The following is a 55,962-nucleotide window of genomic DNA, read 5'->3' as shown; positions in this document are numbered from 1 at the left end:
AGGTCGAGCAGGACCGTCGTGATCAGGGGGAGGCCGAGCCAGCGGATGTTCTTCTTCAGCGCCAGGAAGGCGAGGTACACGCCGACGGCGACGGTGGAGAAGGTGATGTTGAACTCGTACATGTTGCCCCACGGCGCCCGCTGCACCGACAGGGCACGCGTCAGCACGCCGCCCGCCTCGATCGCGAAGGCGAGCACGGTGAGGGACACGGCGATACGGCCGTAGAGGTCGCCCTGTTCGTCACCGCCGTGCGCGCCGGGGCCGTCCGGCACGTCCCGCGCGCCGGCTGCCGCGCGCACGACCACCTTGGGCCGCTCCAGCACGGCGGTGGAGCCGGCGGTCCGCACGGTCACGGCGGGCCCGTTCGCCTTCTTCGCCCCGTCGGCGGTGAGCGCGGCGGCTGTACGGCCCACCTTGCTGCGGCTGCCGAAGAGCCATTCGGCGATGTGCGCGAAGAAGGCCAGCGTGTAGACGGCCATCGCGGAGTAGATCAGCACGTTGCTGATGTTGGCGAGGTTCTCGTTGGTCCCGGCGGCCAGCTCGGTCGCGGCGGCGAATGTCACTGGGGGTCAGCCCCTTCGGCAGGTACGACTTGGGGGTCGGGGTGGCTTGTCCTGGCGCCCGGCTCCGGAGCGGGGCCGGCGTCGGAGTCGGAGGGGTCGGTGTTCTCGGTGCCGGACGAACCGGAGGGCTCGCCCGGCGGAGCGGAGGCGCGGTCCTCGGACTTCTCCGAGGAGGGGTCCTTCCCCGCGCCGGAGGCCGGGTCGGTGGCCGTGTCCCGGTCCGCGGCGGCCGGCGCCTCCTCGTACACCAGCCCGGCCAGGTCCCCCAGTTCCTCCGGCAGCTTCGTGGACTCGCTGCGGCCGAGGCCCGCCATCTCGACGACGGTCACTCCGTCGGCGCCGCGCACGGCCCGGACCCACACGCGACGGCGCTGGATGAACAGGGAGGCGGCGAGGCCCGCGATCGCGGCGATGGCGCCGGCCAGGGCCCAGCCGCTGCCGGGCTGCTGGGTGATCTGGAAGCGGGCCCACGGCTTGATGCCGTCGAAGGTGACCGAGCCGTTGCCGCCGGTCAGCTTCATGGTCTCGCCGGGCAGCAGCCGCTTCTTCAGCAGCTGCCCCTTGGAGTCCTTGAACTCCTTCAGGTTGGTCTTGTCGAGCTGGTAGATGTTCTGCGGGATGCCCGAGTCGACGCCCAGGTCACCGTGGTACGCGGACAGCGCGAGCACGGGGAAGTCCAGCGCCGGGAACTGCGAGAGCATCTGGCCCTTGCCCGCCCCCGCGAAAGTCGGCACGAAGAAGGCGTTGAAGCCGAGCTGCTCCTTCTCACCCTTGGCGTCGCGGTAGCCGTCGAGGACCTTGATCGCCCCGGAGGAGGTGAGGTTGCCGTCGAGCGGCAGCAGCGGCACCGCGTCCTTGAAGACGACCTTGCCCTTGCCGTCCCGGACGGTGACGACGGGCGCGTACCCGTAGTTGACCATGTAGACCTTGGTGTCGCCGACGACCAGCGGCTCGTTGACCTTGATCACGGCCGGCTTCTCCTTGCCGTCCGCGCCCACGCTGTAGGTGATGTGCGACTCGTACGTGCGCGGAGTGCCCCGGTTCGGCCCGGTGCGCTCGAACGTGCCCTTGGCGCTCTTCAGGTCGAAGCTGAACGGCGTCAGGTCGTCGGTGGTGAAGAGGTTGCCGGACTTGAAGTCGTCGTACTGCGTCATGGTGTTGGCGAAGCCGTCACCCTGGACGATCAGCTTGTTGCCCTCGGACTTGAAGAGCTGGCCCCAGGCGAACGCGACCAGCATCACGATCAGGGCGAGGTGGAAGACCAGGTTGCCGGCCTCCCGCAGGTAGCCCTTCTCGGCGGCGACCGCGTCACCGGCGGCGTGCGAGCGGTACCGGCGCCGCTTCAGCACCTTCAGTGCGATCTCCCGCACCTGCTCCGGCTCGGCGTCGGTGCGCCAGGTCGTGTACGCGGGCAGCCGGTTCAGCCGCCTCGGCGCCCCGGGCGGACGCCCCTTGAGCTGCCCCACGAACTGCCAGGTGCGCGGCACGATGCAGCCGATGAGCGAGATGAACAGCAGGATGTAGATCGCCGAGAACCACACCGAGCTGTACACGTGGAACAGCCCGAGCTTCTCGTAGACGGGCCCCAGCGTGTCGTGCCGGTCCATGAAGTCGGCGACCTTGGTCTCGTCCTGTCCCGACTGCGGGATGAGCGAGCCCGGGATCGCCGCGAGCGACAGCATGAACAGCAGCAGCAGCGCGACCCGCATGGAGGTCAGCTGCCGCCAGAACCAGCGGGCCCAGCCGATGACACCCAGCGAGGGCAGGTTGGGGGCGTCCTCCGTGGGGGCGGTGGACAGCTGGGAGCCGGCGGCGCCGAGGTCGTTGTCGTCAGCGGTCGCCCTGGACTCGCCCGCAGCGGCCTTGGCCTTGGTCTCCGTGTTGCTCATGGATCAGATCCCCACAGTGAAGCCGTTCGACCAGACCTGCATCTCCTGCACGATGCGGTCCCAGGCGCCGGTCAGCAGCAGCAGGCCGGTCGCGATCATCATGACGCCACCGACGCGCATGACCCAGACGTGGTGCCGCTTGACCCAGCCGAAGGCACCGAGGGCCTTGCGGAAGGCGACCGCGGCCACGACGAAGGGCACGCCCAGCCCGAGACAGTACGCCACCGTCAGCAGGGCCCCGCGACCGGCACTCGCCTGGTCCATCGCGAGCGCGTTGACGGAGGCGAGGGTCGGGCCGATGCAGGGCGTCCAGCCGATGCCGAAGAGCGCGCCGAGCAGGGGCGCCCCGACGAGCCCGGCGGTCGGCCGGGTGTGGAAGCGGAACTCCCGCTGGGTGAGCCAGGGCATCATCCCCATGAAGAACACGCCCATCAGGATCATGAGCACACCGAGCACCTTGGACAGGACGCCCTGGTACTCCTGCAGCGTCGACCCGAAGTACCCGAACAGCGCCCCGCCGGACACGAACACCGCGGTGAACCCGAGCACGAACAGCCCGGCACCGGCGACCATGCGCCCGCGCCGCGCCTGAGCCAGGTCGGTGCCGCTGACCCCGGTGACGTACGACAGGTAGCCGGGCACCAGCGGCAGCACGCACGGCGAGAAGAAGGAGACGAGACCGCCGAGGACGGCGATGGGCAGGGCGATCAGCAGGGCGCCGCTGTAGACGGTCTGGTTCGGGTCGGTCGAGGCGGCCAGGACCGCGGGCGCGGCGAGGTCGGCCGTGGCGGTGACGAGGGACACGAGGTCACTTCTCCGCGAGGACCGGATCGATCAGCTTGCGCAGCTTCGCCTCGCTGAGCGCCTGGAGGGAGCGCGCGGCGACCTTGCCCTCCCGGTCGATGACGAGGGTCGAGGGGATCGCCTGCGGGTTGAGGGTGCCCTTCTTGAAGCGGAGCATCAGCTTGCCGGTCGGGTCGTACAGGCTCGGGTACTCGACCTTGTACGCCTCCTCGAAGGCCCGGGCCGGTCCGGTGCTGGTGTCGCGGGTGTTGATGCCGACGAACTGCACGCCCTGGCCGGCGAGCTCCTCGGAGACCTTGACGAGGTTGGGGGCCTCGGCCCGGCAGGGCGAACACCAGGAGCCCCACACGTTGACGACGACGATCTTGCCCTTGTAGGCGGAGGCGACGTCGAGCTGCTTGCCGTCGATGGTCTTGCCCGACAGGTCGGGGGCGTCCGCCCGGTCACCCTTCTTCACGGTGGCGATGCCGTCGGAGCTGGTGATGAAGCCGGTGCCGCCACCGCCTCCCGAGGTCCCCCCGGAGCTGCACGCCGAGACGGCGAGCACCAGCGCCGCGGCCCCGGCGGTGACCAGGGCGCCGCGGCCACGGCCGGTGCGGCTCATACGGGCCATGCGACTCATACGGATCTGACGGGGCTCACGGGTGCGGTTCGAGCGCTGGGGGGCGCGGGCGCGGCTGGCGGCACTCATGTGAAAAGTTTCGCATGCCCCTTTCGAGAGTCTTCCGCACCCCCCGCAAGGGCACGAAACCCCATTTCAGGCGCCCTTCGCAGGCGGTTTCCCCGCGTCCGCGAGGAACTTCTTCCAGCCTCCGGCCGGCGCCTGCCCCACTCCGAGCGACTGAAGCCTGTCCAGCACCTCCGGCTTCTGCACGTCCAGCCAGTCCACGAACTGACGGAAGGAGACGAGCCGTACGTCGCCGCCCTTCTCCTTCTCCCGCGCGATGTGCTTGAGGGCCTCCTCGACGGCGTCCATGTAGATGCCGCCGTTCCACTCCTCGAAGTGGTTGCCGATGAACAGGGGCGCCCGGTTCGTCTCGTACGCCCGCTGGAACCCGGCGACGTACGCCCCGGTGGCCTGCTCGCGCCAGGCCGGGTAGTTGGAGGGCGGGGCCTTGGTGGAGTTCTGCGACTGGTTGTACATGATGTTGTAGTCCATCGAGAGCACCTGGAAGCCGCGCCCGGGGAAAGGTATCTGCTGGAGTGGCAGGTCCCACAGGCCCTGCTTCCTGCGGGGCCAGACCTGCAGGCCGCCGGACGAGGAGGCGTCGTAGCGCCAGCCGAGCTCGCGGGCGGTCGGCAGCAGGTTGTCCTGGCCGAGCAGACACGGCGTCCGGGCGCCGATGAGCTCCTTGTCGTAGTCGAAGGGCAGCGGTTCGACGTCGGTCCAGCCGGTGTTGGTCCGCCACTCCTTCACGAACGACTTCGCCTGCTCGATCTCGCTGCGCCACTGCTTGGGCGTCCAGTTGGCGACCGAGCCGTGGCCGCCGCAGAAGTGGCCGTTGAAGTGGGTGCCTATCTCGTGCCCGTCGAGCCAGGCCTGGCGTATGTGCCCGAGTGTCGACTTGATGTGCTCGTCCGTGAGGTAGCCGATGTCGGAGGCGCCGGGCGCGTTGTTCGGCGGCAGGTAGGTGCGCTTCCTGGACTCGGGCAGCAGATAGATCCCGGAGAGGAAGAAGGTCATGTGGGCGCCGTGGTCCTCGGCGGTCTTCAGGAACCGCGGGAACAGCCCGTTCCCCACGTCGCCCGCCCCGTCCCAGGAGAACACCACGAACTGCGGCGGCGTCTCACCGGCCTGGAGCGGCCGCGGCTTCTCGGGCTGCTTGGGCTGCTTGCCGGTGTCGGCGGTGGACCCGTCCCCGATCGGCCTGGCCTCGCTCTTGCGGTTCTTGCCCCGCTTCCTGGAACCCGCGGCGTCACTCGACCCGTCTTTCGGGGCGGTACCGCATCCGGCCAGCCCCAGCGCGGCGGCGGCTCCGGCGCCGAGCCCGATCATTCCCCTTCGCGTGATGTCACTCACTGTGTCCCCCTTGGTCGGTCAGATCCCCCTTGAGGGGAGGACACCGATGTAGAGGGCACGGCGGTGGCGAGGGTTCCGCAGATCTGGCATGGATTTCGACGATTGGGCGGATATACGCTTAGATGCCCATGTCAGTACGCTTTGTGGCGGGGCGTGCGCCGATGGGGTGCGCGTAGGCACGGCGAACGGCCGTACGTCTGTGAGAGAGACGTACGGCTGATGGGGTTCCGTCGAACCGAGGGTTGCGCCCCTGAAAGGGGCGCGGGGCTGTGACATTGCGCGGCTCCGCCGCGTGGGCGCGAGCAACCACGAACAGCCCGCAGTCGCCCTACGACGTAAGGCACCCCGCCCCGCCTCCGCCCAACCCAGCGGAGCGCCTACGCGCCGAAGGCCTTGCCCTTGCCCTTGACCGGCTTGGCCCCCGCGAGGAGATGCGCCGGCACCAGGTCCCGCGCGGGCTCGGTGTACCCGACGGACACGATCTTGTCGCCGTGATACGTGAACGTCGTCAGCGAGGCGAGCGTGCACTGCCGTTTGCGCGGGTCGTGCCACAGCCGCCGCCGCTCGACGTACGACCGCACGATCCAGATCGGCAGCTGATGGCTGACCAACACGGCCTCGTGCCCCCGCGCCACGTCCTTCGCCGCGTCGAGCGCCCCCATCATCCGGATGACCTGGTCGACGTACGGCTCGCCCCAGGACGGCTTGAAGGGGTTGACCAGGTGCTTCCAGTTCTCGGGCCGCTTCAGCGCTCCGTCGCCGACGCCGAAGGTCTTGCCCTGGAAGACGTTGTCGGCCTCGATGAGGCGGGCGTCGGTGGCGAGATCGAGACCGTGGGCCTTGGCGATCGGCGTCGCGGTCTCCTGCGCGCGCTCCAGCGGCGAGGCGACCACGTACGTCACGTCCCGCGAGGCGAGGTGCTCGGCCACCCGGTCGGCCATGCGCCGCCCGAGCTCGGAGAGGTGGTAGCCGGGCAGCCTGCCGTACAGGATCCCGTCGGGGTTGGCGACCTCGCCGTGCCGCATGACGTGGACGACGGTGACGTCTCTGCTGTTCGTACCGTCGCCGTTCGTGCCGTCACCGGTCGCGCTGTTCACGGTGCTCATGCGGCGGCCTCCGCGGCGGCGCGGGCGGCGGCCGGGAGGGCGTCCGCGACGCGCTGGACGGCCCGTTCGTCGTGCGCGGTCGACACGAACCACGACTCGAACGACGACGGGGGCAGGTAGACGCCCTGCGACAGCATCGAGTGGAAGAAGGCGTTGAAGCGGAAGGACTCCTGCTTCTTGGCGTCGTCGTAGTTGCGCACCGGCTGGTCGGTGAAGAAGACGGAGAACATGTTGGAGGCGTTCTGCAGGGTGTGCGCGACGCCCTCCTTGGTCAGGGCCTCCGTGACGAGCGTACGGATCTGCTCGGAGACGGCGTTCACCTTGTCGTAGGCGGCGTCGTCGAGGAGCCGCAGCTGGGCGAGCCCGGCGGCGGTGGCGACCGGGTTCCCGGAGAGGGTGCCGGCCTGGTAGACGGGCCCGGCGGGCGCGAGGTGCGCCATGACGTCGGCGCGCCCCCCGAAGGCGGCGGCCGGGAACCCGCCCCCCATGACCTTCCCGAAGGTCATGAGGTCGGGCCGGACCCCGTCGATGCCGTACCACCCGGCCCGGCTGGTCCGGAAGCCGGTCATGACCTCGTCGGAGATGTACAGCGCCCCGTGCTCGGCGCACACGTCCTTCAGCCCCTGGTTGAAGCCGGGCAGCGGCGGCACGACGCCCATGTTGCCGGGCGAGGCCTCGGTGATGACGCAGGCGATCTCGCCGGGGTGGGCCAGGAAGGCCTCCCGTACGGCGCCGAGGTCGTTGTACGGCAGCACGATCGTGTCCGCGGCCTGCGCACCGGTCACGCCGGGGGTGTCGGGCAGCGCGAACGTCGCGACCCCGCTGCCCGCCGCCGCCAGCAGCGAGTCGACGTGACCGTGGTAACACCCGGCGAACTTGATCACCTTGGTGCGGCCGGTGAACCCGCGGGCGAGCCGGATGGCGGACATGGTGGCCTCGGTCCCGCTGGAGACGAGCCGCACCTGGTCGAGCGGGTCGACGCGGGCGACCATCTCCTCGGCGAGCGCGACCTCGCCCTCACCGGGCGTACCGAAGGAGGTGCCGCGGGAGACGGCCTCCTGGACGGCGGCGATGACCTCGGGCCGGGAGTGCCCGAGAATCATGGGCCCCCACGAACACACGAGATCTACATACTCGCGACCGTCCGCATCGGTGAGATAAGGACCGGTACCGGACACCATGAACCGGGGCGTACCGCCCACGGCGCGGAAGGCGCGCACGGGAGAGTTCACGCCGCCGGGCGTGACGGCCGACGCACGCTCGAAAAGAGTCTGCGAAACTGGGGCTTCGTACTGATAGGTCACACAAGCCATGGTGTCAGAGGCTCTGAAGATCCCGCGGACAGGTGTTTCAACGCACGTTTCGGCGCGCGGCCGTGGGGGAGGTCACAATGACACGATGATCGGGTTGCGCGGCGGGGGCCACGCGTCCTAGAACAGCAGTCGGGTGGAGATATGCATCGCGGTGGCGGACTGGGCGAGGGGACCGATGACCTCGGTCCCCGGCGTGCCCGGCGGGGAAGGCACCGGCGCGAGGCGGAGGAATCGACCGAGGCACGAGGCGAAGCACGGCAGGCACAGGGTGGACAGATTCCGCCGGGTCCTCCCGGACCGACAGGTCCGGTCGGCCCGCAGAGCCCCATTTCTCCGGTGGGTCCGCAGAGCCCCATCGGCCCTCTGGGTTCGACGGAGCCGCACGACCCCACGGATGGTCCGCACCCTCCCACGGGACCGCAGGGCCCCACGGCTCCACCGGAACCCACGGCGTCCGCGAACCACACGCTTCCCCTCGGCCCCACGGGTGCACACCAGGACGATTCCGTTCCGCAGCGCAGCGGCGCTGAGCGAATCGACCGACCGGACCGTATGGACGGTAAGGACCGTATGGATCGGATGGGTCGCATGGATCGCATGGATCAGACCGGCAGGACCAACCGCACGCCCGGCACGCCTCGGACACCCCGAATGGACCGGACGGACCACGTGGCCGATCGGCTGCGGGCAGGAAGCAGGAACGGTGGTCGGGTGGGGGTGACGTACAAGTACTTCGGCGCGCCCGACGGCGCGACGGCTGCCCGCGTCCCGATCTCGATGCGCCCGGAGGAACTCGGCGGCGACGAGCTCGGCATGAACGGCATGTTCACCAAGATCAAGCCGGAGACGATGGCCGCCATGGTGCTGACGGGCATCGAGGGTGTGCCCCTGCACAAGGTTCCCCCACTCGAACTGGTCGTCCTCCACCCCGACTACGCGGTCGTGAAGCTCCCCATGACCGTCGTCGACCCGCTGCGCGGCATCGGCGAGGAAGCGGTCGGCGCGGCCGCCTTCATCTGGTCGACGGTCCCGGACCGCGGCGGCCCGCGGGACGCGTTCAACGTGTACCAACTGCTGCACGAGTGGCAGGACTTCTCGCATCGGCTTCATGAGGCGGGGCATCAGCCTTACTGCCTTGTGTGGCCGTGACCCTGCGGTTTCATGGGATTTGGGCGAGGCCTTCGGGCCTCGCCCTTTTTGGTGCCGGCGAGGGACCGTCAGGCGGCCGCTGCACATTGAGCGCACGTCGAGCGCACATCGAGTGGTGTGCGTGACGTCACTTCCTGCTCGGCCACCCGCAACGACTCGGGGTGGTAGGTTATAGGTCAACCACTAACATAGGAGGGAAGATGACAGTCACGGAAGACGACGCCAACCGCCGCGCCGCTGCCCAGCACACCCTGGCCGAGCACCTGCGCCTCACCGCCGCGGGACGCGTCGACGAATGGGTGGAGCTGTTCGCCCCGGACGCGGTGCTCGAGTTCCCGTACGCGCCGGCGGGCGTGCCTCAGCGGGTGACGGGGCGCGACGCACTGGTCGCGCACATGAGCAACTTTCCCGAGACCTTCGACGTCGAGTTCGTCGACCTCGTGTTCCATGACACGGTCGATCCGAGTCTGGTGATCGCCGAGTTCCGCTCGAAGGGCACCGCGCTGCCGACCGGCAAGCCGTACGAGCAGGTGTGCATCTCCGTTGTCCGGACCGATGACGACGCGCGCATCACCCACTACCTGGACTACTGGAACCCGCTGGTGGCGATCGAGGCGCTGACGCCCCGCGATGTGCCGTCCGACTCCGACCTCGCCGTGACTTTTGGAGGCTGAAGGGAGCCGTGTTTAACTGACGCCCATGCCCGCCCCCGGCACCAGCACGAAGAGCGACGAACGACGTCGGGCCATCATGGCCGCCGCGGTCGACTGCTTCGCGCAAAAAGGTTTCTACGGCACGACGACGCACGAGATCGCGGACTGGGTCGGCATCTCCCAGCCATATCTCTACCGCCTGTACCCGAACAAGGAAGCGCTGTTCGCGGCGGCGGTCGACCACGTGTCCGTCGTCATGACAGAAACCCTGGTCGCTCACTCACCGGCGTCGGGTGGGGCGGGGTTGGCGCCCGAGGCGGCGTTGGATGCCGCACGCGGCGCCTACGCCGCGCTCGTCGCGGACCGGAACATCCTGCGTTTCCTCATGCACGCGAACTGTGCCGTCGGCGAGCCGCTGGTGGCGCAGGCCGTGCGCCGGTGCTACGCCAAGCAGGTCGACACCGTCCGGCAGCTGCTCGGCGACGACGAGGCCGTGCGGCGCTGGTTCGGCGCCGGCATGCTCGACAACGTGGTCGCCGTGCTGGGTCTGGCCGACATCGATGAGCCGTGGGCACGCGTCCTCACCGCTCGATGACCCGACACCAGTAGTTCGGCGACGACGGCCCCGAGTCTTCCTCACAGGCCGACTCGGCCGATGGGACTCGGGGCTTCCTGCTCCCGCATCCCCGCCCCCAACTCTCCCCTCCCGCCGACCCGGTGACGGATCGTAGGAGCGGCACCGCGGCAAGCGCAGCGGAACCCGAGGACGTCCCCGGACGACAAGTCAGCGGGCACTTGCCCCTTGCCCGGTCGCGCCGTGATACCGGTGAGGATGTCGCCCAGCCGACATGCCGCGTGAACTCCCGACAGTCCCGGACCGGGCGCCGGCCCGTCTGCGGATGGTGTCCTACTTGGTTCCGGCCGTGCGCAGCACCGTGAGCACCAACGTGCGCGCCACCTCGACGATCTCCGGCAGATCGACCCGCTCGCGGGTGCTGTGGCCGTGCCGGATGTCCCCCGGCCCGTACTGGAGCGTGGGAATGCCCGCCGCCGTGTAGTGCCGCAGATCGCTGCCGTAGGGCGCGCCGCGCTCACGCGGCCGTACGCCCCCGTTCGCGGCCGCGTGTGCCTCTCGTACGGTGTCCCGGAGCGGATGCCCGGCCGGGAGCCGGCCGGGGGCGAACTGGCCGCCGGGCCAGGTCACCGTCACCGGGTGCGCGCGCAGCCACGGGTCGGCGGCGCAGGTCTCGGCCACACGCCGCTCCAGCGCGGCCCTCGCCGCCGCCGGGTCCTCGTCGAGCCGTACGCCCAGCCGCCCCTCGGCGACCAGGAGATCGGGCACGCTGCTCGCCCAGTCACCGGACCGCAGGGTGCCGACCGAGAGCGCGTACGGGATCGGGTACTCGGCCATCAGCGGGTCGGGGTCGGTGTTGCGCTCGGCCTCCAGGGCCGCCAGGGCCCGGTGCACGGGCAGGTAGGCGTCGACGGCGCTCACGCCCTCGTCACGCGAACTCGCGTGCGCGGACCGGCCCGGCACGTCGAGGCGGAAGGTCAGCGCACCGGCGTTGGCGGTGACGAGGGTCCCGGCGGTCGGCTCGGCGATGACGCACGCGTCGCCCGTGTGACCGCGCCGGAGCGTGCCGAAGGCGCCCAGCCCGCCGTCCTCCTCACCGACCACGAAGTGCGCCGCCACCCGCCCGCGCAGCCGCACCCCGCTCGCCCGGATCGCCGCGAGGGCCGCGAGGTGGGCGGTGAGCCCGGCCTTCATGTCGCAGGCGCCGCGGCCGTGCACGGTGTCCCCCGTCACCCGCGGCACGAACGGGTCACCCTCCCACTGCTCCAGGTCTCCCGGCGGTACGACGTCGACGTGCCCCTGGAGGATCAGCGTCGGCCCGTCGCCCCCGTCCCGCGTGGTCCCCACGAGCCCCCACGCCTCCTGCCTCGGTGCCTCCGAGCCGGGGAAGTCCGGGTCCGCCCGCAGCGCCGGCAGATCCATCGGCCACAGGTCCACGTCCAGCCCGAGCCGGTCGAGCCGCCCCGCCAGGTGGTGCTGGAGCTCGGACTCCGCGGGGCTGCCGGTCACGCTCGGTATCGCGATCAGCTCCAGCAGGGTACGGGCGATGGCCGCCTCGTCGACCGCCGCGAGGGCCGCGGCCTCCTGGGCACTCAACTCAGCTGTCGCCATGGGTCGTTGCTCCCGGTGTCTCGTTGGCTCCCCCTCGTGTGAGGAGGGAGTGGCCGTGTGATGATGACCGGGAACAGGTGGGTGCGGGTAGGGGACCACGTGGGGGCGCCGATGACCAGCCGACTGCTGATGCCGTGCCGGACGTCCAACGCCGCGAAAGCCGCGAGCCCTGTGAACGCCGCGAGCGCGAGGCAACGCCCGGTGGAGGGCTCCACGCTCCCCACCCGCGTCCTGGACTGGCGCCACCCCCGCGTCACCGCGCTCACCTCGCGCGTCCAGGAGACGCGCCCGGCCACCCCGCTCGACGCCCTGCGCACCGCCCACGCCCTCATCGCCCGCGAGGTCCGCCCGGTGTACTCGGTCGACGACCGCCGCCGCGCCTCACGGACCCTCGCCCTGGGCCGGGGCTCGTGCAGCCAGCGCATGGCGGTACTGGAGGCGGTCGCCCGGGCGTCCGGGGTGCCGACGCGCGTGCGTGGCCTGCTCGTCGACGGGAGCTTCTGGTATCCGAGGTTCCCCCGTCTGAAGCCGCTGGTGCCGGAGCGGGTGGTGCTGGCGTGGCCGGAGTTCCGGGTCGACGGGGCCTGGCTGCCGATGGGCGAGCTGTTCTCCGACGGGCCCACGGGCACCTCGGACGGCTTCACCAACGAGGGCGGCGAGACCCTGTTCGACGCCGTGGCGCGTACCGGTCTGCGCTGGGACGGCCCTGGGAGCTGCGGCGCCCAGGGCGACGCCTGCGACCTGTCGGCCCAGGTCCGCGTCGACCTCGGCCACTTCGACGACCGTGACGGCCTGTTCAGCCACCACGGCCAGACCCTCTGCCGCCCCGCCCGCACCCTCGCCGAGCCGATCCTCGGCCGCTGGAGCGCGGGCGCACGAACCGCAACCACCCCCGCCCGTCCCGCCCCCGGGGCTCCGCCCGGTGCGCTGCGGTAAAGGTGGGCAGCCTGTTTCCGCAGGTCAGGCCGGTGGCCGCAGACCAAGCCACTGCTCGGCGCCCCAGGCCTCGAACCGCTCCACCTCGGTGAACCCCAGCTTCGCCGCGAGGCGCATCGAACGGACGTTTGCGGTCTGGGTGGCGAGCACCACCGGCTCGCCGGGAAGCGCGCCGGCGAGCCAGCCGAGTGCCGCCGCGCACGCCTCGGCGGCGTACCCGAATCCCCACGCCCGCGGCAGGAACAGGTAGCCGAGATCGGCCTTCCCCGCGGCAGCCGGGCGACGGTCCTTTGAGGCTCTCCTGAGCAGGATCTGGCCGATCATCACCCCGTCCAGATCGACGACGAAACTCCCGGGCCACCGCCCGGGCACCTCGGGCATCTCGCGCTCGAGCTCATCACGCGGCCGGGGGCCGCCGAGATAGGTGTGCACCTCCGGCGAGGCGTGCAACTCGATGAACGCCGCCCGGTCTCCGGCCTCGGATGCGCGGAGCACGAGCCGTTCGGTTCTGATCGGGGCAGGTGGCCAGTCGACGGCTAAGGGTTCGGTCATGGCGGGCAACCTATCGCCCGCCCGTGAGAGTGATCCCCCAGGCACGTCACAGTTCTCCCTCGGCTGCGCCTCTCGCCCAGGCCGACGTGCGTGTGTCTTCCTCGCCGGCGACAGCTCGAACCAACCCCTCAGTGCCCCCGCGCCGCCGCCTCCGTCCCCACCGTGAACCCGATGACCGACCCCCCGCCCTCCCGCCGGAAGGCGAAGGGCTCGCCCCCGTGCGCCGTCGCGACCTCCCGGACAATGGACAGCCCGAGCCCGGAACCAGGCAGACTCCGCGCGGCCGGCGCACGGTAGAAGCGGTCGAAGACACGGATCAGATCGGCGTCGGCGATCCCGGGCCCCCGATCGAGCACCTCCACGCGGACGACCCCGCCACCGTCACGGTCACCGTCCCCGGCGCCCGCACCGTCACCGCCAACGGCCCCCTCCACAGGCTCGGCGCCCTCCACCGCCGTACCGCCCCCCGACAGCACGCCCTCACCGGATCCCCCACCCGGCGGCCCGCTCACCACGACCTCGATCGCCCCCGATCCCCCGCGGTCGAACTTCGCCGCGTTCTCCACCAGGTTCGACACCGCCCGCTGCAACGCCCCCGCCCGCCCCGCGACCGTCGTGTCACCGTGCGCCCGCACCACGACCTCCCGCCCGGTCCGCCGGCGGGCGACCACCGCCACGTCCTCGACGATGTCCGCGAGCGCCACCCGCTGAACCGGCTCGGTGCTGGACTGACCGGCCGCGAGATCGACCAACTCGTTGACCAGGTCGGTCAGTTCGCGGGCCTCCTGGGCGAGATCGGCGACCAGCTCCTCGCGGACCGACGCCGGGAACTCGTCGATCCGGTGGAGCAACGAGATGTTCGTACGCAACGACGTCAGCGGCGTCCGCAGTTCGTGACCCGCGTCCTGCACCAGCCGCCGCTGGTCCTCCTCCGACTGGGCGAGCCGTACCAGCATGCGGTCGAAGGAGCGGCCGAGCCGCCCGACCTCGTCCCGCCCCGTGACCGGCACCTGGATGGAGAGACGACCGGTGCGCGCCACGTCCTCCGCCGCACCGGCGAGCCGCACCAGACGCCGCGTGATGCGCCGCGCCAGCCACCAGCCGAACAACCCGGCCGACACCACGACGGCCGCCTCCAGCAGCACGGTCCGCTGTTGCAGCTCCCGCAGCAGGTCCTCGGTGTCGCTGAACTCCTGCGCGACCTGGACGGCCCCCCGCCCGCCGCCGAGGGCGACGGTGGCCACGCGGTAGCGGTCGTCGCCGAGGGCGACCGCGTCGTGCTCGACCGTACGGCCCGCGACGGCCTCACCGGCGACCCCACGGTCACGGGCACGCACCGGCAGGGGCGGACTGCCCCTGTCGACGAGCTCGCCGCCCGGCCCGAGTACCTGGATGTCCGTACGGCCCGACCCCATCAGCTCGTCCCGCGGCCCGCCCTGGTCCGAGGAGGCGTAGTCCGCGGGGCTGAGCTTCCGCTCCCGCACCTGCCCCTGCAGGTCACGGACCACCGCGTCGAACACGGTCTGCTGGTCGACCCGCACCAGCCGGGCGGCCGCGCTGTAGCTGAGGACTCCGACGACGACCGTGACGGCGGCGGCCACGGCCGCGAAGGACACGGTGAAGGTCGCCCGCAGCGAGGAGACCCGGCGCAGGCGGAAGCGGAGGCGCACTCAGTCCTCCCTCAGCACGTACCCCACGCCGCGCACCGTGTGGATCAGCGCCGGAGCGCCCGGCTCGTCGAGCTTGCGCCGCAGGTAACCGACGTACACGGCGAGGTTCTTGGAGCCGGGGCCGAAGTCGTAGCCCCAGATGCGGTCGTAGATCGTCGCGTGGTCGAGGACGATCCCGGCGTTGCGCATGAGCAGTTCCAGGAGGTCGAACTCGGTCCGCGTCAGCTCCAGCTCACGCGCCCCCCGCCAGGCCCGCCGCGCCTGCACGTCCATGCGCAGTCCGGCCGCGGACAGCAGCCCGCCGACGACGTCCCGGTCACCGGACGAGGACGGCTTGGGGGCCTCGACGGCGCCGCCCGATCCGTTACCCGTTCGGCGCAGCAGGGCCCTGAGCCGGGCGAAGACCTCTTCTACGTCGAATGGCTTAACGACGTAGTCGTCCGCTCCGGCGTCCAGACCGGCGATCCGGTCGGCCGTCTCGACGAGCGCGGTGAGCATCAGGATCGGCGTCCGATCGCCCTCCGCCCGCAGCACGCGGCACACCTGGAGGCCGTCGATGCCCGGCATCATCACGTCCAGCACGAGCACGTCCGGGGGCGTCCGGTGGGCCTGCGCGAGCGCCTCGACACCGTCGGCGACGGCCGTGACCTCGTAACCCTCCAGGGTCAGCGCGCGTTCCAGGGCATGTCGGATGGCGCGGTCGTCCTCGGCGAGCAGCACATTCTGGGGCACCCCACCAGTCTGCCAAGACCTCGGCGGCGAACCACCTGCGGGAGTCGGACGGGAGCGGGCTTCTTACCCGCCTCTCACCGGCGCCGGGCGGGTGGCTTACCCCGCCGGGTCACCGTGTCCGGTATGCCAGGCGGACCACCGGAGCGAGGTCACGCCGGGAAGGGTCGTATGGGTCGCATGGATCATGTGGGTCCGTTGGGTCGTGTGGGTCCTGTGGAGGGCGGAGGGGGCAGCGCACACGCGGAAGGCGGGGCGCGCACGGAACGCGACCACCACGACCAGCCCGGCGAGCACGACGAGCGACCGGGGTACGGCGACCGCCCGGCCCCCCGCGCCCGGCCCGAGCGTGGCGATCGGGTGGAGTGCGGAGATCGGACGGAGTACGGCGAGCAGGACGGGTACGCGACTCATACGGACCTCACGGGAAGCGGGCCGCGCCCCGAGCGGACACGCACCCCGCGGACGACGACCCACCGCACCACGACGAAGGCCCAGCGCATGAAGATCGTGTTCCTGCTGCACAACGCGTACGCCATCGGCGGCACCGTCCGCACGACGCTGAACCTGGCGTCGGCACTGGCGGACCGCCACGATGTCGAGATCGTGTCCATGTCGCGGCACCGGGACACCCCGCGCTTCGGGATCGACCCACGGATCAGACTCGTCCCCCTGGTGGACACGCGACCGGGCAGCGCGGACCTCGCCGATCCCGCCTTCGGGCAGCCGGCCGTCGACTTCCCCGCCGAGGACAAGCGCCACCGCCAGTACACACGCCTCACCGACCAACGGGTCCGCGCCCATCTCGCCCGCTGCCGCGCGGACGTCGTGATCGGCACCCGCCCCGGCCTCAACGTCTACGTCTCCCGCTTCGCCCCCCGCCGCGCCCTGCGCATCGGCCAGGAGCACCTGCGCCACGACGCGCACCACAAGCGGCTGCGCAAGGTGCTCGCCCGCCACTACCGGGCGCTGGACGCGGTGGTGACGACCACCGAGGCGGACGCGAACGTGTACCGCGCCCACATGCCCCTGCCGGGCGTGCGCGTGATGTCGGTACCGAACATCGTCCCCGAGGCCGGAACCTCCCCCTCCACCGGCACCGCCCCCGTCATCGCGGCGGCGGGCCGGCTGGCCCCCGGCAAGCGCTTCGACCTGCTCCTGGAGGCGTTCGCGCGGGTCGCGGCGAAGGAACCGGACTGGCGGCTGCGCATCTACGGCGGCGGCAAGCAGAAGGAGCGCCTGAACCGCATCATCGACGAGCTCGGCCTCGCCGGCCGCGCCCGCCTCATGGGCCCGCGCACCCCCATCGAGGCCGAGTTCGCCAAGGCGTCACTGGTGGTCAGCGCCTCGGACGCGGAGTCGTTCGGGATGACGCTGGTCGAGGCGATGCGCTGCGGAGTGCCGGTCATCAGCACGGACTGCCCGCTCGGGCCCGCCGAGATCATCACCGACGGCGTCGACGGCCGCCTCGTCCCCGTCGACGACCCGGGCGCCCTCGCCGACGCCATCCTCGAACTGATCGCCGACGAGCCGGCCCGCCGCGCCATGGGCGCCGCCGCCCTGCAGAGCGCCCACCGCTACGACGCGGCCCCCATCCTCGCCCGCTACGAATTCCTCTTCGCCGAACTCCGCGCCACCCGCCACCGCCGCGCCTGGGAACGCGACCGGGCCCGCCTGAGGACCTGGACCCGCCGCCGGCACCGCTCACTGCGCCGCCGCGTACGGGCTTGGGGCACCCGCCTGGGCTGGCCGGGCACGCAGGCGGCCCGGGAGACGTGAGGGCCCTCGATTCCCGGCCCGTGAGGGGTGCGCCCCGAAAGGTGCGCCCCGAAAGGGGGCGCACCCCTCAAGGGGCGCGGGGAACTGCGCGACCAGCCACACTCACACCCGCACCTGGCTACAGCATCATGCCTACGGCGGTCTGCAACACCCCACCGCAGAAACACTCACCGCGGCGGGCCGCTCCTCAAACGCCCCTCGTCCCCCGAGCCCCAGCGGCAAGCTGAGCCTCAGCAAGCAGGGATCCATGCGTCGGCGCGTCCGGCACACCCGCCGCCCGCCCCTTCGCGAATTCCTCCCGCAGCACCGGCACGACCTCCTCACCGAGCAGGTCGATCTGCTCCAGCACGGTCTTCAGCGGCAGCCCCGCGTGGTCGATCAGGAACAGCTGCCGCTGGTAGTCACCGGCGTACTCCCGGAACGCCAGCGTCTTCTCGATCACCTGCTCCGGCGTCCCGACCGTCAGCGGCGTCTGGTCCATGAAGTCCTCCAGCGAGGGCCCGTGACCGTAGACCGGCGCGACGTCGAAGTACGGCCGGAACTCACGCACCGCGTCCTGGGAGTTCTTCCGCATGAAGACATGCCCGCCCAGTCCGACGATCGCCTGCTCGGGCGTGCCGTGCCCGTAGTGCGCGTACCGGGTCCGGTACAGCTCGACCATCTGCCGGGTGTGGCTCGCGGGCCAGAAGATGTTGTTGTGGAAGAAGCCGTCGCCGTAGAACGCGGCCTGCTCGGCGATCTCCGGGGAGCGGATGGAGCCGTGCCAGACGAACGGCGGCACGCCGTCCATCGGACGGGGCGTGGACGTGAAGCCCTGGAGCGGCGTACGGAACTTGCCCTCCCAGTCCACGACGTCCTCGCGCCACAGCCGGTGCAGCAGGGCGTAGTTCTCGATGGCGAGGTTGATGCCCTGCCGGATGTCCTGCCCGAACCACGGGTAGACCGGCCCGGTGTTGCCGCGCCCCAGCATCAGGTCCACCCGTCCGTCGGCCAGGTGCTGGAGCATCGCGTAGTCCTCGGCAATCTTCACCGGGTCGTTGGTGGTGATGAGGGTGGTGGCGGTGGAGAGGATCAGCCGCTCGGTGCGGGCGGCGATCCAGCCCAGCATGGTCGTGGGCGACGACGGAACGAACGGCGGGTTGTGGTGTTCCCCCGTCGCGAAGACGTCGAGCCCGACCTCCTCGGCCTTCTGCGCGATCGCGACCATCGCCTTGATGCGCTCGCGTTCGGTCGGCGTCCGGCCCGTGGTCGGGTCGGGGGTCACGTCGCCGACGCTGAAGATCCCGAACTGCATCATCGTGTGCCACCCTCCAGATTGTTCATGATTCAACCATACTCGCGAACGGGGGCCCGCACCCGGCTATTCCCGCGCGGACCGGGCCGCGGCCCCGCGCGAGCGACGCGCTCCGGCCGACTGTCGGACCCGGCGCCTACCATCCCCTCATGGCCGCCCCACGCCGCGACACCCGAGGCATCGTCGACGCCCCGGAGCTCTTCGCCCGCGTCCGCTTCCGCCGCCACGAACCGGCCGCACCGCTCCGCCCCTACCTGGAGCACTACTGGCTGATCGACTGGGACCTGACCGAGCCCTACGTCTCCCACGTCGTCCCGCACCCCTCGGTGAACATCGTCTTCCAGCGGTACGAGGACCAGGACCCCTCCGGCTTCGGGGAGGTCGCCGGCATCGGCCTCGGCCTCTTCAGCCAGAAACTGGAGGGCCGGGGCCACGTCTGCGGCATCCAGTTCCGCCCCGGCGGCTTCCGCCCCTTCTCGCCCGGCCGGCCGGTCAGCGACTGGACGGGCCGGCGCGTACGACTGCCGGAGGCGTACCCGGGACGCGACACCGCCGCCGGCACCCGGGCCGTCCTCGACCCCGCCACCGACGACGCCCGCGTCACCGCCCTCGACGAGTTCCTGCTCGCACTCGCCCCGAAACCGGACCCCCGCGCCGACCTCGCCATGGCCCTCGTCGACCGTGTCCGCACCGACCGCACCATCCGCCGCGTCGGCGACTTCGCCCGCGCCGAGGGCATGTCCGTACGACTCATGCAGCGCCTGTTCGCCGCGTACGTGGGCGTCGGCCCGAAGTGGGTCATCCTCCGCTACCGCATCCACGAGGCCCTGGAACGCGCCGAGACCGGCCGCGCCGTCGACTGGGCCGCCCTCGCCGCCGACCTCGGCTACGCCGACCAGGCCCACCTCGTCCGCGACTTCACGACCACGGTCGGGGTACCGCCGACGGCATACGCGGGGGCTATTTCGCGTGCTTGACCGCGTAGATCATCACGAACGCCACGAGGTGGATACCGAACAGGAAGTACCCCAGGTACCACCACACGTACCGCTCGTTCTTCTTCTCCTCGACGAGCCGCCGCCGCTCCGCGGAGAGCAGCTCCCCGGACTCGCCGGTCGCCCCGGCCCCTTCCGGCATCACAGCTCCCGGTGCACCTTGGTGTTGGAAGCCTGCGCACGAGGCCTCAGCACGAGCAGATCGACATTGACGTGACTCGGCCGCGTCACCGCCCAGGCGATCGTGTCCGCCACGTCATCGGCGGTCAGCGGCTCGGCGACGCCCTCGTACACCTTGGCCGCCCGCTCCTCGTCGCCACCGAACCGGGTCAGCGCGAACTCGTCGGTCCTCACCATCCCGGGCGCGATCTCGATCACCCGCACCGGCGTCCCGACGATCTCCAGCCGCAGCGTCTCCGCGAGCACGTGCGCACCGTGCTTGGCGGCCACGTACCCCGCACCCCCCTCGTAGGTGCCGTGCCCGGCGGTGGACGACACCACGACGACCGTGCCGTCACCACTCGCCGTGAGCGCCGGCAGGAGCGCCTGCGTCACGTGCAGCGTGCCGAGGACGTTCGTCTCGTACATCCGGCGCCAGTCCTCCGGGTCACCGGTCGCGACCGGATCGGCACCCAGCGCACCACCCGCGTTGTTCACCAGCACGCCGACGGTCTTGAACGCGGTGGCGAACTCGTCCACGGCCGCCCGGTCCGTCACATCCAGCGCGTACGCCACGGCCGAGTGCCCCGCCGCGTCGATCTCCTCCGCCAGCGCCTCGATCCGGTCCTTGCGCCGCGCCGTCAGCACCACGCGATACCCGGCCGCGGCCAGTTGCCGGGCCGTCGCGGCCCCGATACCACTGCTCGCCCCCGTGACGACGGCGATGCGGGAGGCCGGGGGCGGGGTGGCGGTGGCGGTCATGGACACAACTCCTCAATGCCTGACGGGCCGGACTACCGGATGGCCGGACTGGGCGATCCGCTCCCCGCAAGGATAGGCGTCAGCTCCCACCCCTCGGCGCGTACATGATCACCGCCATCCCGGCCAGACACACCAGCGCCCCGGTCACGTCCCACCGGTCCGGCCGGTACCCGTCTGCGACCATCCCCCACGCCAGCGACCCGGCGACGAACACCCCGCCGTACGCCGCCAGGATCCGCCCGAAGTTCGCATCAGGCTGAAGCGTCGCCACGAACCCGTACGCCCCCAGCGCGAGGACACCCGCCCCCACCCACACCCACCCCCGCTGCTCCCGCACCCCGTGCCAGACGAGCCACGCCCCACCGATCTCGAACAGGGCGGCGACGACGAACAGCACAACAGAACGGGCGACAAGCACGGGGCAACCTTCGCACGCGGCTCGGGGTAGTCCTAACCTCACTTCCCCGGCTTGTCGCCTGTGATGATCATCCGCCCCGGCACCAAGGGGTCACAGCGCTTCGAGCCCCGGCACCTGTCCGGGGCTCTGTGCTGCAGGTCCGCACTCACCCCTTCACACAAACGACCTGCTTGAGCTTGGCCACGACCTGCACCAGATCGCGCTGCTGATCGATGACCTGCTCAATCGGCTTGTATGCGCTCGGGATCTCGTCCACGACGCCGGAGTCCTTGCGACACTCCACGCCACGTGTCTGCTCCTCCAGGTCCTTCGTCGAGAAGCGCCGCTTCGCCGCGTTGCGGCTCATGCGCCGACCCGCGCCGTGGGAGGCCGAATTGAAGGACATCTCGTTGCCGAGACCCTTCACGATGTAGGAACCCGTGCCCATCGAGCCTGGAATGATCCCGTACTCGCCCGAGCCTGCGCGGATCGCTCCCTTGCGGGTGACCAGCAGGTCCACTCCGTCGTACCGCTCTTCCGCAACGTAGTTGTGATGAGCGCTGATCTCCGGCTCGAAGGTCGGCTTCGCCTTCTTGAACTCCTTGCGGACCACGTCCTTCAGAAGTGTCATCATGATCGTGCGGTTGTACTTCGCGTACTCCTGCGCCCAGAACAGGTCGTTGCGGTAGGCCGCCATCTGCGGCGTGTCCGCGACGAAGACGGCGAGGTCGCGGTCGACCAGGCCCTGGTTGTGCGGAAGCTTCTGCGCCACGCCGATGTGGTGCTCGGCCAGCTCCTTACCGATGTTCCGGGACCCGGAGTGCAACATGAGCCACACTGCATCGGATGTATCAACGCAGATCTCCACAAAGTGGTTGCCGGATCCAAGTGTCCCCATCTGAAGACCGGCCCGCTCCCTCCGGAACTTCACCGCCTCCGCAACATCTGCGAACCGCCCCCAGAAGTCATCCCAGCCAGCCGCACCGAACCCGTGCAGCCTCTCCGGCTCGACGGGGCTGTCATGCATCCCCCGCCCCACCGGAATGGCCTGCTCGACCTTCGACCGCAGCCGCGACAGATCCCCCGGCAGGTCATTGGCCGTCAGCGACGTCTTCACCGCCGACATCCCGCACCCGATGTCCACCCCCACCGCCGCAGGACACACCGCACCCCGCATGGCGATGACGGAGCCGACCGTCGCGCCCTTCCCGTAGTGGACATCCGGCATGACGGCGAGGCCCTTGATCCACGGCAGGGTCGCGACATTGCGCAGCTGCTGCATCGCGCCGTCCTCGACCGACGCGGGGTCGGCCCACATGCGGATGGGAACCTTCGCGCCCGGTACCTCTACGTACGACATCTCTTCCTCAATCCCCCGGAAAAACAACAGAAGCCTGAAATCGCAAAACCGGCGCCAAGGTCCATGAAAAGGGATGCCGGACCGGCGTCCACGGCAGTGCGTGCGATAGACATTGTGTCCAGCGGCCGCCCTGGTGCGGCAAGCGAATAACCCCAGATCCAGACCACCTCAGCCCCGGACCCCGGCCCGCCCCCGACCACGGCGGCCCGTCGAGAGGAGCCCTCCGTGCAGCCGAAGGCGTACGTACCTGGCATCGCCGTGCTCCTCGTGGCGCTGCTGGCCGGCTGCACCGGCTCCGACGAGCCGGACAGCTCCGAGGACAACCGGCCCGGCGCCGTCAGCACCACGGCGGCCACCGCTGAACCCGGCCGCTACCGCACGCTCCCGGAGCCGTGCGGCGCGGTCTCCCACGGCGTACTGGACGCACTCCTGCCCGGCATCAAGCAGCTGACGGACGCGGAGCAGCGGGAGACGGCGTACGAGGGCGAGGCGACGCAGACGTTCGACACGGACCGGCGGGTGGGGTGCCGCTGGAAGGTGGAGTCCGCCGAGGCGACGGATCATCTGTTCGTCGATTTCGAGCGTGTGGTGTCGTACGACGACGCGGTGAGCGACGACGACAGGGCGAAGGAGGTGTACGCCACCAAGGAGACGGCCGCGGATCTTCCCGAGCCGTCCCCCTCGGAGACCGAGCCGTCCGGTGAGCCGACACCGTCCGAGTCCGCCGCCTCCGAGTCCGAGCCCGAGTCCGAGTCCGAGTCCGACGACAGCGATTCACCTGATTCACCCAACTCCTCCGCTTCGTCCGGTTCGGCCGACTCCTCCGCCTCCGCGAGCGGGACCCCCGCCGCGCTCCAGCCCCGCACGCTCGACGACCTCGGCGACGAGGCGTTCCTGAACGACCAGCTGAGTACGGCGCAGCAGCGGACGGTGACTGTGGTGTTCCGCACGTCGAACGTGATCGTGACGGTGGAGTACGCGGAGCAGCCGGCGTCCGTTACGACGGTGCCGGACAGCAAGGAAATGCAGGACAGGGCGCGGAACCTGGCCGCGCGGCTGGCGGAGTCGTTCGACGAGTGACGGCCTCCGGGCGGACTTCGCAAACCTGTTGAACGGCAGCCGCCTTCTTGCTCAACGCGTACCGTGGCCCCTCGGACCCGATCCGACAGCAGTATCACAAGTGTCATGCAGGAACCACGAGCGTCATGAGCATCATGAGTGAAGGAACCATGCACCGATCAGCAGAGCGAGACCAGCGTCATCACCGAGTCGGGCGAGGCCGGGGAGGCCGGGGCGTCCGGCGGTTCCTCGTGGGTGCCGCGGCCCTTCCGGTGATGCTCGTCGCGGCCGGCTGTTCCTCGGACTCCGGCTCCTCCGGTGACGACGCGGCGAAGGAGTCGTCGAGTCCGTCGGCGAAGCCCTCGGCGACGGCTTCGGCGAACGAGGTGAAGGCGGCGGCGTACGCGAAGTTGCCCGAGGCGTGCACGGTGCTGTCGAAGAAGACTCTGGAGGACTTGGTCCCGGAGGGTGTGAAGTCGGGCAAGCCGATCAATGCCGGTGAGCCGGACGTGAGCGGGGACTGCCGCTGGATCAGTCTCGACAACAACGGTGTGAAGGGTTCGCAGTACCGCTGGCTGAGTGTGTCGTTGCTGCTCCTGGAGTCGGACGCGTCGCGTGGCGCGGGTGACGAGCGGGCGCAGGCGCAGTTCGAGAAGAAGCTCTCGGAGGCGCAGGCGGTCGAGGGTGCGAAGAACCTGAAGTCGGAGTCGCTGACGGGTACGGGCGACCAGGCGACGGCGGTGCGCTATGACCTGAAGAAGAAGGAAGGAACCTTCAAGCAGCAGACGGTCGTGGCGCGGACCGAGAACGTGGTGATCACGCTCGACTACAACGGTGCGGGTCTGGCCGGTGACAAGGCGCCGGACGCGGACGACCTGGTGAAGGAAGCGAAGGCGGCCGCGAAGGAGATCGTGGCGGCGATCAGCGCGGCGAACGGCAAGGGTGAGGGCTCGGGTGGTTCGAGCGCGTCGCCGTCCAAGTCGGCCGCGAACTCGGACTCCAAGGGTTCCGAGGGCTCGGACGACAGCAAGGCGTCGCCCTCCGCGTCGGAGAGCAAGACGAAGAGCTGACGCGGAACTGGCGCGGAACTGACGCGGAACCGACCCAGGACCGAAGTCTGCGGCTGCGCCCGAACGCGCGGCCCCATGAGGTGTTTTGCGGGAGCCCGGCCGCTGTGCGGACCGGGCTCCCTGGTGACCGGCCACGCGTGCGACACACACATGTGCCACTCTGTTGCGCGCAAGAAGCAGGCATGGGGAGGGAGTACGGGTGGCCGCGCCACTTCAGCTGACACGGATGCACCGCGTTCTCATCGGCGTTGTCGTCACCGGCGCCGTGATCATCGCGGGGATCGGTTTCGCCGGTTCCTACGCCGCCGTCCGAGAACTGGCCCTCCAGAAGGGTTTCGGGAACTTCAGCTATGTCTTCCCGATCGGCATCGACGCGGGCATCTGCGTCCTGCTGGCCCTGGACCTCCTCCTGACCTGGATCCGCATTCCGTTCCCGCTGCTTCGCCAGACGGCGTGGCTGCTGACGGCGGCGACGATCGCGTTCAACGGCGCGGCGGCCTGGCCGGATCCGCTGGGTGTCGGCATGCACGCCGTGATCCCGGTGCTGTTCGTGGTGGCGGTCGAGGCGGCCCGGCACGCGATCGGCCGGATCGCGGACATCACGGCGGACAAGCACATGGAGGGTGTGCGGCTGACGCGCTGGCTGCTCTCGCCGCTTCCGACGTTCCTCCTCTGGCGCCGTATGAAGCTGTGGGAGCTGCGGTCGTACGACCAGGTGATCAAGCTGGAGCAGGAACGTCTCGTCTACCAGGCGCGGCTGCGGTCGCGTTTCGGGCGTGCGTGGCGGCGCAAGGCTCCGGTGGAGTCCCTGATGCCGTTGCGTCTGGCGCGGTACGGCGTGCCCTTGGCGGACACGGCTCCGGCTGGTCTGGCGGCGGCGGGCATCGAGCCGGCGCTGCTGCCCCCGGCGCCGCAGCCGCAACCGGAGCTGGAGCTGGAGGCCCAGACGCCGGCCCGGCCCCAGGCCCAGCTGGACGCGCCGGCACCCGAGCCCCAGCCCCAGCCCCAGCAGCGGAGCCTCGCCCAGGGCGGTCGGCCCACGGGGCAGCCGGAGTACGCCCAGCAGGACCCGCGGCGGGACCCGGCACAGGACCAGAGCCCGTGGTTCGCCGCTGCGGCGCCGCAGGAGGTCGTGTACCAGGGCGGCTACAACCCGGCCTACGACCCGGAGAAGCCGTACGACGAGTGGTACGAGGAGCAGCTGACCGATCAGCAGCAGTACCAGGAGGAGCAGTTCCCGGCGGAGCAGTACCAGGACGGGTACGAGGAGCGGTACCAGGAGCAGTACGAGGAGCCGGAGCCCTCGCCGGAGGAGACGGGCAGCTTCCCGATTCCGGTGGGCCCGAGGCGCACCCGCGAGCTCGGTGAGGGCGGCGGTACCCCGGAGCCGACCGAGGAGGACTACTACCTGGTCTTCAAGAAGTCGATAGACGGCAGCTATCCCACCTCGGGCCAGTTCAGGGACGACGTCGAGGCGACGTACGGCACGACGCTGCCGCAGCGCGAAGCCGACCGCATGGTCAACCGCTTCACGAACCGCCACACGGCGGAACTGCAGGAAGACCACATCGCGTGACATGAAGAACGCGACATGCGCGACATGAACGAGCATGCGGAAGGGGCCCTCAGTGAGGGCCCCTTCCGCATGCACGTCGACCTACTGTCTACTCCCCGAGCAGGGCCCGTACGCGCTCCTGACCCACCGCCAGCAGCAGCGTGGGCAGACGCGGCCCGGTGTCCCGCCCGACGAGCAGGTGGTACAGCAGGGCGAAGAAGGACCGCTGCGCGGTCTTGATCTCCGGCGGCAGTTCCTTGGGCGTCGCGTCGGCCGAGAACCCGGCCTGCACCTTGGGCACCCCGTAGACGAGATGCGTGAGCCCGTCGAGCGACCAGTGCGAGGCCAGCCCGTCGAGCAACAGCCGCAGCGACTGCTGGGACGCCTCGTCGAGGGACTTCAGCAGCTCCGCGTCGGGCTCGTCACGCACGATGGTGCGCTGGTCGGCGGGCACGTGGGTGTTGATCCAGGCCTCGGCCTTGTCGAGCCGGGGCCGTACCGCGTCGAGTGAGGCGAGCGGGTCGGCGGGGTCGAGTTCGCTCAGGATGCGCAGGGCCTGGTCCTGGTGGCCGGCGGTGATGTCGGCGACGGAGGCGAGCGTGCGGTACGGCATGGGCCGGGGCGTGCGCGGCAGCTCGCCGCCGGCGGTCCGCACGGCGCGCGAGTGCGCGGCGACGTCGGCGGGCAGGGCGGTGCCCTCGGCGACCTTGGCGTCGAGCTTGTCCCACTCGTCGTAGAGCCGCTGGATCTCCTGGTCGAAGGCGATCTTGAAGGACTGGTTGGGCCTGCGTCGGGCGTAGAGCCAGCGCAGGATCTGCGGCTCCATGATCTTCAGTGCGTCGGCGGGCGTGGGGACCCCGCCCCGGGACGACGACATCTTCGCCATCCCGCTGATCCCGACGAACGCGTACATGGGTCCGATGGGCTGCTTGCCGCCGAAGATCCCGACGATCTGCCCACCGACCTGGAAGCTCGACCCCGGGGACGAGTGGTCGACCCCGCTGGGCTCGAACACGACCCCCTCATAGGCCCAGCGCATGGGCCAGTCGACCTTCCAGACCAGCTTGCCGCGGTTGGACTCGCTCAGCAGCACGCTCTCGGAGTAGCCGCAGGCGTCACAGGTGTACGACAGCTCGGTGGTGTCGTCGTCGTAGGAGGTGACGGTCGTGAAGTCCTTCTCGCACCGCCCGCAGTAGGGCTTGTACGGGAAGTACCCGGCGGAGCTGCTGCCGTCGTCCTCGGCCGCGGCGCCCGACCCCTCGGCGGCCTCCAGCTCGGCCTCGTCGACGGGCTTCTGCGACTTCTTGGCCGGGGCCTTCTTGGTCCGGTACTGGGCGAGGACGGCGTCGATGTCCCCGCGGTGGCGCATGGCGTGCAGGATCTGCTCGCGGTAGACCCCGGAGGTGTACTGCGCGGTCTGGCTGATCCCGTCGAACTCGACGCCCAACTCGGCGAGCGAGTCGATCATCGCGGCCTTGAAGTGCTCGGCCCAGTTGGCGTGGGTGGAGCCCTTGGGGGCGGGCACGGAGGTCAGCGGCTTGCCGATGTGCTCGGCCCACGACTCATCGATTCCGGCGACGCCGTTCGGCACCTTCCGGTACCGGTCGTAGTCGTCCCAGGAGATCAGGTGCCGCACCTGGTGCCCCCGCCGCCGGATCTCGTCGGCGACGAGGTGCGGCGTCATGACCTCGCGGAGGTTGCCGAGGTGGATGGGCCCGGAGGGGGACAGACCGGACGCGACGACGACGGGTTTGCCCGGGGCCCGACGCTCCGACTCCTCGATGACCTCATCCGCGAAACGGGAGACCCAGTCGGTGGTCTCGGTGCTCTGAGCCACGATCGGCACGTCCTCTTTTTCTGGAAGTTCCTCATCGGCAGCCGGTACGGTCGCACGGCTGACCGCACCATTCTCCCAGCTACGGCCACAACCACGAAAACGGCTTTTCAAGAGCCCGCACCGTCCAGCCCTGCCCGCACCCTCCAGCCCCATCCAGCCCCTCCGGGGTACCCATCCAGTCCCTCCGGCGTTTGAGGAGCGGGGGTCCGGGGGCTGGCCCCCGAAACCGGGGCCCGGGGCGGAGCCCCGCGGCGGGTCGAAGGGGCGCAGCCCCTGGGGATGGGAACGGGAAGGGGCGGCGGGGGCGAGAAACCCCCCACCCCCACCGCCCCACCCACCCGCGCCGGGAGAAATCGGCTTTACCCCCCGTGGGATACTGGCGACATCCACCCGTACCCACGAGGAGAACGGCACCCACTCCTATGGCCCCGGTCACGTCCCTCACCGCCTCCGTCCACCAGCGCCTCGCGACCGCCCTCTCGGCAGCCCTGCCGGAGGCGGCCCCCGCGGACCCGCTGCTGCGACGCAGCGACAGGGCGGACTTCCAGGCCAACGGCATCCTCGCCCTCGCGAAGAAGGCGAAGGCCAAGCCCCGTGAGCTGGCCACCCAGGTCGTCTCCCGGGTCGAGTCCGGCGACGTGATCAAGGACATCGAGGTCTCCGGCCCCGGCTTCCTGAACATCACGCTCACGGACAGGGCGATCACGCGGAACCTCGCGGAGCGGTACGCGGACACGGACGGCCGCCTCGGCGTCCCGTACGCGGACCACCCGGGCACGACGGTCATCGACTACGCCCAGCCGAACGTGGCGAAGGAGATGCACGTCGGCCACCTCCGCTCCGCGGTGATCGGCGACGCGGTGGTCCAGATCCTGGAGTTCACCGGCGAGAACGTGGTGCGGCGCCACCACATCGGCGACTGGGGCACCCAGTTCGGCATGCTCATCCAGTACCTGGACGAGCACCCGCACGAGCTGGACCACAAGGCGGGCGAGGACCTCCAGCAGTCCGGCGAGCAGGCGATGTCGAACCTGGACCGCCTCTACAAGGCCGCCCGGAAACTCTTCGACTCCGACGACGAGTTCAAGACGCGGGCGCGCCGCAGGGTGGTCGACCTCCAGGCGGGCGACCCGCGAACCCTGGCCACCTGGCAGAAGTTCGTGGACGAGTCGAAGATCTACTTCTTCTCGGTCTTCGAGAAGCTGGACATGGAGGTCCGGGACCCGGACATCGTCGGCGAGTCGGGGTACAACGACATGCTGGCGGAGACCTGCCGCCTGCTGGAGGAGTCGGGCGTCGCGGTCCGTTCCGAGGGCGCGCTGTGCGTGTTCTTCGACGACGTCAAGGGCCCGGACGGCAAGCCGGTCCCGCTGATCGTGCAGAAGTCGGACGGCGGCTACGGTTACGCGGCGACGGACCTCTCCGCGATCCGCGACCGTGTCTTCAACCTGAAGTCGAACACACTCCTCTACGTAGTCGACGCCCGCCAGTCCCTGCACTTCAAGATGGTCTTCGAGACGGCCCGCCGGGCGGGCTGGCTGAACGACGACGTCAAGGCGCTCCAGCTGGCCTTCGGCACGGTCCTCGGCAAGGACGGCAAGCCGTTCAAGACGCGTGAGGGCGAGACGGTCCGGCTGGTGGACCTGCTGGACGAGGCGATCGACCGCGCCTCGGCCGTCGTACGGGACAAGGCTCAGGACCTGTCGGAGGAGGAGATCGCCGAGCGGGGTGCCCAGGTGGGCATCGGCGCGGTGAAGTACGCGGACCTGTCGACGTCGGCGAACCGGGACTACAAGTTCGACCTGGACCAGATGGTCTCGCTGAACGGCGACACGTCCGTCTACCTCCAGTACGCGTACGCCCGTATCCAGTCGATCCTGCGCAAGGCCGGTGACGTACGGCCGGCCGCGCACCCGGAGCTGGAGCTGCACGCGGCGGAGCGGGCCCTGGGCCTGCACGTCGACGCCTTCGCGGAGACGGTGGCCGAGGTGGCGGCGGAGTACGCCCCGCACAAGCTGGCGGCGTACCTGTACCAGCTGGCCTCGCTGTACACGTCGTTCTACGACAAGTGCCCGGTGCTGAAGGCCGAGACGCCGCAGCAGGTGGAGAACCGCCTGTTCCTGTGCGACGTGACGGCCCGCACGCTGCGCCAGGGCATGGCGCTGCTGGGCATCAGGACGCCCGAGCGCCTCTGATCGGTCGGTCCTGATCGGTCGGTCCTGATCGGTCGGTCCTGATCGGTCGGTCCTGATTCGTCGCTCCGGACCCGTCGCTCCGAAGAATCCACCGGCTGTGGGGCCCGTTGTCAGTGGCGGGCCCTACAGTCACCGGCATGGCGACTCTTCCCAACCCGCTGCCCAAGCTGGCGGCCGACCCGAGCGGGCGTTCGCTCGGGCTCGCGCTCCCTCCCGGGAGACTGATCGATGCCACCGACGAGGGTCCGTGGCACGAGCCGCTGCTGTGGCACGCCGAGCGGCCGGCGTCTCCCGGCAACTGGGCGTCGCTGGGCTCGCCCGCCGGGCGGGCCGGGCTCCTTCCGGTGCTGTTGGACGTCGGGGGCTCTCAGGGCGGGCCCGCGGAGTGGGACTTGATGCCGGGAGAGATGTCGTACCCCGGGGACCACGACGCCGAGGAGGTGCTGTCGGAGTACTGGGAGGACTACGCGGCGGACGACTCCGGCGCCGACCGGGACTCCGCCACTCCCCAGCGGGCCGTCGAACTCTTCGGAGAGCCCACGCCGTACGACGAGGTGGTCGCACCGTACGGTCCGGCGTGGCCCGGCCTCTCCCCCGCGCTCCCCCTCACCGCGGCCCCCGACACCCGCGCCGCCGAGGTCGCCGACTCCCTCGTCGGCGACGGCTCCTGGTTCAAGGAGCCGCGTCTCGCGCTCGTCCCGGCCCGCCGTTCGGCTGACATCCCAGCGGCCGTCGGCTGGAGCGGCCCGATGAACCACGAGGGCGACACGGCCCGTCTGTGCGCGGTGCTCCGCTCCTGGGAGGACCGCTTCGGCATACGTGTCGTCGCCCTCACCTTCGACCAGCTCGTGCTGTCGGTGGCGGCCCCGCCCGGCACGCGGGCCGAGGCCGAGGCAGTCGCCGCCGAGCACTTCGCGTTCTGCCCGGACAACATCACGCAGGGGCACCACGAGACCCTGCGCGCGTACGCGGAGCACGAGGTGCTGAGGCAGCGGGTGTGGTCGTTCTGGTGGGACTGAGGCAGCCTCACTCCAAAGAGGTACCTGCCCCGTTGACCCGTGGCTTTCCCGGTGCGGACAGGGCTCGGCACCCCTAGGCTGCGCGCATGCTGCCGAGCGTGGACACGGTCGACGAGTTGAACGAGGTCGTGCGGGACGAGGCGTTGCTGCGGCCCGCGGCGCAGGACCTCTGTGGGCAACTAGGGCTCGAAGGAGCCCGGTTGGTGCGGTTCGAGGACGGCTCACTGCCGGTGTACGCGGTCGGTGACTCACTCGTCCTGAAGCTCTATCCGGGTTTCGAGACCGCCGAAGCCGTCAGGGAGGCACGGGTGTTGTCCCACCTTTGGGGTCAACTACCCGTTCCGACACCTCGGTTGCACTCGGCCGACCTGTACAAGAACGGCTGGCGGTACGTGCTGATGTCACGGCTGCCCGGCGAGAGTCTGGCGATGGAGTGGCACCGAATCCCGGCGGCCGACCAGGACCGGATCGTCACCGCAGCGGCCGAGACGCTGGCGGCGCTGCACGCCCTGGATCCGACACCGCTGGCCGACGTGGTCGGGCCGGCGGACTGGACCCGGTTCCTGGCCGTGCAGCGCGCCAAGGTGGTGGAGCACCACCGCTCGGGCGGCCTCACGGAGAACTGGCTGGAGCAGATCCCGGACTTCCTCCGTTCCGTGACGCTCCCACCACCGCGGCGACGGGTGTTGCTGCACACCGAGTACATGCGCGAGCACCTGACCGTCGACCCGCACGACGGCTGGCGGGTCACCGGCCTCTTCGACTTCGAACCGGCCATGATCGGCGACCCGGCGTACGACCTCATGGGCGCGGCCCTGTTCGTGGCCCGCGGCGACGCCCGCCAGCTCAGGCGCTTCTACAAGGCGTACGGCTGTGCCCCGCACCCCCCACGGGAGCTGCTCGCGCTCGCGCTGCTGCATGTCTACAGCGACCTGCCGTGGTACCTGAGCGAGCTGCCCGCCCCGCCCCGGCCACGCCTCGACGACCTCGCGGAGGCGTGGTTCGGGACGGACAGTTGAGGACGCACAGCCGAGGACGGACAACAGACGATGGAGAACGGAGGATGGAGAACGGAGGACGGACAGGGCTACCGCTTACGGCCCGTCGCCACGTACACGTTGATGTCCGCGTCGCTGACGTCGTTGATGTCGGCGTAGCGGATCTTCTCGACCGGGTCGAGGCCGGCGAGGTGCGCCGGGTCCGCGGCCTCGGGCAGGGGTGCGCCATCCGCGCCGGACGGCCCGTCACGCCCGGAGGACCCGCCGGCGGAACCCCGATGCCCTGCTGACACCGGAAAGGCCGCCCGGGAGCGGACCGGGCGGCCTCATGGGCCTGCTGGGCGTCAGCCGGAGCAGGCGGCGGCGTCAGACGTGCGCCGGGATCTCCTTCGGGTTCGGGCCGTACTTGTTCTCGCCCGGCTGACCGTCCGTGCACATGAAGACAAGCAGGACGATGGAGCCGATGAGGGGGATCAGCCCGATCAGGAGCCACCAGCCCGTGCGGCCCGTGTCGTGCAGCCGGCGTACGCCGACACCGAGGCTGGGAAGCAGGATCGCGACGGTGAAGAGGAGGCTCAGCACCTGCGACCCCATGGCGCCGTCGATGATCGCCAGCACGATGGAGATGATCACGACGAACAGCGTGTACATCCAGTACTCCTTGCGGCGCGCCCGCCCGCTGAACACCGCGTACTTCTTGAGTACCTCGACGAACCAGTTCACTGCATCCCCCCAGGGGTCGACGTCGGCCGTTCCGAACGGATCAGGCCAGGCGCAGAAAGTAGGGGTGCCGACGAAGTCCGTCAATCCGTTGGACTTTCCGCCTCTGTGCGTCAATTTTCGGACAGATGCGCTGAACAGAACGGGTGGTTCCCGGGCGATATCCAGGCGCTTCCGGAACCGAGTCGCAACCGTTGCCGAACCGAAGGCGCAGCGATGCGGGACCGTCTCCGCATCGATGCCGGAACGAGCCGCAACCGTTGCCCGGAGGCCGCCCGGAGACGGACGTCAGCGCAGCATCCGCGCGGCCTCGACGGCCCAGTACGTCAGGATGTTCTGCGCACCGGCCCGCTTGATGCCGGTGAGGGTTTCCAGGATCGCGCGGTCCCGATCGACCCAGCCCTTCTCGGCGGCGGCCTCGACCATCGAGTACTCGCCGGAGATCTGGTACGCGGCGACCGGCACGTCCACGGTGTCGGCGACCCGGGCGAGGATGTCGAGGTAGGGGCCCGCGGGCTTGACCATCACCATGTCGGCCCCCTCCTCCAGATCAAGCGCCAACTCGCGCAGCGACTCGCGGACGTTGGCGGGGTCCTGCTGGTACGTCTTCCGGTCCCCCTGCAGCGACGAGGCCACGGCCTCCCTGAACGGACCGTAGAAGGCGGACGAGTACTTGGCGGTGTACGCGAGAACGGCGACGTCCTCGCGCCCGATCTGATCCAGCGCGTCCCGGATGACCCCGACCTGCCCGTCCATCATCCCGCTGGGCCCCACCACGTGGGCGCCGGCGTCGGCCTGAACCTGCGCCATCTCGGCGTACCGTTCGAGCGTCGCGTCGTTGTCGACGCGCCCCCGCTCGTCGAGCACACCGCAGTGCCCGTGATCGGTGGTCTCGTCGAGACACAGATCGGACATGACGAGAAGCTCGTCCCCGACCTCGGCCCGCACATCACGGATGGCGACCTGCAGAATCCCGTCCGGGTCGGTCCCGGGCGTCCCGAGGGCGTCCTTCTTGCTCTCCTCAGGCACGCCGAAGAGCATGATCCCCGACACCCCGGCCTCGACCGCCTCCAGCGCCGCCTTCCGCAGGCTGTCACGCGTGTGCTGCACCACCCCGGGCATCGCCGCGATCGGCACCGGCTCCCTGACGCCCTCCCGCACGAAGGCGGGCAGGATGAAGTCGGCCGGGTGCAGGCGCGTCTCGGCGACCATGCGGCGCATGACGGGCGTGGTACGAAGCCGGCGGGGCCGCGTACCGGGAAAGGAACCGTACTTCGTCATACCACCTACGCTACGCCTGCCCCGGGGGCCCCTTTGCCGACGGTATGTCGGACCGCTCAGGCCACCATGACGGCAGCCGCGGGTGGATACGAGGACCGGCAGTCACGGCACCGGCCCGGGTGCGGAGCTCTGAACGCACGCTCGCAGCCGTCGCACGTCTGGAACGGATGAGGTCCGGGCCGAGGGGCTGCGGCCGGAGTGGGTGGGGGTTCCGGAGCCGCGGGAAGAGGCGGTGGGAGTGACTCCCGAAGGCGGTGCGCTCCCGTACCCGCTCGATAAAGCCGTGGGCCTCCAGCTCGTCGACGGAGGCGCGTTCGGGCAGGGACAGGATGTGGGTGCCCAGCCCGATCGCAGTGAGCGACAGCTCGCGGTGCTGGGCGAGGTGCACCGGGTGCTGCGGCTGGTGCTCCGACCGGAAACGATCACCGAAGTGGTGTGACGGCCGAGTGTCTACGACGGTGGATGTCGCACAGGTCAACTCAAGGTCGTGACAGAGCCTGTCAGTTCTCTGGTCTAGGGTCGCCCGCATGGCTGAGCCCTCCTTTCTGACCGCTGTGCGCGAGTCGTACGACACGGTCGCCGCCGATTACGTCGAACGCGTCCCGCCTCCGGCCGAGATGGACCCGCTGTCACGCGCGATGCTGGCGGGGTTCGCCGAGCTCGTGCGGACGGCTGGTCTGGGGCCGGTCGCGGACCTGGGATGCGGCCCCGGCCGCGTGACGGCGCACCTGGCCGGGCTGGGGGTGTCCGCCTTCGGTGTCGATCTGTCGCCGAAGATGATCGGGCTGGCCCGGCACGCCTATCCGAACCTGCGGTTCACCGAGGGCTCGATGACCGCGCTGGAGATGAGGAACGACGAACTCGGCGGCATCCTGGCCTGGTACTCCACCCACCACACGCCCCCGCCGTGGCTGCCCACGGTGTTCGCCGAGTACCACCGCACGCTCGCGCCCGGCGGCTACCTGCTCTGGGGAGACTATGTCGGAGATGAACGACTGCAGCCGACCCAGGTATATGGCCACCCAGTGTCCTACGAGTCGTACCTCCTGCCCCTGAACCGCATATCCGGCCTGCTGGAGCAGGCGGGACTCGTCGTCACCGCGAGGCTGGAGCAGGAGCCCGGCGGACGGGTGAACAGACCGCACGCCTGCCTGCTGGCCCGCAAGCCCGAAAAGCCCTGACGGGGCTTGTTCCCGGAGGTCCGGCCGGAAGCCTGCTGCTCAGCTTCCATTCCAAGAGCCGGGTCATCGACGGCATGGAAGACGGCTTCTATCGTGAAGATCCTCTCCTGACGTCGCCGAGGGCGGAGGTGCCGCACTGTCGGCGCCCCCGCCATGCCGAGCTCAGGTCGTCGCGGGCCAGAACTGCACGAGGTACTTCTCCACGCCGTTGCCCGTGCCTTCCTGCTCCGACAGGGCCGCGGCCTCCTCACGCCCGGTGCAGCTCGCCCGCACGCGCCATGAGCCGCCCGAGTCGGAGAGCGTGATCACGTCATCGGCGCGGCCGTTGGACCACACGGCTACTTCACCGCTGGTCGACTCGAAGTCGGCCTCAGCCTGCTCGTCCCACTGCGAGGGGTCCTGGACGGGAGGCTCCCCGTCCCACACCTCAACAGTGACCGAAGCGGTGTGCGTGTGGCCGCCGCTGTAGAGGTCGAGACGCCCCGGGAATGCGTTCAGGAACACGCCCTGCGCGAATTCGTCAGGGAACGGGACGGGCAGGTCGGCGTCATAGGACTCCTGGAAACCGAAGCTGTGGAACTCCACATACACATCAAGCTGTTGCTGCCGGACAAGCTCGGCCATAAGAGCCCCCTTGGCGTGACAAGCGCCTTGTCATCCCCGTGATCGTAAGTCGGTTTCCCGCAGGGGCATTGGCGTTGGTTTCAGCGGTCGAGGTCCAGCTCAGCCCAGATCGTCTTGCGTGGCACCGGCCCGTCCACCACTCCCCAGCGATCTGCCAACTCCTCGACGAGCAGCAGCCCGTAGCCCCCTTCGGCGGGGGCCACGCCGGTGACCGGCGCACGGACGGGCAAGCGGTCACCACGCGTGTCGGTCACTTCGATACGAAGCGTCGCGGGCGGCGTGAGGGCGAGGTCGAGCCGGAAGCTCCGCCCGGGGACGCAACCGTGGAGGGCCGCGTTGGACGCGAGTTCAGCGACGATGAGCCGCGCCGGGTCCAGAGGCAGGTTCCACGAGCGCAGTTGCTCCGCCGCCAGGAGGCGGGCGAGGCGGGCTCCGCGGCGGGTGGCGGAGAGCGGTACCGAGAAGGTCCTAGGCGCGGTAACGGAAGTGCTGGTTCGGGTGATTTGGTCGCTCACGTCACACAGCGTGGTTGCGCGTACATAGCCTGTGAAGAGCTGGCGCCCGTGCGGACAGCGGCTGTCCGGGTGCGTTCTGGCTTTGTCCGGGCCGCACCAGGGTGACGCTCTGTGGGGGCCGGAGTTGGACTCGGGTGGGTTGGCTGAGGAAGGCGGACTGCGTGGGCGAGTGGGACGCGGGGTCGGACGACGACGAGGCCGGGGCCGTGATGAGGACCGTCGTACGGCAGCTGAAGCTGTGGCGTGAGGCCGCCGGCCTCACTCAGGCCGAGTTCGGGGCCGCCATCGGGTACGGAGAGGAACAGGTCTCGTCCGTGGAGCGGGGACGGCGCATTCCCCGGCCTGAGTACCTGGATCAGGCCGACCAGGTACTGCACGCCGGCGGCAGGATCGCGGCGATGAAGAAGGACGTGGAGGAGGTCCGGTACCCGAAGAAGGTACGGGACCTGAAGAAGTTGGAGGCGGATGCGGTCGAGCTTTGCGCCTACAACAACTCCGTTGTCCATGGGTTGTTGCAGACCAAGGAGTACGCACGCGCGGTGTACCTCGGAAGTCGTCCGCCCTTCATGGAAGACGAGTTGGAGCAGCGAGTTGCCGCACGTATGTCTCGCCAGGGCATCGTGAGCGAGTCGGCAGGGCGGCCCGTTTTCAGCTTCGTTCAGTGCGAGTCGACGCTACGCCGCCCCATCGGGGGCAAGATGGTCATGCGAGCACAGCTTGAACGCCTGCTGGAGGTCGGCCAGTTCCGCAACGTGGATCTGCAAGTCCTACCGCTGAGCCGTCAGGAAAACTCTGGTCTCGGGGGCTCATTCAGGCTACTCAGGCTCAGGGACGGCAGCACAGTGGGGCATACCGAGGTTCAGGAGATCAGCCGTGTGATCGCCGACCCGAAGCACGTACAGGTTCTGGATATGCGCTATGGGATCATCCGGGCGCAGGCTCTCACGCCAAGTGAGTCACTTGCCTTTATCGAGAAAGTGCTGGGAGACACATGATTCGCACCTCCTCATCCAATGCTGAACGAGAGCTCGGGTGGATAAAGAGCAGCTACAGCACCGCTGAAGGACCCGACTGCGTCGAGGTCGCAGCGCTCCCCCACCACATCCTCGTCCGCGACTCCAAGAACCCCCACGGCCCCCGCCTCGCCGTCACCCCCACCGCTTGGGCCGCCTTCCTGCCGTACGCCTCCGGGAACTGACAGAGCGCACACACGGCTCGCCGACCAGTTGGGCCCGCAGTCCCAGAGACACGCCGCGCGAGCAGTGTGTCTCTGGGACTCTCGCGCCAACTGGCGGCCGCCAAGGCCCGGACGGGCTTCCGCTAGCGCGGTGCGATGACCTTGAGCCAGTCCTCGACGGTGAGGACATCCGCCCACTGCGGGAACAGCTTCTCGGTGAGGACCCGGTGCACCTCGGGGTCGGTGTCGAGGCAGGCGTCCGTCAGGACGGTGAGGCCGAAGTCCAGGTCGATGGCGTGCCACAGGGTGGACAGCACCACAGCGCTGGTGGCGATGCCGGTGAGAACAAGGCTGTCGATGTCGCGGGCTCTGAGTACCAGGTCGAGGTCGCTGCCGGAGAACGCGCTGCCCCGCCTCTTGGTGACCACGACGTCGCCCTGCTGGGGCGCGACGTCGTCATGGATCCCGGTGCCGGGCTCACCCTCGGTGAACAGGCCGGCCCGCACGGCGTTGGTGATCACCTTGTTGCGAGGGCTGACCACTGGATCACCCGGCCGTAACGCCATCATCACGTAGATCACGGGGATGCCGGCAGCCCGGGCACCGTCGATCGCCCTGCGCAAGCGCGGCAGATATCCGGAACCGTCGTCGGCGATGGCCACGACGTCCCGTTGGACGTCCATCACCAGAAGTGCGCTGTTCGCCATCCTTGCCGCCCCTTCTCCGTCTTCTCCGTCGCGAGACAAGGACAAGTCTGGTGGATCAGCCGAGCTGCGGTTGAGGTATCACGCAGGCGCCCCGCGCAACGACAGGAACGGGGAGGACAGCGAAGGGACGGCGAGGCACCCCAGGCCCCGCCGCCCCCTCGGTCAGGTCGTCGTCGACCGCCGCCTCCGCGCCCCCGGCCGCCGCTCGCTCGGCCGGGTCACCGGATCGCCGGCCTCCACGGCGGCAGCCCTCCGCCGCGCACCGAAGTCCGCCAGCGCCTCCGCCAGCTTGAGAACCGACGGCTCCGGAGCCATCACGTCCACGCGCAGCCCGTGCTCCTCGGCGGTCTTCGCCGTGGCCGGACCGATACAGGCGATGACCGTCACGTTGTGCGGCTTGCCGGCGATACCCACCAGGTTCCGCACCGTCGAGGACGACGTGAAGAGCACGGCGTCGAACCCGCCGCCCTTGATCGCCTCCCGTGTCTCCGCCGGCGGCGGCGACGCCCGCACGGTCCGGTACGCCGTGACGTCGTCGACCTCCCAGCCCAGCTCGATCAGCCCGGCGACCAGCGTCTCCGTGGCGATGTCGGCGCGCGGCAGGAACACGCGGTCGATGGGATCGAACACAGGATCGTAAGGCGGCCAGTCCTCCAGCAACCCCGCCGCCGACTGCTCCCCGCTCGGCACCAAATCGGGCTTCACGCCGAACGCGATCAGCGCCTTGGCCGTCTGCTCGCCCACCGCCGCGACCTTGATCCCGGCGAAGGCCCGCGCGTCGAGCCCGTACTCCTCGAACTTCTCCCGGACCGCCTTGACCGCGTTGACCGAGGTGAACGCGATCCACTCGTAGCGCCCGGTGACCAGGCCCTTGACGGCCCGCTCCATCTGCTGGGGCGTCCGCGGCGGCTCGACGGCGATCGTCGGCACCTCGTGCGGCACGGCACCGTAACTGCGCAACTGGTCGGAGAGCGAAGCCGCCTGCTCCTTCGTCCGCGGCACGAGGACCTTCCAGCCGAACAGCGGCTTGGACTCGAACCAGGACAGCTGGTCGCGTCGGGCGGCGGCGGAGTGCTCACCGACCACGGCTATCACCGGCCGGCCACCCTCCGGTGACGGCAGCACCTTGGCCTGCTTCAGGGTCTGCGCGATCGTGCCGAGCGTGGCCGTCCAGGTGCGCTGCCGGGTGGTCGTGCCGGCGACCGTCACCGTCATCGGAGTGTCCGGCTTGCGGCCGCCCGCCACCAGTTCGCCGGCGGCCAGGGCCACGGTCTCCAGCGTCGCCGAGACGACGACGGTGCAGTCCGACGCCCCGACCTCGGTCCAGCACCGGTCGGAGGCCGTGCGCGCGTCCACGAACCGTACGTCCGTGCCCTGCGCGTCCCGCAGTGGCACACCCGCGTACGCGGGCACGCCCACGGCGGCCGCCACACCGGGCACGACCTCGAACGGCACGCCCTCGGCGGCGCACGCCAGCATCTCCTCGGCGGCGTACGTGTCGAGCCCGGGGTCACCGGACACCGCACGCACGACCCGCTTGCCGCCCCGCGCGGCCTCCATGACAAGATGTGCCGCATCCCGCACAGCGGGTGCACCAGCGGTTGTTGACGAGCCGTCGACAACCGACAGCTGCGGCGTGCCCGTGCCCGGAAACGTATCCGCGGAGGACGCGGAAAGCGCGGAGGGCCCGGAGGACGACGCAGCCGGATCGGCGTCGGTGTCCAGGACGGCGACGCCCGACCGGGCGTGCGCACGGACCACGTCGAGCACGTCGTGCTCGCCGACGAGGACGTCCGCGTTCGCCAGCGCCTCCACGGCGCGCAGTGTGAGCAGTCCCGGATCACCGGGTCCGGCACCGAGGAAGGTGACGTGCCCGTGGTCCTGAGCGGCGGGAAGGGTGGTGGGGCTCAATGTGCTCGCTCCCCCATCAGACCGGCCGCGCCCTTGGCAAGCATCTCGGCGGCGAGTTCACGGCCGAGCGCCATTGCTTGGTCGTACGTCTCGGGCACGGGACCGGTGGTGGACAACTGCACCAGCGTCGAGCCGTCGGTGGTGCCGACGACGCCGCGCAGGCGCATTTCCTTGACAATCTGCCCGTCGCCCAGAAGGTCGGCGAGCGCGCCCACGGGAGCACTGCATCCGGCCTCCAGGGCGGCGAGAAGGGACCGCTCGGCGGTCACGGCGCCCCGAGTGTACGGGTCGTCGAGCTCACTGAGCGCGGCGACGAGCTGCGCGTCTTCGGCGGTGTTCCCCGCCCTGCACTCGATCGCCAGTGCCCCCTGGCCGGGGGCGGGCAAAACCATGTCGGCCGGCAGGAAGTCGGTGACCTCGTCGCTCCGCCCGATCCTGTTCAGTCCGGCGGCGGCGAGGACGACGGCGTCCAGCTCGCCCTTCCTCACGTATCCGATGCGGGTGTCGACGTTCCCCCGGATCGGGACGGTCTCGATGCTCATCCCGTGGCTGCGCGCGTACGCGTTCAGCTGGGCCATGCGCCGCGGGGAACCGGTCCCCACGCGCGCGCCCTCGGGCAGTTCGGTGAACGTCAGCCCGTCCCGGGCGACCAGCACGTCCCGCGGGTCCTCGCGCTTGGGCACGGCGGCCAACGCCAGGTCGTCTGGCTGTGCGGTGGGCAGGTCCTTGAGGGAGTGCACCGCGAAGTCGACCTCGCCGCGCAGCAGTGCGTCCCGCAGCGCGGTGACGAAGACCCCGGTGCCGCCGATCTGGGCGAGGTGCTCGCGGGAGGTGTCGCCGTAGGTGGTGATCTCCACCAGTTCGACGGGCCGTCCGGTCACCTGGCGCACGGCGTCCGCCACCTGCCCGGACTGGGCCATGGCGAGCTTGCTCCGCCTGGTCCCGAGCCTCAGGGCCCCTTGTACGTGTGGCTCACTCATGCTCGCCCTCGGTTCTCGGCGTCCTTTGTGGAGCCGTCGGTCTCGTCTTCGGCCCGCGAGACGGCGGCGACCGTCTCCGGGTCCAGGTCGAACAGGGTCCGCAGCGCGTCCGCGTACCCGGCGCCACCGGGCTCCGCCGCGAGCTGCTTGACCCGTACGGTCGGCGCGTGCAGGAGCTTGTCCACGACGCGCCGCACGGTCTGCGTGATCTCGCCGCGCTGCTTGTCGTCGAGGCCGGGCAGGCGCCCGTCGAGCCGTGCGATCTCACTCGCGACGACGTCGGCGGCCATGGTCCGCAGGGCCACGACGGTGGGTGTGATGTGGGCGGCGCGCTGAGCGGCACCGAAGGCGGCCACCTCGTCGGAGACGATCCGCCGCACCTGGTCCACGTCGGCCGCCATGGGCGCGCCCGCGGAGGCCTCGGCCAGCGACTCGATGTCGACCAGCCGCACTCCGGCCAGCCGGTGCGCGGCGGCGTCGATGTCCCGCGGCATCGCCAGGTCCAGCAGCGCGAGCACGGGCTCCTGCCGGGGTACACCGGCGACGGGCTCGGGCCTGCGCCGCTCGGGGATCCGCCCGGTGACCCGGACGGTCGCGGCGAGCGCGGTGATGAGCTCGGCGTCGGCGTCGGGCGTACGGCGGCGCTCGCGGCGGTCCACGCTCGCGTTGTCCACCCAGGCGCCGTGCTGCTCCAGCGTCGCCGCGTCCATGCCCGCGACCGCGGCCTCACCCAGCACGGAGAAGCCGCCGCCCTGCACGGCCGACAGGTCGAGCGGGCAGCCCTCCTCGGTGCCGACGGAGGTGGGGGGCAGCGGGGTGCCCTCCAGTGCGGACCGTGCGCCCGCCCCGGGTGTCGTACGACCGGATCCGGCGCCGGAAGCCTGAGCGCCCACCGGCGCGGGGACGCGTCCCTCGACCGCCGCCGCGACCGACTCGGCCGTCAGGACCAAACCGGTCGCACCGGTACAGGACACGACAAGCCCGGCACGTGTCAGCTCGTCCGGCACGGCGTCCATCGGGACCGCGCGGGCCGTCACGTCCGTGTCGCCCTGCTCGGTGAGGATCTGCGCGAGGCGCTCGGCACGGTCGTACGTCCGGTTTGCGATCACGATCTCGCCCACACCGGCGCGCGCGAGGGTGGCCGCGGCGAGGGAGGACATGGAGCCCGCGCCGATGACCAGCGCCCGCTTGCCCCGGGCCCAGGTCTCGACGTCGGCGCCGGCGGCCAGCTGCTCCAGGCCGAAGGAGACCAGGGACTGGCCGGCGCGGTCGATGCCGGTCTCGGAGTGGGCTCGCTTGCCGACGCGCAGGCCCTGCTGGAACAGGTCGTTCATCAGCCGGCCCGCGGTGTGCAGCTCCTGCGCCCGGGCCAGAGAGTCCTTGATCTGTCCGAGGATCTGGCCCTCGCCGACCACCATCGAGTCGAGCCCGCAGGCCACGGAGAAGAGGTGGTGGACGGCCCGGTCCTCGTAGTGCACGTAGAGGTAGGGCGTGAGCTCGTCGAGCCCGACGCCGCTGTGCTGGGCGAGCAGCGTGGACAGCTCGGCGACGCCCGCGTGGAACTTGTCCACGTCGGCGTACAGCTCGATGCGGTTGCAGGTGGCGAGGACCGCGGCCTCGGTGGCCGGCTCGGCGGCGACCGTGTCCTGAAGCAACTTGATCTGCGTGTCCGGGGACAGCGCGGCCCGCTCCAGCACGCTGACCGGCGCGCTGCGGTGGCTCAGCCCGACGACGAGGAGACTCATGCCGGCATCACGGCGGGGACGTCCCCGTCGGGCCCTTTCCCGGCCTCCTTGGGAGCCTGTATCACGGCCTCGGGCTCACCCGCGGCGGCCTCCTCACCGGCCTTGCGCTGCTCGTGGAAGGCGAGGATCTGGAGTTCGATCGACAGATCCACCTTGCGCACGTCGACACCGTCCGGCACGGAGAGCACGGTCGGCGCGAAGTTCAGGATGGAGGTGACCCCGGCGGCGACGAGCCGGTCGCACACCTGCTGGGCGGCTCCGGCGGGAGTGGCGATGACACCGATCGACACGCCGTTCTCGTCGATGATCTTTTCCAGGTCGTCCGTGTGCTGCACGGGGATGCCCGCGACGGGCTTGCCGGCCATCGCCGGATCGGCGTCGATCAGCGCCGCGACACGGAAACCGCGGGACGCGAACCCGCCGTAGTTGGCCAGCGCGGCGCCGAGGTTACCGATGCCGACGATCACGACCGGCCAGTCCTGGGTGAGCCCCAGCTCACGCGAGATCTGGTACACGAGATACTCGACGTCGTACCCCACGCCCCGCGTGCCGTAGGAGCCCAGGTACGAGAAGTCCTTGCGCAGCTTCGCGGAGTTCACCCCGGCCGCGGCCGCGAGCTCCTCGGAGGAGACCGTGGGTACCGAGCGCTCCGACAGCGCGGTCAGAGCGCGGAGGTACAGCGGAAGCCTGGCGACGGTGGCCTCGGGAATCCCTCGGCTGCGGGTCGCCGGTCGGTGAGTACGGCCAGTTGCCACGGTGCTCCTGCGGGTAGCGCGGGGCTTTAGGCGGTCACACGTCCCCAGACCGCCCCGTCGAATGCAGGCTATGTCTTTGTGAACGCGTGCACAAAGATGGTGTCCGATTTGCCCGGCCAACGTGACCGGGGTCACGGACCCCCGGTCCATCCGTATGGAACCGGCGCACGAGCACCGTCGCTCCTCACATGATGGGGGCAAAGCCGCACACTCTCCTCAACGATCCCCGCCCCCGAGACCAGTCCGGCTCGATCCTAAGCGACGTTCTGGACCAGTTGGACTACTCAGTCAGGCCTCATGTGAGGGCTTTGCGGAGGCGTTGCTCGTTCACTCGCCAGAAAGTGTGCTGCTCGCCGTCGACGAGCACGACCGGGATCTGTTCCCAGTACTTCCGGTGGAGCTCCTCGTCCTGGGTGATGTCCTTCTCCTCCCAGGGAACCCCGAGCTCCCCGCACACCTTCTCGATGACGACGTGGGCGTCATCACACAGATGACAGCCGGGCTTGCGGATCAGGGTGACGAGGTGGGGCTCACGCGTCACATGAGCCGACTGCTTGTCCTTACGGTGATCGTTCCGCCTGAAGATGGGACTCATGCCGGCCATTCTCGCGCCGCTCCCGGCACGGGGACACGCCGATCGGGCCCCTTCCTTAACGGCACCGCCCCAGAGAGTTCACACCGTCCGAACCTCTCGACTCCGGAAGCGCCGAACAGACTGGCTATGCTCACGACATGGCCGCTCTTGGATGGCTCACTCCCCGTAGGCGCTCCGCCACGGCGCGGAGCGTTTTGGCAGGCGAGGCTTCGGCCGAGGCAGCGCGCAAGTCCTCGCAGGAACAGGAACTGCAGGGCCTCGAAGGCATGGAAGGCCTGCCCGGCGAGGCCGAACCGCAGTTCCCCGTGCACGGCGACGAGCGGGCCGCCGCGTTCTTCGACCTCGACAACACCGTCATGCAGGGCGCCGCGCTGTTCCACTTCGGGCGGGGCCTGTACAAGCGGAAGTTCTTCGAGACCCGCGACCTCGCCCGCTTCGCCTGGCAGCAGGCGTGGTTCAGGCTGGCCGGGGTGGAGGACCCGGAGCACATGCAGGAGGCGCGCGACTCCGCCCTCTCGATCGTCAAGGGCCACCGGGTGGCCGAGCTGATGACGATCGGCGAGGAGATCTACGACGAGTACATGGCGGAGCGCATCTGGCCGGGGACCCGCGCGCTGGCGCAGGCGCACCTGGACGCCGGCCAGAAGGTGTGGCTGGTGACGGCGGCCCCCGTGGAGATCGCCACGGTGATCGCCCGCCGCCTGGGCCTGACCGGCGCGCTGGGTACGGTCGCGGAGTCGATCGACGGCGTCTACACGGGCAAGCTGGTCGGCGAGCCGCTGCACGGCCCCGCGAAGGCGGAGGCGGTACGGGCGCTGGCGGCGGCCGAGGGCCTGGACCTCTCCCGCTGCGCCGCCTACAGCGACTCCCACAACGACATCCCCATGCTGTCGCTGGTGGGCCACCCCTACGCGATCAACCCGGACGCCAAGCTCCGCAAACACGCCCGCCAGTTCGACTGGCGCCTGCGCGACTACCGCACGGCCCGCAAGGCGGCCAAGGTCGGTCTCCCGGCAGCGGCGGGCGTCGGCGCGGTGGCCGGCGGCACGGCGGCGGCGATCGCGCTCCACCGTCGCCGCCGGTAGCCTCCGGCGGTTGGGCCGGTTTTGCGTGGTGGGTGCCTGGGGTTGGCGGGCGGCTTTCCCTGCGCCTCGGCCAGGGCGCCTACGCGCATCTTCGTGGGTCGGGGGCGCGCCGGGAGGTCTCCGTCCTCGGTCCGGCGGCTGATGTGGGTGTGTGAGGTTCTCGGCGGCGGACGCCGGCCGCTGCGGGCGGACACCTCCCGACACACCCCGTTGCGCGCGTACGCGGCTGCGGGTGCGCCGTGGTGCCGGTGCGCGGGGTAACGGTGCGTTGTGATGCCAGGCGCAGGCATGGCTCTCAAGGGGCGCGGGGGACTGCGCGACGAGCCACGACGGACCCGCAGCCGCCCGCACACAGAAGCCGGCAGACGAGACACCCCCGGCCACCCCCGGCGGGAACCCCAATTCACGACCCCTTACCCCCACATCACCCCCGCCAGTCACCCTCCCCGCACCCGGCCACAACACGCCCCGGAGCGGGGCTCAATGCGAGCCCATACGGACAACAAGCGGTCACGCACCGGCACCTGAACGGGCGTCAATCGATTACAGAAGCGACGTAATCGATGATTTTAGCAACTGGGTGTAGCGGTGCCTGCACGAAGCGTTATTCTCCTCAGACGCAAAACGGGTACCCCTCCGTCGCTACGACGGGTGAAAGGTCCCGTACTGCACGTGATGGAAGCTCTGCCTCTGGGAGTCCCGTGTACCCACACGTCGGGGTTGACGCCTCGGGCCTGGCTACGCTGCGCGCAACGGTCCAGAACATGTTGCGCGGCTTCGTCCCCACCGCGTACGCCGCGCCCGCGCTCGCCGTTCCCGCCGCCACCGTCGGCCCGTGTTACGCACTGGCCGACGGCACCGCGGTGGTCACCAGACGCGGCCGCGCCGGCTCGGCCACCACCGCCCGCCGTCCGGCCGCGGACAGCGACAGCGCCCGCATGATGGACCTCGTGGAGCGCGCCCAGGCGGGCGAGGCCGACGCGTTCGGCCGGCTCTACGACCAGTACAGCGACACCGTGTACCGCTACATCTACTACCGGGTGGGCGGCAAGGCGACCGCCGAGGACCTCACCAGTGAGACCTTTCTGCGCGCCCTCCGCCGGATCGGCACGTTCACCTGGCAGGGCCGCGATTTCGGCGCCTGGCTCGTGACGATCGCCCGCAATCTCGTCGCCGACCACTTCAAGTCCAGCCGTTTCCGCCTCGAGGTCACCACCGGCGAGATGCTCGACGCCAACGAGGTCGAGCGCTCCCCCGAGGACTCCGTCCTGGAGTCCCTGTCCAACGCCGCACTCCTCGACGCCGTACGACGCCTCAACCCCCAGCAGCAGGAGTGCGTCACGCTCCGCTTCCTCCAGGGCCTGTCCGTCGCCGAGACGGCCCGCGTGATGGGCAAGAACGAGGGCGCGATCAAGACCCTCCAGTACCGCGCCGTCCGCACCCTCGCCCGGCTGCTGCCGGAAGACGCCCGCTGAGCACGTCGACGGACCCTCCTCGCGCCCAGCGGCCGATGCCGAGCCGCGCATCGCCCCCTCACGAACCGGGCCCGGCCCCGTACGCTCAGCGACTCCCAACTCACCTTCCGTAAAAGACCGTTGACTTCTGGCACCGATCGTTCCTCGTCCGTAACCCAAGTGCTGCGCCGCTCGTTGTGCGGGATGCAGGCTCCCTGTGGTCACGCCTTGGCCTACATCGATCACTCGATCGTGTGGAAGTGGTCGGGGCGTGCAACCCTCAGGACCCCCTGGGGAGTCGACCGTCATGACGAGAGGAGGTGCCGCCAGTGATCGCGAACGTATCGGCGCACCGGCGGGCGAACGCCTTCGCCCAGGCTCTGGAGGAGCTGCCCGACCGGGACACGGCGGCCGAGCAGCCCGAAGGGCCGGCTTCGGCCTCTGCGGGACACACCGAGCAGGGCCGCCTGTTGGCCCTCGCGACCGGTCTCGCCGAGTTGCCCAAGCCGGAGCTGGACCCCGAGGTCAAGGTCGTCCAGCGGGCCCAGCTCGTGGCCGCGATGGAGGCCATGCTCCAGGAGGGCACGGCTTCAGGAGGCGCGGCCGCGGACCCTTCGGTGCCCGAGCAGCGACAGGGGCGGGGTGCTCACCGGGCGAGGCCACTGGGGAAGTTGCGACCACGTTCGCGGCTGACCAAGGGGCTCGCCGCGGGCGGGCTCGGCGTCGGTGTGGCCGCGGGTGCCTTCGGCGGTGTCGCCGCCGCCAGTGCGGACGCCCTGCCCGGTGACTCGCTGTACGGCCTGAAGCGGGGCATCGAGGACTTCAAGCTGACCTGGACCGACGACAACACGGACCGCGGCCGGCTCTACCTCGACCAGGCGTCCACCCGGCTCAGCGAGGCCCGCCGGCTCATGGAGCGCGACCGCCGCGGCCCCCTCGACCACGAGTCCCTCGGCGAGATCCGGCGCGCCCTCACGGGCATGCGGCACGACGCGGCGGAGGGCCACCGTCTCCTGCACGAGGCGTACGAGCGGGATCCCGGCTCCCTGGGCCCCATCCAGGCCCTCTCCGCCTTCTCGCGTTCCCACCGCGCGGCCTGGGGAGCGCTGCGTGACCGGCTTCCCGTGCAGCTCGGAGACGTCAGTCGGCAGGTCTCGTCGGTGTTCGACGCCATAGACGAGGACGTGGCCCCGCTCCAGTCGCTGCTGCCTCAGCCCCCGGACAAGGGGAGCGACGGCAAGAAGCGCGGCACCGACCCGGGCTCCACCGGCTCCGAGCGCACCGACCGCCCGGCCCCCAGTGCCACCGGCAGCGGCTCCTCCGGCCGCAGCACGAGCAGCGGCAAACCTCAGCCGTCCAGCTCGGGCTCGGAAACCGGCGGCGACGGCCTGCTCGGCGGCAACACGGGGGGCCTGCTGGACCCGCCCAAGGACAGCACCAGCAGCTCGTCCCCGTCGTCCGGCAAGACCACCCCGACCACGGCCCCGGACGTCACCGTGCCCCCACTCCTCCCGGGCCTCCTGCCCGGCCTGGGCATCGACGGCAAGGACGCGAACTAGATCCTCGCGATACGGCGGTGGGGGCGCCCCGGTTGTTGAGGGGCGCCCCCACCGCCGTAGCCGCCTCCACGAGCCCGGCGCGGTCAGAAGAACACAGACCGCCGCTGCACCAGCAACTTGGCCCCTCCTGATCCGCCGCCCTCGCACCGCTCCGCGCCACGTCGCAGAGCGGCATTTCGATACTGCGGACGGCTGCGTCGGACTCCGTCCGCCGACCTTCCCGACCGAGCCCCCCCCCACAGAGCAAACCCACGTCAGAAGAACACCGACCGCCGCTGCACCAGCAACTTGTACAGCGTGTGCTGGATCTGCTCCCTGACCTGGTCCGTCAGGTTGAACATCAGCATCGGGTCCTCGGCGGCCTCCGGCGGGTAGCCGTCCGTCGGGATGGGCTCGCCGAACTGGATCGTCCACTTCGTCGGCAGCGGAATCGCCCCCAGAGGCCCGAGCCACGGGAACGTCGGCGTGATCGGGAAGTACGGGAAGCCCAGCAGCCGCGCCAGCGTCTTCGCGTTGCCGATCATCGGGTAGATCTCCTCCGCACCCACGATGGAGCACGGAATGATCGGTGTGCCCTGCCGCAGGGCTGTCGACACGAAGCCGCCGCGGCCGAAACGCTGGAGCTTGTAGCGCTCGTTGAAGGGCTTCCCGATGCCCTTGAACCCCTCGGGCATCACCCCGACCAGCTCACCGCGCGACAGGAGCCGCTCGGCGTCCTCCGCGCACGCCAGCGTGTGACCGGCCTTGCGTGCCAGCTCGTTCACCACCGGCAGCATGAACACCAAGTCGGCCGCCAGGAGCCGCAGGTGGCGGCCAGCCGGATGGTTGTCGTGCACCGCGACCTGCATCATCAGGCCGTCCAGCGGCAGCGTGCCGGAGTGGTTGGCGACGATCAGCGCCCCGCCCTCGGAGGGGATGTTCTCGATGCCCTTCACCTCGACCCGGAAGTACTTCTCGTACACCGGCCGCAGCAGCGACATCAGCACCTGGTCGGTCAGCTCGGCGTCGTACCCGAAGTCGTCGACCTCGTAGTCGCCCGTCAGCCGCTTCCGGAGGAAAGCCAGCCCTCCGGCGATACGGCGCTCCAGACCGCCGCCCTGGGACTTCTCGGGCTCTTGCGGCGCCTCCGGCTGCTCCTGTGTCACAGGAACATCATCCTGCCTGAGCGGCCGATCCGGCAGTGCCTGGACCTCACGGACCAGCGCGGACTCGCCCTTGCGCCGGCTCCCCGCGCCACTCCGGCGGCGCGCCGGGCGCTGCACGGCACCGGCGCGCGACCGGTCGTCGTCGAACGGAATGACCTTGGCATCCGCCATCGTTGATGCGCTCCTCGGTTGGCGCCCTGCGTCAGTTGGCGCTCTGCGTCGGGGGCCGGCCACCGCCCAGGGCGGGCAGTGCGGCGATCCGGTCGACGGCCCTCGAAAGGGCCTCCGGCGGCAGCAGTCCGGGACCACGGCTGCGCGCGAAGTCCGCGAACGCCTCCGTCGTCGTGTACTTGGGTTTGTAGCCCAGCGTCTCGCGCATCTGGACCGTCGACACGACCCGCCCGTGGGTCAGCAGCCGGAGCTGCTCCGGCGAGAAGTCCGTCACACCCAGGGTACGCACCGCGGTCCCCACCCAGCTCAGGGCGGGCATCAGCAGCGGCACCGTGGGCCGCCCGAGCCTTCGCGCGCACTGCGACAACAGCAGCACCCCGTCGCCGGCGACGTTGAACGTGCCGCTGTTGAGCGTGCCGCGGGCCGGCTCGTGCGAGCCGATCCGGAGCACCTCGATCACGTCGTCCTCGTGCACGAACTGCAGCCGCGGGTCGTAGCCGAGCACCGTCGGCAGCACCGGCAGCGAGAAGTACGAGGCGAGCGGCGAGTCGGCGCTCGGCCCGAGAATGTTCGCGAACCTCAGCACGCACACGGCCACATCGGGCCGCCGCCGCGCGAATCCGCGCACGTACCCCTCGACCTCGACCGTGTCCTTCGCGAAACCACCGCTCGGAAGCGACTTGGGCGGAGTCGTCTCGGTGAAAACGGCCGGATCGCGCGGCGCGGACCCGTACACGTTCGTACTGGACTTCACCACCAGCCGCTTGACCGCCGGGGACTTCTGGCAGGCGCCCAGCAGCTGCATCGTGCCGATGACGTTGGTCTCCTTGAGCGTGGCCCGGTTGCCGCTGCCGAGCGGCGTGCCCGTCACGTCCAGGTGCACCACGGTGTCCACGCCGTGCTCGGCGAGCACGCGCGCGATCGTCGGCTGCCGGATGTCGGCCTGCACGAAGTCCGCGCCGCCGAGATGGTGCTGGGGCAGCACCGCGTCCACCGCGACCACACGGTCGACCTCCGGGTCACGCAGGATCCGTCGTACGAACCGGCCTCCCAGCTGACGGGCCACCCCGGTCACGAGCACGACCTTGCCCAAGATCAACGCCTTCCTTTCAGACGTCGGCGCCTACCTGTGTAGTGCTGCTCGTACTCTGCCGTGTTCCCCGTGGTTCGGCCACGTTAGCCGGTCGATGTTGCGCTGTGATGACCGCCCGGCGCACGAGATGCGAGTGCCGGCAGTCGTACGACACGACGGTATGCATGTGGCCCCCCACCGGACGGTGGGGGGCCACAGAGCGCGTTGTCGCAGCACTCGCGCAGAGCCGTAAGGCGTCAGCCTCTGGGTGGAAGGGCCACCCTCCAGGCCGGCCTTACTTCTTGTTGCGACGCTGAACGCGCGTGCGCTTGAGCAGCTTGCGGTGCTTCTTCTTGGCCATCCGCTTGCGCCGCTTCTTGATAACAGAGCCCACGACTACCCTCGCTCACTTCTCATCACTCGGTGCTGGGGCCATGGGCCCACACGACCTACGAGGGGCTAGCCTACCCGCCCGAGCGCTGAGCTCGTAATCGAGGAGGAGCCGAGGAGCCCCGGGAGCCCCGCAGGACCCCCGCGACCCCTCAACACCCCTGCGCCGTCAGGCTGTCTCCACCCCCACATAACTCTCGCGGAGGTACTCGTGGACAGCTTGCTCCGGCACCCGGAAGGACCTCCCCACCCGGATCGCCGGCAGATGACCGCTGTGCACCAACCGGTACACGGTCATCTTCGACACTCGCATCACCGAGGCGACTTCCGCCACGGTCAGGAACTGAACCTCGTTCAGAGGCCTCTCGCCAGCTGCAGCCATGACACACCTGAACCTTCCGCACTCGACGGCCACCGGCTTCCCCTTCCGGTGACTCTTCGTCGCTGCGTGCTCACTCCCCAATGTAGGGGCGGGTGATGCGAGTGGGGAAGAGGGGATGGCATCGGCGCCTTACTGTGACAGACACGCTCGATTGAGTACGTAGCGGGTAAGCGGTCGGTAGTAATCAGACCGCACAGCGTCATCAAGTGGAACGACGACGGACACCCGCCCCTCTGCCTGACCGACGAAGAGCGCGGGATCGTCCGTATCCGCCGGCCCCATCGCCTCAAACCCCAGCTGACCTGCCCCGCAGACCCAGCCGTGGTCCCCGATGACGAGCTCCGGGAGTGGCCCTCCACGCTCGGCGGCGGCGGCCAGAACGGTACGAACCGGGAGCGGCGAATGCGTGTGCGCGCCGGTCTCACAACCGGAGCTTCGGGCGCCGGGCTCGCGTACCAGCGCGACTCCCCGTACGTAGTCGAGGTTGTGCGTGCGTAGACCGAACCGGGTCGTTATGTCGACACGTCTACCCGTCGCGGGGGTGAGGATCTCACATCCCGCCGCCGACAAGGCGTCTGCTAGACCGCCGTAGAACCCGAGCAGCCGATGCGGATGCCCGGTCCCGAGAAGCACCGGTGCCCTGCGCCGCGCGGCCTCCCCGAGACGTTCCGCAAAGGCGTCCAGGGCCGCCAGAGTCCGTTCCGGATCGATCGCGTCGAGCCCGGACGTGACCCCCGGGTCCCCCGAGACCCCACACCTGTCCGCCATCAAAGCGATCAGTTCGGACTGCCCCCAGTTCCCCTCGGGATCCAGCCCCATCAACACCCGCGGATCCCGCGCCGCGAACAGCCGATAACTCCGCAGACTGGCCTCCCGCGTAGTGGCCACAACCCCCGCCAGCCCGGCAGCCACCAGATGCTCCCGTAACGCTCCACTGCTCAACACGGGCCTGATGGTGGCCCATCGGACGGCAAGGAACACCAGGAACAACCAAAGACCCCACGGTCGGCGTAACGACCCCGCCCCCAAGGATGCGCAGGGGGAGGCCGCGGGCGATGACGCGGGCTCTTCACGGGCACGGGGCACTGCACGTGCTCCTCAAGGGGCGCGGGGAACTGCGCGACCAACCACACACCACCTGCACCAACCCACCCCCCGCACCCCCCCCGGGGGGGAATGGGGGCGGAGCCCCCGGGGATGGGACGGGTAGGGGCGGCGGGGGCGAGAAAACCCCATGCGCACCCCTACGGCAACAGCCCCCGCAACGGAAACACCGCCCGCCGCGTAGCCAGAACGGCCTGATCCAACCGATCCGCCGGGTCGTACCCCGCCTCCCACCCGACCCACTCCACCGGCCACCGCCCATCAGTCATCCGCGCAGGCGCCAACTGCCGCGTCCGCGCGAACACCTCCTGCCGCCACCCTTCGGGAATCAGCGCCGACGGCTCGACCGGCCGCCCCGCCGCAACAGCCACCAGATGCGTCCACGACCGCGGAACCACCTCCACCACGGCGTAGCCGCCCCCACCCAGCGCCACCCACCGCCCGCCCGCGTACTCATGCGCAAGGTCATGGCAGGCGACCTGCACGGCCCGCTGCGCGTCCAACGACACGGCGAGATGCGCCAGCGGATCCTCGAAGTGCGTATCGGCCCCGTGCTGCGTCACCAGCACCTGCGGCCGAAAGTCAGCGATCACCTCGGGCACGACCGCATGAAAGGCCCGCAGCCACCCGGCGTCCCCGGTCCCCGCCGGAAGGGCCACGTTCACAGCCGACCCCTCGGCGCTCTCCGCCCCCGTCTCCTCCGGCCACCCGGTCTGCGGGAACAACGTCCGGGGATGCTCGTGCAACGAGATCGTCAGCACCCGCGGGTCCTCCCAGAACGCGGCCTGGACCCCGTCCCCGTGGTGCACGTCCACATCCACGTACGCGACCCGCTCGGCCCCCAGCTCCAGCAACCGCGCGATCGCCAGCGACGCGTCGTTGTAGATGCAGAACCCCGACGCGCCCCCGGGCATCGCATGGTGCAGCCCACCCGCGAAGTTCACCGCGTGCAGCGCGTCCCCCCGCCACACGGCCTCCGCGGCCCCCACGGACTGCCCCGCGATCAGCGCGGACACCTCGTGCATACCAGCGAACGCGGGATCGTCCATGGTCCCCAGCCCGTACGACCCGTCGGCCGCCCCGGGGTCCGCGGACGCGGCCTTCACCGCCGCCACGTAGTCCTCACGGTGCACGAGCCGCAACGTCGACTCCCCCGCCGGCTTCGCCGACACGACGTCCACCTCGCGGTCGAGCCCGAAGGCGTCCACCAGTCGTCGTGTAAGGGCGAGCCGGACCGGATCCATCGGATGGTCCGGCCCGAAGTCATACCCCGTTACTGCCTCGTCCCACATCAGCTGTGCGCGGCCGCTCATGCCCGCCACCGTATCGGTCCGGTTGAGCGGCGAACGACCTGGCATACACCAACGTCAGCAGCACCAACACCATCGGCACGAGCATGGCGCCCCGATACGTCCACGCGTCCCCCAACGCCCCCACCAACGGCGAGCCGATCAGGAAACCGACGTAGTTGAACACGTTGAGCCGCGCCACGGCCGTGTCCGACGCCCCCGGGAACAGCCGCCCCGCCGCCGCGAACGTCTGCGGCACCAGCACGCACAGCCCCACGCCCAGCAGCGTGAACCCGAGCATGCCGACCCACGGCCCCGGCGCCCCGGCCACCACGGCGAACCCGAGCGCCGCCACCAGCGCCCCGCCCCGGACCACCGCCACGGCCCCGAACCGCCGCACCCCGAAGTCCCCGATGGCCCGCCCGAGCAGGGTGGTGATCATGTAGACGTTGTACGGCACCGTCGCCAGCTGCTCCGAACTGCCCAGCACGTCCTGGAGGTACTTGGCGCTCCAGTTGGAGACCGTCGAGTCCCCGATATACGCGAACGTCATCACCAGACACAGCGGCAGCAGCATCCTGAAGACGACGGGCCCGCTCTCCGCCTCGTCCTTCACCTCGGCGGGCGCGCTCCCCCCGTCGACATACCACCGGCTCCCGACGAGCGCCGCCGGCAACAGCACCACCACGACCGGGAGATAGGACACGAACAGCGCCAGGTCCCAGTGCGCCCCCACCCACGCCAGCGAGGCCCCCACGATCCCGCCCAGGCTGTACGCCGCGTGGAAGCTGAGCATGATGCTGCGCCCGTACGTCCGCTGCAGGCTCACCCCCAGCATGTTCATGGACGCATCCAGCGCACCGACCGCGAGCCCGAAAGCGGCGAGCGCGATGCCCAGTTCGATCATGCGCTCCCCGGCTCCGACGCCGAGCAGCGCCAGAAGCACGACGGGCTGGGACCAGCGCAGCACCCGACTGGGCGGTACGCGCCTCACGAGCTTCTCGGTCGTCACGCTTCCGACGCCTGCGAGCACCGGCACGGCGGCGAGGAAGGCTGGCAACAGCGCGTCGGAGACGCCGTACCGGTCCTGAATGGCCGGGATACGCGTCACCAGCAGAGCAAAGGCGACGCCCTGAGCGAAGAAGCTGAACGCCAACGAGGCCCTGCCGCGCCGCAGCACATCTGTCATGGCGGCGAGCGTAGGGCCCCAACGTACTCGTGGGTAGATCCAGCCAAAGGTGAATTTCCCTCAGCTTTACCGGCGGGTCGCCGGCGAGCTCGAACTCCCGCACCGGCGCTTCCCTGTCACGCGCGCTGTCAGGCGAGCAGACCTGCCAACTCACCCATGTCGGAGAAGAGTCGGGTAGCACCTGCCAGCTTGGCGGCGGGCGTCATCGCGGTGAACCCGTACACGTCCATCCCGGCCGCGACAGCCGCCCGCACCCCGAGCGGGCTGTCCTCGACGACGACACAACGCCCCGGCGGGACTCCCATCCGGGCGGCGGCGTGGAGGAACAGGTCCGGCGCCGGCTTCCCCTTGCCGACGTCCTGCGAGCTGAAGATCCGCGACTCGTCGAACCACCGTTCCAGCCCTGTCGTCCGATGCCCCACCCGGATCCGCTCATGGCTCCCCGAGGAGGCCACACAGTACGGCACCTCGTCCGCGGCCAGCTTCTCGAGCACGTCCACGACCCCGGCCACGGGCCGCAGTTCCCGCTCGAAAGCCGCGAACACCCGCTGGTGGAAGACGTCGTCGAACTCCGGCGGCAGCCGGTCCCCCGTACGCTCCAGGACCAGGTCGTGGACCCGATGCATCGCGGATCCCATGTAGTCACGGATGGAGTCCTCGTACGAGGTCGGGTGCCCGAGCTCCGTCAGATAGGCAGCCAGCAGCCGATTGGAGATCGGCTCACTGTCCACGAGGACACCGTCATTGTCGAAGACAACCAAGTCGTAGCGCATGTCCAGAGCCTAAACGCAGAAAACCCCCGCACCGTGAGGTGCGGGGGTTTTCCCAATAATTGTTCGGCGGTGTCCTACTCTCCCACAGGGTCCCCCCTGCAGTACCATCG

Annotated in this window: 54 protein-coding genes and 2 pseudogenes (1 of these 56 only partly in view); 19 read left to right on the top strand and 37 right to left on the bottom strand. The window is 70.2% G+C overall.

The features are described 5' to 3' along the window. From ccsB to hemL, 7 genes are all read right to left on the bottom strand, one after another. Positions 1 to 563, bottom strand: partial view of a c-type cytochrome biogenesis protein CcsB gene (ccsB, locus tag ACZ49J_RS44450; RefSeq protein WP_467457041.1) — the 5' portion only. The gene continues 538 nt to the left of window position 1, outside the view; only the first 563 of its 1,101 coding nucleotides appear in the window; its start codon is at positions 561 to 563; its stop codon lies beyond the left edge, outside the window. Next, on the bottom strand, positions 560 to 2,452 hold the full coding sequence (locus ACZ49J_RS44445; protein ID WP_467457040.1) for a cytochrome c biogenesis ResB family protein: 1,893 nt from the start codon (positions 2,450 to 2,452) through the stop codon (positions 560 to 562). Before ACZ49J_RS44445 ends, ccsB begins: the two co-directional genes overlap by 4 nt. Before the next feature lie 3 nt (positions 2,453 to 2,455). Continuing rightward, the gene (locus ACZ49J_RS44440) at positions 2,456 to 3,256 is read right to left on the bottom strand and encodes a cytochrome c biogenesis CcdA family protein (RefSeq protein ID WP_467457038.1); all 801 of its coding nucleotides are present in this window, start codon (positions 3,254 to 3,256) and stop codon (positions 2,456 to 2,458) included. 4 nt (positions 3,257 to 3,260) lie between these two features. Next, positions 3,261 to 3,947 (bottom strand): TlpA family protein disulfide reductase, encoded by a 687-nt coding sequence (locus ACZ49J_RS44435; RefSeq protein WP_467457037.1) that lies wholly within the window; start codon positions 3,945 to 3,947, stop codon positions 3,261 to 3,263. A gap of 66 nt (positions 3,948 to 4,013) precedes the next feature. Continuing rightward, positions 4,014 to 5,252 (bottom strand): polysaccharide deacetylase family protein, encoded by a 1,239-nt coding sequence (locus ACZ49J_RS44430; RefSeq protein ID WP_467457069.1) that lies wholly within the window; start codon positions 5,250 to 5,252, stop codon positions 4,014 to 4,016. A 401-nt stretch (positions 5,253 to 5,653) separates the two neighbouring features. After that, positions 5,654 to 6,382, bottom strand: coding sequence for a histidine phosphatase family protein (locus tag ACZ49J_RS44425; protein WP_467457036.1), 729 nt, complete (start codon positions 6,380 to 6,382; stop codon positions 5,654 to 5,656). After that, on the bottom strand, positions 6,379 to 7,695 hold the full coding sequence (gene hemL, locus ACZ49J_RS44420) for a glutamate-1-semialdehyde 2,1-aminomutase (RefSeq protein WP_467457035.1): 1,317 nt from the start codon (positions 7,693 to 7,695) through the stop codon (positions 6,379 to 6,381). Before hemL ends, ACZ49J_RS44425 begins: the two co-directional genes overlap by 4 nt. 711 nt (positions 7,696 to 8,406) lie before the next feature. Between hemL and ACZ49J_RS44415 the strand changes: the two genes are divergently transcribed. From ACZ49J_RS44415 to ACZ49J_RS44405, 3 genes are all read left to right on the top strand, one after another. Continuing rightward, the gene (locus ACZ49J_RS44415; RefSeq protein WP_003974483.1) at positions 8,407 to 8,844 is read left to right on the top strand and encodes a hypothetical protein; all 438 of its coding nucleotides are present in this window, start codon (positions 8,407 to 8,409) and stop codon (positions 8,842 to 8,844) included. Between the two features lie 200 nt (positions 8,845 to 9,044). Continuing rightward, positions 9,045 to 9,518: a nuclear transport factor 2 family protein gene (locus tag ACZ49J_RS44410; protein ID WP_467457033.1), complete on the top strand. Its 474-nt coding sequence runs from the start codon at positions 9,045 to 9,047 to the stop codon at positions 9,516 to 9,518. A gap of 25 nt (positions 9,519 to 9,543) precedes the next feature. Continuing rightward, positions 9,544 to 10,092 (top strand): TetR/AcrR family transcriptional regulator, encoded by a 549-nt coding sequence (locus ACZ49J_RS44405; protein ID WP_467457032.1) that lies wholly within the window; start codon positions 9,544 to 9,546, stop codon positions 10,090 to 10,092. 312 nt (positions 10,093 to 10,404) lie between these two features. Here the strand turns inward: ACZ49J_RS44405 and ACZ49J_RS44400 are convergent, their stop codons facing one another. After that, complete coding sequence (locus ACZ49J_RS44400; protein WP_467457031.1) at positions 10,405 to 11,682, bottom strand: ArgE/DapE family deacylase; 1,278 nt, start codon at positions 11,680 to 11,682, stop codon at positions 10,405 to 10,407. Between the two features lie 111 nt (positions 11,683 to 11,793). Here ACZ49J_RS44400 and ACZ49J_RS44395 point away from each other — a divergent pair, with 111 nt between their 5' ends. Continuing rightward, a complete protein-coding gene (locus ACZ49J_RS44395) occupies positions 11,794 to 12,618 on the top strand; it encodes a transglutaminase domain-containing protein (protein WP_467457030.1) in 825 nt (274 codons plus the stop codon). Between the two features lie 24 nt (positions 12,619 to 12,642). Here the strand turns inward: ACZ49J_RS44395 and ACZ49J_RS44390 are convergent, their stop codons facing one another. From ACZ49J_RS44390 to ACZ49J_RS44380, 3 genes are all read right to left on the bottom strand, one after another. Further along, positions 12,643 to 13,170 (bottom strand): GNAT family N-acetyltransferase, encoded by a 528-nt coding sequence (locus ACZ49J_RS44390; RefSeq protein WP_467457029.1) that lies wholly within the window; start codon positions 13,168 to 13,170, stop codon positions 12,643 to 12,645. Positions 13,171 to 13,298: 128 nt separating this feature from the next. Next, entirely contained in the window at positions 13,299 to 14,840 is a 1,542-nt protein-coding gene (locus tag ACZ49J_RS44385; protein ID WP_467457027.1) for a HAMP domain-containing sensor histidine kinase, read from the bottom strand. Further along, complete coding sequence (locus tag ACZ49J_RS44380; protein WP_467457026.1) at positions 14,841 to 15,572, bottom strand: response regulator transcription factor; 732 nt, start codon at positions 15,570 to 15,572, stop codon at positions 14,841 to 14,843. A gap of 498 nt (positions 15,573 to 16,070) precedes the next feature. Between ACZ49J_RS44380 and ACZ49J_RS44375 the strand changes: the two genes are divergently transcribed. Then, on the top strand, positions 16,071 to 17,348 hold the full coding sequence (locus ACZ49J_RS44375; protein ID WP_467457068.1) for a glycosyltransferase family 4 protein: 1,278 nt from the start codon (positions 16,071 to 16,073) through the stop codon (positions 17,346 to 17,348). Positions 17,349 to 17,535: 187 nt separating this feature from the next. Here the strand turns inward: ACZ49J_RS44375 and ACZ49J_RS44370 are convergent, their stop codons facing one another. Further along, entirely contained in the window at positions 17,536 to 18,642 is a 1,107-nt protein-coding gene (locus tag ACZ49J_RS44370; RefSeq protein WP_467457066.1) for an LLM class flavin-dependent oxidoreductase, read from the bottom strand. A gap of 149 nt (positions 18,643 to 18,791) precedes the next feature. Here ACZ49J_RS44370 and ACZ49J_RS44365 point away from each other — a divergent pair, with 149 nt between their 5' ends. Further along, positions 18,792 to 19,619 (top strand): DUF6597 domain-containing transcriptional factor, encoded by an 828-nt coding sequence (locus tag ACZ49J_RS44365; protein ID WP_467457025.1) that lies wholly within the window; start codon positions 18,792 to 18,794, stop codon positions 19,617 to 19,619. Here ACZ49J_RS44365 and ACZ49J_RS44360 read toward each other — a convergent pair. The 4 genes from ACZ49J_RS44360 to ACZ49J_RS44345 form a co-directional block, all read right to left on the bottom strand. After that, positions 19,603 to 19,779, bottom strand: a complete 177-nt coding sequence (locus ACZ49J_RS44360) for a hypothetical protein (RefSeq protein ID WP_467457024.1) — start codon at positions 19,777 to 19,779, stop codon at positions 19,603 to 19,605. The two genes, ACZ49J_RS44365 and ACZ49J_RS44360, sit on opposite strands and share 17 nt — an antisense overlap. Continuing rightward, a complete protein-coding gene (locus ACZ49J_RS44355; protein WP_467457023.1) occupies positions 19,779 to 20,558 on the bottom strand; it encodes an SDR family NAD(P)-dependent oxidoreductase in 780 nt (259 codons plus the stop codon). Before ACZ49J_RS44355 ends, ACZ49J_RS44360 begins: the two co-directional genes overlap by 1 nt. A 79-nt stretch (positions 20,559 to 20,637) precedes the next feature. Then, on the bottom strand, positions 20,638 to 20,976 hold the full coding sequence (locus tag ACZ49J_RS44350; RefSeq protein WP_467457022.1) for a YnfA family protein: 339 nt from the start codon (positions 20,974 to 20,976) through the stop codon (positions 20,638 to 20,640). 145 nt (positions 20,977 to 21,121) lie between these two features. Continuing rightward, complete coding sequence (locus tag ACZ49J_RS44345) at positions 21,122 to 22,315, bottom strand: RtcB family protein (RefSeq protein ID WP_467457021.1); 1,194 nt, start codon at positions 22,313 to 22,315, stop codon at positions 21,122 to 21,124. 225 nt (positions 22,316 to 22,540) lie between these two features. Here ACZ49J_RS44345 and ACZ49J_RS44340 point away from each other — a divergent pair, with 225 nt between their 5' ends. From ACZ49J_RS44340 to ACZ49J_RS44330, 3 genes are all read left to right on the top strand, one after another. Further along, the gene (locus ACZ49J_RS44340) at positions 22,541 to 23,395 is read left to right on the top strand and encodes a DUF3558 domain-containing protein (protein ID WP_467457020.1); all 855 of its coding nucleotides are present in this window, start codon (positions 22,541 to 22,543) and stop codon (positions 23,393 to 23,395) included. A 254-nt stretch (positions 23,396 to 23,649) separates the two neighbouring features. Continuing rightward, positions 23,650 to 24,444, top strand: coding sequence for a DUF3558 domain-containing protein (locus ACZ49J_RS44335; protein ID WP_467457019.1), 795 nt, complete (start codon positions 23,650 to 23,652; stop codon positions 24,442 to 24,444). A gap of 226 nt (positions 24,445 to 24,670) precedes the next feature. After that, a complete protein-coding gene (locus ACZ49J_RS44330; RefSeq protein ID WP_467457018.1) occupies positions 24,671 to 26,020 on the top strand; it encodes a DUF2637 domain-containing protein in 1,350 nt (449 codons plus the stop codon). Positions 26,021 to 26,108: 88 nt separating this feature from the next. On the opposite strand, the gene lysS is transcribed toward ACZ49J_RS44330, so the two are convergent. Next, the gene (gene lysS, locus ACZ49J_RS44325; RefSeq protein WP_467457016.1) at positions 26,109 to 27,845 is read right to left on the bottom strand and encodes a lysine--tRNA ligase; all 1,737 of its coding nucleotides are present in this window, start codon (positions 27,843 to 27,845) and stop codon (positions 26,109 to 26,111) included. Positions 27,846 to 28,258: 413 nt separating this feature from the next. Here lysS and argS point away from each other — a divergent pair, with 413 nt between their 5' ends. The 3 genes from argS to ACZ49J_RS44310 all read left to right on the top strand — a co-directional run bounded on the left by argS (position 28,259) and on the right by ACZ49J_RS44310 (position 32,069). After that, positions 28,259 to 30,031, top strand: a complete 1,773-nt coding sequence (argS, locus tag ACZ49J_RS44320) for an arginine--tRNA ligase (RefSeq protein ID WP_467457015.1) — start codon at positions 28,259 to 28,261, stop codon at positions 30,029 to 30,031. A gap of 137 nt (positions 30,032 to 30,168) precedes the next feature. After that, the gene (locus ACZ49J_RS44315) at positions 30,169 to 31,050 is read left to right on the top strand and encodes a DUF4253 domain-containing protein (RefSeq protein ID WP_467457014.1); all 882 of its coding nucleotides are present in this window, start codon (positions 30,169 to 30,171) and stop codon (positions 31,048 to 31,050) included. Between the two features lie 86 nt (positions 31,051 to 31,136). Continuing rightward, positions 31,137 to 32,069, top strand: coding sequence for an aminoglycoside phosphotransferase family protein (locus ACZ49J_RS44310; RefSeq protein WP_467457012.1), 933 nt, complete (start codon positions 31,137 to 31,139; stop codon positions 32,067 to 32,069). A 68-nt stretch (positions 32,070 to 32,137) separates the two neighbouring features. Here ACZ49J_RS44310 and ACZ49J_RS44305 read toward each other — a convergent pair. The 4 genes and pseudogenes from ACZ49J_RS44305 to ACZ49J_RS44290 form a co-directional block, all read right to left on the bottom strand. Beyond that, positions 32,138 to 32,272, bottom strand: a pseudogene (locus tag ACZ49J_RS44305) (SAM-dependent methyltransferase); the annotation flags it as partial. A gap of 142 nt (positions 32,273 to 32,414) precedes the next feature. Beyond that, positions 32,415 to 32,771 (bottom strand): DUF805 domain-containing protein, encoded by a 357-nt coding sequence (locus ACZ49J_RS44300; RefSeq protein WP_467457011.1) that lies wholly within the window; start codon positions 32,769 to 32,771, stop codon positions 32,415 to 32,417. A 285-nt stretch (positions 32,772 to 33,056) separates the two neighbouring features. After that, complete coding sequence (hemB, locus tag ACZ49J_RS44295; protein ID WP_467457010.1) at positions 33,057 to 34,049, bottom strand: porphobilinogen synthase; 993 nt, start codon at positions 34,047 to 34,049, stop codon at positions 33,057 to 33,059. 56 nt (positions 34,050 to 34,105) lie between these two features. After that, positions 34,106 to 34,321, bottom strand: a pseudogene (locus ACZ49J_RS44290) (helix-turn-helix domain-containing protein); the annotation flags it as partial. Here ACZ49J_RS44290 and ACZ49J_RS44285 point away from each other — a divergent pair. Together ACZ49J_RS44285 and ACZ49J_RS44280 are read left to right on the top strand one after the other, a co-directional pair. After that, the gene (locus ACZ49J_RS44285) at positions 34,288 to 34,488 is read left to right on the top strand and encodes a hypothetical protein (protein ID WP_467457008.1); all 201 of its coding nucleotides are present in this window, start codon (positions 34,288 to 34,290) and stop codon (positions 34,486 to 34,488) included. The pseudogene ACZ49J_RS44290 and the gene ACZ49J_RS44285 overlap by 34 nt on opposite strands. An 88-nt stretch (positions 34,489 to 34,576) precedes the next feature. Further along, entirely contained in the window at positions 34,577 to 35,230 is a 654-nt protein-coding gene (locus ACZ49J_RS44280) for a class I SAM-dependent methyltransferase (protein WP_467457007.1), read from the top strand. A gap of 162 nt (positions 35,231 to 35,392) precedes the next feature. On the opposite strand, the gene ACZ49J_RS44275 is transcribed toward ACZ49J_RS44280, so the two are convergent. Together ACZ49J_RS44275 and ACZ49J_RS44270 are read right to left on the bottom strand one after the other, a co-directional pair. Then, entirely contained in the window at positions 35,393 to 35,854 is a 462-nt protein-coding gene (locus ACZ49J_RS44275) for a hypothetical protein (RefSeq protein WP_467457006.1), read from the bottom strand. A gap of 80 nt (positions 35,855 to 35,934) precedes the next feature. After that, positions 35,935 to 36,369, bottom strand: a complete 435-nt coding sequence (locus ACZ49J_RS44270) for an ATP-binding protein (protein WP_467457004.1) — start codon at positions 36,367 to 36,369, stop codon at positions 35,935 to 35,937. Positions 36,370 to 36,530: 161 nt separating this feature from the next. Between ACZ49J_RS44270 and ACZ49J_RS44265 the strand changes: the two genes are divergently transcribed. Both ACZ49J_RS44265 and ACZ49J_RS44260 read left to right on the top strand, forming a co-directional pair. Next, on the top strand, positions 36,531 to 37,364 hold the full coding sequence (locus tag ACZ49J_RS44265) for a helix-turn-helix domain-containing protein (RefSeq protein WP_467457003.1): 834 nt from the start codon (positions 36,531 to 36,533) through the stop codon (positions 37,362 to 37,364). Then, positions 37,361 to 37,567, top strand: a complete 207-nt coding sequence (locus ACZ49J_RS44260; RefSeq protein ID WP_467457002.1) for a DUF397 domain-containing protein — start codon at positions 37,361 to 37,363, stop codon at positions 37,565 to 37,567. Before ACZ49J_RS44265 ends, ACZ49J_RS44260 begins: the two co-directional genes overlap by 4 nt. A gap of 122 nt (positions 37,568 to 37,689) precedes the next feature. Here the strand turns inward: ACZ49J_RS44260 and ACZ49J_RS44255 are convergent, their stop codons facing one another. From ACZ49J_RS44255 to ACZ49J_RS44230, 6 genes are all read right to left on the bottom strand, one after another. Continuing rightward, entirely contained in the window at positions 37,690 to 38,253 is a 564-nt protein-coding gene (locus tag ACZ49J_RS44255) for a cysteine hydrolase family protein (RefSeq protein ID WP_467457001.1), read from the bottom strand. A gap of 162 nt (positions 38,254 to 38,415) precedes the next feature. After that, positions 38,416 to 40,164, bottom strand: a complete 1,749-nt coding sequence (locus ACZ49J_RS44250; RefSeq protein ID WP_467457000.1) for a bifunctional uroporphyrinogen-III C-methyltransferase/uroporphyrinogen-III synthase — start codon at positions 40,162 to 40,164, stop codon at positions 38,416 to 38,418. Further along, entirely contained in the window at positions 40,161 to 41,144 is a 984-nt protein-coding gene (hemC, locus tag ACZ49J_RS44245) for a hydroxymethylbilane synthase (protein WP_467456998.1), read from the bottom strand. The genes ACZ49J_RS44250 and hemC overlap by 4 nt, the downstream gene beginning before the upstream one ends. Further along, a complete protein-coding gene (locus ACZ49J_RS44240; RefSeq protein ID WP_467456997.1) occupies positions 41,141 to 42,889 on the bottom strand; it encodes a glutamyl-tRNA reductase in 1,749 nt (582 codons plus the stop codon). Before ACZ49J_RS44240 ends, hemC begins: the two co-directional genes overlap by 4 nt. Further along, complete coding sequence (locus ACZ49J_RS44235; protein WP_467456995.1) at positions 42,886 to 43,644, bottom strand: redox-sensing transcriptional repressor Rex; 759 nt, start codon at positions 43,642 to 43,644, stop codon at positions 42,886 to 42,888. The genes ACZ49J_RS44240 and ACZ49J_RS44235 overlap by 4 nt, the downstream gene beginning before the upstream one ends. A gap of 295 nt (positions 43,645 to 43,939) precedes the next feature. After that, positions 43,940 to 44,248 carry a glutaredoxin family protein gene (locus tag ACZ49J_RS44230; RefSeq protein ID WP_467456994.1) on the bottom strand — a complete coding sequence of 103 codons (309 nt, stop codon included), beginning with the start codon at positions 44,246 to 44,248 and terminating at the stop codon, positions 43,940 to 43,942. A gap of 128 nt (positions 44,249 to 44,376) precedes the next feature. On the opposite strand from ACZ49J_RS44230, the gene ACZ49J_RS44225 reads away from it, so the two are divergent. The 3 genes from ACZ49J_RS44225 to ACZ49J_RS44215 all read left to right on the top strand — a co-directional run bounded on the left by ACZ49J_RS44225 (position 44,377) and on the right by ACZ49J_RS44215 (position 48,337). Further along, a complete protein-coding gene (locus tag ACZ49J_RS44225) occupies positions 44,377 to 45,324 on the top strand; it encodes an HAD family hydrolase (protein ID WP_467456993.1) in 948 nt (315 codons plus the stop codon). 701 nt (positions 45,325 to 46,025) lie between these two features. After that, the gene (locus tag ACZ49J_RS44220) at positions 46,026 to 46,799 is read left to right on the top strand and encodes an ECF subfamily RNA polymerase sigma factor, BldN family (protein WP_467456991.1); all 774 of its coding nucleotides are present in this window, start codon (positions 46,026 to 46,028) and stop codon (positions 46,797 to 46,799) included. A 308-nt stretch (positions 46,800 to 47,107) separates the two neighbouring features. Next, positions 47,108 to 48,337, top strand: coding sequence for a DUF5667 domain-containing protein (locus ACZ49J_RS44215; protein WP_467456990.1), 1,230 nt, complete (start codon positions 47,108 to 47,110; stop codon positions 48,335 to 48,337). 254 nt (positions 48,338 to 48,591) lie between these two features. Here ACZ49J_RS44215 and ACZ49J_RS44210 read toward each other — a convergent pair whose 3' ends face one another. From ACZ49J_RS44210 to ACZ49J_RS44175, 8 genes are all read right to left on the bottom strand, one after another. Further along, a complete protein-coding gene (locus ACZ49J_RS44210; protein WP_467456989.1) occupies positions 48,592 to 49,653 on the bottom strand; it encodes a lysophospholipid acyltransferase family protein in 1,062 nt (353 codons plus the stop codon). Between the two features lie 31 nt (positions 49,654 to 49,684). Then, on the bottom strand, positions 49,685 to 50,746 hold the full coding sequence (locus ACZ49J_RS44205; RefSeq protein ID WP_467457065.1) for an NAD-dependent epimerase/dehydratase family protein: 1,062 nt from the start codon (positions 50,744 to 50,746) through the stop codon (positions 49,685 to 49,687). A gap of 274 nt (positions 50,747 to 51,020) precedes the next feature. Then, positions 51,021 to 51,119: a 30S ribosomal protein bS22 gene (locus ACZ49J_RS44200; protein ID WP_003948845.1), complete on the bottom strand. Its 99-nt coding sequence runs from the start codon at positions 51,117 to 51,119 to the stop codon at positions 51,021 to 51,023. Between the two features lie 165 nt (positions 51,120 to 51,284). Then, entirely contained in the window at positions 51,285 to 51,497 is a 213-nt protein-coding gene (locus ACZ49J_RS44195; RefSeq protein ID WP_004984898.1) for a helix-turn-helix domain-containing protein, read from the bottom strand. A gap of 129 nt (positions 51,498 to 51,626) precedes the next feature. Beyond that, a complete protein-coding gene (locus ACZ49J_RS44190; RefSeq protein WP_467457064.1) occupies positions 51,627 to 52,442 on the bottom strand; it encodes a phosphatase in 816 nt (271 codons plus the stop codon). 299 nt (positions 52,443 to 52,741) lie between these two features. Further along, positions 52,742 to 53,914 (bottom strand): acetoin utilization protein AcuC, encoded by a 1,173-nt coding sequence (locus ACZ49J_RS44185; protein WP_467456987.1) that lies wholly within the window; start codon positions 53,912 to 53,914, stop codon positions 52,742 to 52,744. Beyond that, the gene (locus ACZ49J_RS44180) at positions 53,865 to 55,079 is read right to left on the bottom strand and encodes an MFS transporter (RefSeq protein WP_467456986.1); all 1,215 of its coding nucleotides are present in this window, start codon (positions 55,077 to 55,079) and stop codon (positions 53,865 to 53,867) included. Before ACZ49J_RS44180 ends, ACZ49J_RS44185 begins: the two co-directional genes overlap by 50 nt. 128 nt (positions 55,080 to 55,207) lie before the next feature. Beyond that, positions 55,208 to 55,852 carry an HAD family hydrolase gene (locus ACZ49J_RS44175; protein WP_467456985.1) on the bottom strand — a complete coding sequence of 215 codons (645 nt, stop codon included), beginning with the start codon at positions 55,850 to 55,852 and terminating at the stop codon, positions 55,208 to 55,210. Between the last annotated feature and the right edge of the window lie 110 nt (positions 55,853 to 55,962).

The organism is Streptomyces sp. NPDC030840 (assembly GCF_055572015.1).
The sequence above is the reverse complement of the archived record's forward strand: the minus strand, read 5'-3'. Positions and strand labels throughout refer to the sequence as shown.

What these genes read in the sequence shown, in the direction of transcription:
- ACZ49J_RS44445 (WP_467457040.1), bottom strand. Translation starts at nt 2,452, where the DNA reads ATGAGCAACACGGAGACCAAGGCCAAGGCCGCTGCGGGCGAGTCCAGG.
- ACZ49J_RS44435 (WP_467457037.1), bottom strand. Translation starts at nt 3,947, where the DNA reads ATGAGTGCCGCCAGCCGCGCCCGCGCCCCCCAGCGCTCGAACCGCACC.
- ACZ49J_RS44430 (WP_467457069.1), bottom strand. Translation starts at nt 5,252, where the DNA reads ATGATCGGGCTCGGCGCCGGAGCCGCCGCCGCGCTGGGGCTGGCCGGA.
- ACZ49J_RS44425 (WP_467457036.1), bottom strand. Translation starts at nt 6,382, where the DNA reads ATGAGCACCGTGAACAGCGCGACCGGTGACGGCACGAACGGCGACGGT.
- hemL (WP_467457035.1), bottom strand. Translation starts at nt 7,695, where the DNA reads ATGGCTTGTGTGACCTATCAGTACGAAGCCCCAGTTTCGCAGACTCTT.
- ACZ49J_RS44410 (WP_467457033.1), top strand. Translation starts at nt 9,045, where the DNA reads ATGACAGTCACGGAAGACGACGCCAACCGCCGCGCCGCTGCCCAGCAC.
- ACZ49J_RS44405 (WP_467457032.1), top strand. Translation starts at nt 9,544, where the DNA reads ATGCCCGCCCCCGGCACCAGCACGAAGAGCGACGAACGACGTCGGGCC.
- ACZ49J_RS44400 (WP_467457031.1), bottom strand. Translation starts at nt 11,682, where the DNA reads ATGGCGACAGCTGAGTTGAGTGCCCAGGAGGCCGCGGCCCTCGCGGCG.
- ACZ49J_RS44395 (WP_467457030.1), top strand. Translation starts at nt 11,794, where the DNA reads ATGACCAGCCGACTGCTGATGCCGTGCCGGACGTCCAACGCCGCGAAA.
- ACZ49J_RS44390 (WP_467457029.1), bottom strand. Translation starts at nt 13,170, where the DNA reads ATGACCGAACCCTTAGCCGTCGACTGGCCACCTGCCCCGATCAGAACC.
- ACZ49J_RS44375 (WP_467457068.1), top strand. Translation starts at nt 16,071, where the DNA reads ATGAAGATCGTGTTCCTGCTGCACAACGCGTACGCCATCGGCGGCACC.
- ACZ49J_RS44370 (WP_467457066.1), bottom strand. Translation starts at nt 18,642, where the DNA reads ATGCAGTTCGGGATCTTCAGCGTCGGCGACGTGACCCCCGACCCGACC.
- ACZ49J_RS44365 (WP_467457025.1), top strand. Translation starts at nt 18,792, where the DNA reads ATGGCCGCCCCACGCCGCGACACCCGAGGCATCGTCGACGCCCCGGAG.
- ACZ49J_RS44360 (WP_467457024.1), bottom strand. Translation starts at nt 19,779, where the DNA reads ATGCCGGAAGGGGCCGGGGCGACCGGCGAGTCCGGGGAGCTGCTCTCC.
- ACZ49J_RS44355 (WP_467457023.1), bottom strand. Translation starts at nt 20,558, where the DNA reads ATGACCGCCACCGCCACCCCGCCCCCGGCCTCCCGCATCGCCGTCGTC.
- ACZ49J_RS44345 (WP_467457021.1), bottom strand. Translation starts at nt 22,315, where the DNA reads ATGTCGTACGTAGAGGTACCGGGCGCGAAGGTTCCCATCCGCATGTGG.
- ACZ49J_RS44335 (WP_467457019.1), top strand. Translation starts at nt 23,650, where the DNA reads ATGCTCGTCGCGGCCGGCTGTTCCTCGGACTCCGGCTCCTCCGGTGAC.
- ACZ49J_RS44330 (WP_467457018.1), top strand. Translation starts at nt 24,671, where the DNA reads ATGCACCGCGTTCTCATCGGCGTTGTCGTCACCGGCGCCGTGATCATC.
- argS (WP_467457015.1), top strand. Translation starts at nt 28,259, where the DNA reads ATGGCCCCGGTCACGTCCCTCACCGCCTCCGTCCACCAGCGCCTCGCG.
- ACZ49J_RS44315 (WP_467457014.1), top strand. Translation starts at nt 30,169, where the DNA reads ATGGCGACTCTTCCCAACCCGCTGCCCAAGCTGGCGGCCGACCCGAGC.
- ACZ49J_RS44310 (WP_467457012.1), top strand. Translation starts at nt 31,137, where the DNA reads ATGCTGCCGAGCGTGGACACGGTCGACGAGTTGAACGAGGTCGTGCGG.
- hemB (WP_467457010.1), bottom strand. Translation starts at nt 34,049, where the DNA reads ATGACGAAGTACGGTTCCTTTCCCGGTACGCGGCCCCGCCGGCTTCGT.
- ACZ49J_RS44280 (WP_467457007.1), top strand. Translation starts at nt 34,577, where the DNA reads ATGGCTGAGCCCTCCTTTCTGACCGCTGTGCGCGAGTCGTACGACACG.
- ACZ49J_RS44275 (WP_467457006.1), bottom strand. Translation starts at nt 35,854, where the DNA reads ATGGCCGAGCTTGTCCGGCAGCAACAGCTTGATGTGTATGTGGAGTTC.
- ACZ49J_RS44260 (WP_467457002.1), top strand. Translation starts at nt 37,361, where the DNA reads ATGATTCGCACCTCCTCATCCAATGCTGAACGAGAGCTCGGGTGGATA.
- ACZ49J_RS44255 (WP_467457001.1), bottom strand. Translation starts at nt 38,253, where the DNA reads ATGGCGAACAGCGCACTTCTGGTGATGGACGTCCAACGGGACGTCGTG.
- hemC (WP_467456998.1), bottom strand. Translation starts at nt 41,144, where the DNA reads ATGAGTGAGCCACACGTACAAGGGGCCCTGAGGCTCGGGACCAGGCGG.
- ACZ49J_RS44240 (WP_467456997.1), bottom strand. Translation starts at nt 42,889, where the DNA reads ATGAGTCTCCTCGTCGTCGGGCTGAGCCACCGCAGCGCGCCGGTCAGC.
- ACZ49J_RS44230 (WP_467456994.1), bottom strand. Translation starts at nt 44,248, where the DNA reads ATGGCCGGCATGAGTCCCATCTTCAGGCGGAACGATCACCGTAAGGAC.
- ACZ49J_RS44225 (WP_467456993.1), top strand. Translation starts at nt 44,377, where the DNA reads ATGGCCGCTCTTGGATGGCTCACTCCCCGTAGGCGCTCCGCCACGGCG.
- ACZ49J_RS44210 (WP_467456989.1), bottom strand. Translation starts at nt 49,653, where the DNA reads ATGGCGGATGCCAAGGTCATTCCGTTCGACGACGACCGGTCGCGCGCC.
- ACZ49J_RS44195 (WP_004984898.1), bottom strand. Translation starts at nt 51,497, where the DNA reads ATGGCTGCAGCTGGCGAGAGGCCTCTGAACGAGGTTCAGTTCCTGACC.
- ACZ49J_RS44185 (WP_467456987.1), bottom strand. Translation starts at nt 53,914, where the DNA reads ATGAGCGGCCGCGCACAGCTGATGTGGGACGAGGCAGTAACGGGGTAT.
- ACZ49J_RS44180 (WP_467456986.1), bottom strand. Translation starts at nt 55,079, where the DNA reads ATGACAGATGTGCTGCGGCGCGGCAGGGCCTCGTTGGCGTTCAGCTTC.
- ACZ49J_RS44175 (WP_467456985.1), bottom strand. Translation starts at nt 55,852, where the DNA reads ATGCGCTACGACTTGGTTGTCTTCGACAATGACGGTGTCCTCGTGGAC.